Origin of the sequence: Lentzea sp. NPDC102401 (genome assembly GCF_044765805.1) — a bacterium.
GTDB lineage: Bacteria > Actinomycetota > Actinomycetes > Mycobacteriales > Pseudonocardiaceae > Lentzea > Lentzea sokolovensis.
Window position 1 is genome coordinate 1 of the sequence record NZ_JBIWKS010000028.1, and the last position, 50,309, is coordinate 50,309.

Genomic DNA, 50,309 nt, shown 5'->3' on the forward strand with positions numbered 1-50,309 from the left:
CCCGCACCGATTGGTGCGGGCCAACGCCTCCGCCGCAAGGCGACGGCTGTCTGAACCACGATGGACTCACGTTCACCGGCACTTCAGATAACGGTCACATCAGGACTGCGGAATCCGGATCACGCTCCCCGGGGTGATCACGTTGGGGTCCGTGATGACGTGCGGGTTGGCCCGCACCAGCCGCGTGTAGGTGTTGCCGGAGCCGTAGAACTGCGTGGCGATCGACCACAGGGAGTCGCCGGGTTTGATCACGTACTCCTGGTAGACCCGGTAACCGGGCACGATCCGCGGCCCGTACACCACCGGCACGATGACCTTGTCGAGCTCGGCGCCGTCCTGCGGCGACACCCAGAACACCTCGACGAAGAGCCGGTCGAGCGCGAACGACGCCCCCGACACGTCGACCTGGACCTGGAACTGGCCGTGGCCGCCTACCCCGTCTCCCGCGGTGAACCCGCCGGTCACCTCGTCGTGGCCCTCGTGGATCCGGTAGCCGAACTGGGCCTCGAACGCCCCACCCGCGGTGCCGGCGATGTGGACGCGGCTCCCGACGAGGCCGAGCGAACGAGGTTGCTGAACGTCGATGGACATGGTGTCCCCTTCCTCCGCTAGTAGGTCGTGTGCGGGGCGGGGGTCGTTGCCGGGGTTCACCCCGGTGGCCCAACGGCTGGTGGTGGAGGTCGGAGTCGAACCGACTCTGCACGGGGCTCCCGTTTTACAGACGGGCGGGGCTCCACAGCCCCATCTCCACCATTGTCGTGCGCATTTTCCGCGCACGAAAAAGCCGCCCTGACCCGGTTCGCACGGGCGGGCGGCTCTCGACGTCGGCGAGGCCTTACGGCGTCACGACGGAGAGCCTGAGCTGGGCGGACAGCTGCGATAGCGGCGCATGCGGACCACCTTGCCGGAACGTTGGCGACGCCGCCAGCCATTTGTCGGGAGGAAACGCGGTTCCGCACCCGAGCGATATCCAGGTGTGAGGGTTGTGGGGCGTGGTCGCGAGCTTGCCGCGGCGCGATCGTGGCTGGCGGCGGAGACCGGGCGGCTGGTGCTGTGCGGTGGCGAGCCGGGCATCGGCAAGACGCGGCTGGCCCAGGAGCTGGCCGGGCACGCGCTCGCGGTCGGCCGGGAGGTCGTGTGGGGGCACTGCGTCGAAACCGCCGGTGCGCCCGCGTTCTGGCCGTGGCGGCAGGTGCTGAAGGCGACCGGCGCGGATCCCGATCTCGTGCTCGCGCACGACGCCGAGGTGCCGCAGGACAGGTTCCGGGTGTTCGACGCGATCGCGACCGCGCTGGACCGCGACGACCTGGTGATCATCGTCGAGGACGTCCACTGGGCCGACGAGGCGTCACTGCTCGTGCTCGCTCATCTCGCCACGCAACTGCGGAACGTGCTGCTGTTCGCGACCTTCCGCGATCCGTGCCCGGCCGTCGCGGACCTCATGCGCTCGGCCGACCGGATCGACCTGCACGGGCTGTCCCCCGACGAGGTCGCGGAGCTGGTCGGGACCGAGCACGCGGCCACGATCACGGAGTTGACCAGCGGGAACCCGTTGTTCGTCACGGAGATCGCCCGCGCGGTCGGCGACGGCACGTGGCGCGCGGACCAGCCGCCGCGCAGCGTCCGCGACATCGTCACCGCCCGCCTGGGCCGGCTCTGTCCCGACGCCCGCGAGCTGGTCAAGACGGCCGCGCTGATCGGCCGCGACTTCGACCTCGACCTGGCCGCCAGGGCGTCCGGCCTGCCGATCAGCGCGCTGGACGAGGCCACGACGCTGATCGACGCGACCGGGCACCGGTTCGTGCACGCGCTGACCCGCGACGCCGTCGAAGCCGCACTCACCCCCGCCGAACGCCGCGCGCTGCACCGCCGGATCGCCGAGGCGATGACGACCAGCACGCGCTACGCCGACGTGGCCCGGCACTGGAACGCCTGCGGTGAAACAGAAGAGGCCCGCGCGTGGACGATCCGTGCGGCGCAGGACGCGGTGGTCAGGCTCGCCTACGAAGAGGGCGTCCGCCTCTACCGCGCCGCTGCCGAGCTGGACGACAGCCACGACGTTCAGGTGGCGCTGGGCAGAGCCGCCTACTTCGCCGGGGACCTCGCGGGGTGCGTCCAGGCCGCCCAGCGCGCCGCCGAGCTGGCCTCGTCGCCCGAGCAGATCGCGGAGGCCGCCCTGGTCCTCGAAGCCGCGCCCGGCGCGGGCGTCAACGCGGTCGCGACCCCGTTGTGCGACAACGCCCTTCGCCAGGACGTCGGCCAGGCCACCCGCGCCCGGTTGCTGGCCCAGCGCAGCCACCTCGCGTTCTACCGCGGCGAGCAGCACCGGCTCGACGAGCTCAGCCGGGAGGCGCTGAGGCTGGCCCGCGGCGACGATCGTGCGCTCGCCGAGGCGTTGCACGCCAGGCAGGAGGCGTGCCCAGGTCCGGCAGGACGTGCCGAACGCCTCGACCTGGCGACCGAGATGATCGACCTCGCCCACCGCACGCACAGCCCACGCGGCGCGATGTGGGGCTCGCTGTGGCGCGTCCACGCGTTGGTCGAGAGCGGCGAACTCGCTGCGGCACAAGAAGAAATCCCGGCTTTGAAGCTGGCCTGCGAACGGGTCGGTGGCCAGGTCCCGTTGTGGCACCTGGACGTCGTGACGGCGTGCCTCGCCCAGGCACAGGGCCGTTTCGCGGAGGCCCAGGAAGTCGGCCGCAGGGCCTACGACCGCATGCGGGTGATCGAGCGCGAACCGGCGTCGGGCGCCTACTTCGCTTTGCAGTGCGGGCTTTCCTGTCATCTCGGCGTCACCGAGGACGGCCTCGCGCTGGCCCGTCACTTCCACGACCCGCCACCGCGGTTCCGGCTGATGTCGAAGCTCACGCGGGCGTTCCTGTTGCTGCGCGCGGGTTTCCGCGACGAGGCCCTGGACTTCTACCGCCGTTCCGGCCCGATCGCCGAGTGGGACCTGCCCGCGTTCTTCGTGCTGCCCGGCCTGGTCGACGCCGTCCTGGTGACGTCAGGCCTCGGTCTGACCGAGGACCTGCGGCTGATCATGCCCCGTCTCGCGGAGTTCCGCGGTGAGCACGCGGCCGGCAACGGCGTCGCGTACATGGGCCCGGTCACCCTCGCGCTGGGCCGCGGCCACCTGGCACTCGGCGACCACGAGCAGGCCATCACCGACCTCAACGCCGCCGTCGACGAGGCCTCCCGCGCCGGCGCGCCCGCGTTCGCCGCCGAGGCCCGCTGGCACCTCGCGGCCGCGTTGCGCGCGGCAGGCCGTGACGCCGACGCCGTGCACCGCGCCGCCGACCGTGCGATCCGCACGCTGGGCATGACCGCGTTCACCACGACCGAACTGAGCGGCCGCGAGCACGAGGTCGCGTCACTGGTCACCGAGGGCATGACGAACCGGCAGATCGCGCGCCGGCTGGTGATCTCGGAGCGGACCGCCCAGAACCACGTCCAGCACATCCTCACCAAGCTCGGCTTCAGCACCCGCAGCCAGATCGCGGCGTGGATGAGTACCGCACCGAGTACTCCGGCGGATGGCTGACCAGCGCGAACTTCCTACCTTGGGAGCACACCGACCCCAGGAGGACCCCATGTGGCTCACCATCGCGACCCCGCCCACCCAGTCCCTCGACCAGCTCGACCAGGTGATGGGCGCAGCCACTCCCGACGGCCTGCGCGCCCGCTACGCCTGCCGGGCCGACGGCGAGTTCCGGGTCATCGCCGTGTGGGAGTCGAAGGAGCACGCCGACCGCTTCTTCCGCGAGGTGCTCGGCCCGGTCATCGCCCGCGTGCTCGGCCCGGAGCCGTCCGGCGCGCCCGCGATGACCGGCATGGAGGTGCTGCGCGAGTTCGTGCCGCGCCAAAAGACGACTATCAGTTGAGAACGGCGATCGACACGTTCAGGGCCGCCGCGAAGCTCACCCATGCCAGATAGGGCACCAGGAGCGCCCCGGCGGCCCTGCTCCGCCGCCAGAACGCCACGATCACCGCGACGATCGCCAGCCACAGCACCAGGATCTCGGCGAACGCCACCCAGAACCACCCGAGCCCGAAGAACAACGGCGTCCAGGCCGCGTTCAGCACCAGCTGCACGCCGAACAACGTCAACTCGTTCCGGGTCGCTCCCGCGCGCCAGGCCAGCCAGCCCGCGACCGCGATCATCACGTACAGCGTCGTCCACACCGGACCGAACAGCCATGCGGGCGGCGCCCAGGAAGGCTGTTCCAGGGCCATGTACGTCGATCCGGCCGACACGGAGAACAGGGACCCCACCACGGCGGTCACCAGCACGGCCCCCGCGATGAGCCCGAGAGCGCGAACCGGATGGCGTTCGGATACCAGCGTCATGCCACGGTGATACCCGTTCACGAGCCGGCCAAAGCACGAACGATCTCGAGCACCGCCGCCCTGCTCGGCCGCACGCGCTCGGCGGCGTTGAGCAGCGTGAGTTCGTCGACCAGCACGGCCTCGCGGATCTGCGCGTCGTGCCCCGGCAGCTCGGCCCGCAGCGCCTTCACCAGCCGCGACCGCAACGCGCGGCCCAGCGGGTCGTCGGTCGGCAGCAGGCGCCAGTGCGTGCGCAGGATCCGTGCCGCCACGTCCTCGCCGCCGACCGCCCAGAGCAGGCGGATCATCCGGTCGGCGAGGCCCATGGGAACAACGGTAAGGCCTGCTCATGAAGTCGGCTCATTACCTTCGACCACGAATCTTTCCCGGATCGGGAAACGGTCGCGGGGCTCTTTCCGACAGGGGATTCACCAACGAATCCCTGGAGGAGACAGTGGCCTGGAATGGCAGACCCGCGAACTGCAGGAAGTGTCACGGCAGCACCATCCGCTGCGACACCTGCAAGGGCAACGGCAAGGTGCAGTGGACGTTCGGGGACTGCACCTCGTGCGACGGCACCGGCCACGTGTGCCCGTCGGACGGGAAGTACTGGAGATGACGGCCGCTACTTCGGACCGTCCGCGAAGAACGGTCCGAAGTGGCAGGGCGGTCTACTTCTTCTTGCCGGTGAACAGGCTCTTGACCTGGTTCCCGCGGCGGCGCAGACCCCACTTGGTCACGCGGATCAGCGCCTCGCGCACGATGTTGCCGCTCATCTTCGACTCGCCGAACTCGCGTTCCAGGAACGTGATCGGCACCTCGCGGACCCGGAAACCCAGCTCCAGCGTCCGCCACAGCAGGTCGATCTGGAAGCAGTAGCCGGCCGACGCGACCGAGGCGAGGTTCAGCTTGCGCAGGGTGTCCGCGCGGAACGCCCGGTAGCCGCCCGTCATGTCGCGGATGTTCGCGCCCAGCGCGAGCCGCGAGTACAGCGAGCCGCCCAGCGACAGGAACTTGCGCTGCGCCGGCCAGTTCACGACCTCGCCACCCGGCACCCAGCGCGAGCCCAGGACCAGGTCGGCCTTCGGCAGCGCGTCGAGCAGCCGGTGCAGCTGCTCCGGTGCGTGCGAGCCGTCCGCGTCCATCTCGCAGATGACGCCGTAGTCGCGCTCCAGCGCCCACTGGAAGCCCGCGACGTACGCGGCGCCCAGGCCGGCCTTCTCGGTGCGGTGCATCACGTGGACCCGGTCGTCCGCGGCCGCCATCTCGTCGGCGAGCTGGCCGGTGCCATCGGGGCTGCCGTCGTCGACCACCAGCACGTGCACGTCGGGCAGTGCCGTGTGCAGTCGCTTGACGATCTTTCCGATGTTGTCCCGCTCGTTGTACGTCGGGATCACCACCAGCACCTGCCCGAGTTCCTGGTCAGGCTGCCGCGCCATTCGAGTCCTTCCGTCGTCGGGTGAAGCCCAGCGCCAACGCCACAAAGCCCGCAGCGGCAATCACCCACTCGGGCCAGGCTCCTAGCCAAGTCGCCAGCGTAGTCTGTGACCGCAGCGGCAGTGTCGCGACCAGGGCACCCGGCTCGAAAAGCCCAGTCTTCTGAGTGACGGAACCGTCAGGTTCGACGATCCCGCTGACGCCTGAGGTGGCCGCCACGACCACGGCCCGTCCGTGCTCCACCGCACGCAGTCTGGACATGGAAAGCTGCTGGTAGGTCATCTCCGTGTAGCCGAACGTGGCGTTGTTCGTCGGGATCGCGATGATCGTCGCGCCGGCCGTCACGGAGTCGCGGACCACTGAGTCGAACGCCACTTCGTAACATGTGTCAATCGCGACCTTCGCCGGTCCCATGACGAAACCTTCCGGGTCCGTGCCGGGCTGGAAGACACCCGCGCGATCGACCTCGGACGCGAACAGCCGGAAGAACGACCGCATCGGCATCGTCTCGCCGAACGGCTGCAGCTTGCGCTTCGTGTAGGTGTCCGTGGCCCCCTTCTCCGGGTCCCACAGCACCACCTGGTTGCGTGGCAGCCCGTCGCTCTTGTCGACGACCACGGCGCCCACGGCGATCGGCGCCTTGATCGCCTTCGCCGCCCTGTCGATGACCGCGGCGGCGTCGCTGTTGCGGAACGGGTCGATGTCCGACGAGTTCTCCGGCCAGATCACGACGTCGGGCTGCTTCACCTTGCCCGCCGCCACGTCGGCGGCCAGTTCGAGCGTGCGCTTCGCGTGGTTGTCGAGCACGGCCCGGCGCTGCGAGTTGAAGTCGAGCCCGGCGCGCGGCACGTTGCCCTGGATCGCGGCGACGGTGACCGTCCCGGCGGACGCGTCCACCCCCACGGGTACCACCAGGCCCACCCCCAGCGGCACCACGACCAGCGGCAGGCCGAGCTTCCAGTTCTTCACGAGCCAGAACAGCCCGAACCCGGTCAGCACCACCGCGAACGTCACCAGCGGCGCCCCACCGAGCGACGCGAGCGGCAGGAACCAGCCCTCCGGCTGCCCGAAGGCGATCTTTCCCCAGGTGAAACCGCCGAACGGGAACACCCCGCGCAGCGCCTCGTCCGCCACCCACAGGCACGCCGCCCACAGCGGCCAGCCCGGCACGCGCGACGCGAACGCCATCGCCGCCGTGCCGATCGCGATCATCAGAGCGCACGCGAGCGCCAGCGGCAGCCACGCGATCAGCCCGACGAACTCACCGGTCCACCGCAGCAGCGGCACCATGAACCCGAGTCCGAACAGCAGCCCGTACCCGAACCCGGCACGCGCACGCCTGTCGTAGATCACGTACGCGAGCAACGCGAACCCGAACGGCGCCAGGAACCACAGCGGGCGCGGCGGAAAGCTCAGGTAGACCAGTACGCCGCCGGCGACGGCGAGTGCCGCGCGCAACAGCACCGGAGTGCTCACTTTTCGCCTGCGCGCGGGCAATTCCGGCGATTCCGGCGCGATGGGGGGTGCAACCACCCGATCAGAGTACGAGGCCCCGGAGTACACAGGACGTATGAGCTACGTCGATCTTGTGTTGGAGCGACTGTCCACAGACGACGAACGTGAGTCCGTGATCGGCGGCGACACCAGACTCACCCGCGCGCAAGCCCGTGACCTGCTGTTCCGCCTCGCCGACGGTCTCGCCCGGCGCGGCATCCGTCCCGGCGACGGCGTGGCCGCGTACGTCGGCAACACGCCGGAGGCGGTCCTGCTGGCCGTGGCCGTCCACCTTCTCGGCGGCCGGCTCGTCTACGTGCCGCCGGAGCCGGGCCCGAGCGAGCTCAGGGCGTTGATCGAGCGAGCCGACGTGTCCGGGGTGGTGGTCGACCCGGCCTTCAGCACCCGGCTCGACGGCTGGGACCTCGCCGACCTCCCCGGCGACCCCGTCGAACGCGTGCCGGCGCCCGGCTTCACGACCGTCATGTACACCGGCGGCACGACCGGCCTGCCGAAGCTCGCGGTCCACCGCTCCGACGACCGGTGGGCGGCGTCCGCGCAGACGCCGCCCATGAACCTGCTCTGCAACACGCTCATCACCCACGGCAGTGGGTCCGGCGCGGCGCGGCTCGCCCTGATGACCGGCTCGAAGCTGGTGCTGGGCCCGTCGACGTTCGACGCGGACACGTTCGTGCGCCTCGCCCGCGACGAGGAGATCAACGCGACGATGTTCGTGCCGCCGATGATGTACGAGGTGCTCGATCACCCGGACTGCCCCGGCCCGCAGTTCGGCGCCGTCATCCTCGGCGGGTCGCCGCTCGCCCCGAAGCGGCTGCGCCAGGCGATCGAGAAGTGGGGCCCGGTCGTCAACCAGGGCTACGGCATGACGGAGGCCATGGCGATCACGATGATGCCCGCGACGTCCGTCGACCTCTCGCGGCCGGACACGTTGCGCACGGTCGGCAAGGCGAATCCCGCCATGGAGGTCGAGACCCGCGACGGTGACGTGTGGGTGCGCGGCCCGTTCGTGATGGAGGGCTATTGGGGCGAACCTCCATTGAGCGAAACGGCCGATGGCTGGTTCAACACCGGCGACATGGGCTATTTCGACTCCGACGGCTACCTCTACCTCAACGACCGCAGCAAAGACGTCATCGTCACTGGTAGAACGTCCGACAACGTCTACTCACGCCTGCTTGACGACTTTCTCGTCACGCTTCCCGGCATCCGGCAGGCGGCGGCGGTCGCTCGGCCGGACGAGGCGCTGGGCGAGGTCGTGCATCTTTTCCTGGTCACCGAAGGACCGGATGTCGATGTCGACAGAATTCGCGATTCGGTCGTTGCCGAACTGGGTGAGCTTTACCAGCCCAGAGGGGTCACGATCGTGCCTCGACTGCCCCTGACCAAAGTGGGAAAGGTCGACAAGCGCAAGCTTCGCTCCCGGTTTCGGTAAGGTTCGGGCTAAATCAGGAGGTGACGGATGCCCCGTCCAAGCGTGGAAGCCGAACGCAAGGCGCAGATCCTCGCGTCCACCTGCAAGGTGATCGCGGCAGAGGGCTTCCGCCACCTCCGGGTGTCCGACGTGGCCAAGGACGCCGGCGTGTCGGGTGGCACGGTCCACTACTACTTCGAGACCAAGCGCGAACTCACCGACGCGGCCTTCGAACACTGCTTCGAGCTCTCGGTCCGCCGGCGCCGCTGGATCCTCGAGTCCGACGAGCCCCCGTTGTCGCGCCTGCGCATGGTGATCGAGTCGTACCTGCCCGAGGGGGCCGAGACCGTCGAGGCGTGGAAGGTCTGGGCCGAACTCTGGGTCGAGGCCATCCGCAGCCCCGAACTGCAGGAGCTCAACGAGCGCTTCTACGGCGAGTGGCGCGACATCGTGGCGAGCATCTTCCGCGACGGCCAGGCCTCCGGCGACATCCACTCGTCCGGCGACCCGCTCGAACTCGCGAACATGATGGTCAGCATGCTCGACGGCCTCGCGCTTCAGGTGCTCGCGGGATCGAGGGCCATGACGGTCGACGCCATGCGCACCACGTGCCTGAGGTTCGTCGACCAGCTCTCCACCGCGTCCGTCGGATAGCTCAGCCCGCTCGTCACCACGCACAGCACGAGCAGCAGTGCCACTGGCGTGCGCGTGAAACCCAGGAACAGCAACCCTTTCGGCACCGGCACGGTCTCCGCGAACCGCTGCGCCTCGCTGAGCAACAGCCCGGCGAACATCAGGAACACCACGGCCAGCGGAAGCGTGCGCCCGACTGCGCCCACGGCGATCAGACTGGCCGTCGAGATCGCCACGACCGCGGCCGTGAACCACCAGTGGTGCGGCGAATGCGACGGCCCCTTACCGCCGCGCGCCATCAACCAGTCCCCGAACAACACCGCCACCGTGCACAACACCAGCACCCGCATGGCCGTCAACGCGTTCTCCCCGTCGTACGCCATCGGCACGTAGGCGATCCCCAGGGTCACCAACGGGGTCACGGCCAGTCCCCGTGCCACCCGCATCACCGCGGGCCGTTGCTCCGCGCACGGCCTCATCGCCGCCCTGGCCCGGATCTGGTCTGCGTCACCCAGCTTGCTCTTCGCGGCGGCAGCGTCCTCCAGTTCCCAGACCACCCACACCAGCCCGAGCAACACCACCAGCCCGAGCACGATCGCGTACCCGGTCAGCTGCCGCGGCCCGTAGATCCACCCGACGCCCCCTACGAGGATGCACAGCCCAAGCCTGATCAGCGCCCCGAGCTCAGGCCGCGCACTGCGCCACGTCTTCTGCGGCCACGACGTCAGCACCAGCCGTCGCATCACGAACCACACGCTCGCGCCCATCGCGACCGCCGCGACGAACATCGCCAGCCCCACCCCTGGCCTTTCGAGCGACCGCGTGTCCCCGAACAACACCACCACCGAGACGAGCAGAACCACCGTCGCCTGAACCCTGAGGCGTCCCAACGCCCACAGGTGCTGCCGGACCCAGCGATCCCGGTTCCGCCAAGCCGACTCCACCGCCACCGTCACGAGAAACCCGAGCGCGATGAGGCCGACGGGATTGCCCGCGAGATGCCCCACGGCCAGAACCGTGATCGGCACCGCACGCGGATACGGACTCTCGACCAGCGTCAGGCTGCGCAACGGCGACGGCGGCCCGTTTCGCTCCTTGGTCCGCAACCACTGCCAGGCATGCCACAACAGCGGCGCGTAGACCGCGATGAACACCGTGTCGATCAGGAAGTCAAAGCGCATCTCGGCTCCCCCAACGTTCGGGACAACCGTGCTGTCGCAGGTCACAGCCCTGGAGTTACGTGATGTAGCTCATCCGGGTGAAATCAGGGTTCATCCCCGATGCAACAGATGGACGAAAGTGGGCATCCTGGGTACATGACCACGACAGTTGCTTTGAGCAGGCCCAGGACCAACCGGATGATCGCGGGTGTCTGCGCGGGGCTCGCCCAGCGCTGGGGAATGAAGGCGGGCACCGTGCGCCTTCTGTTCCTGCTGTCCTGCCTTCTGCCGGGACCGCAGTTCGTCGTCTACATCGTGCTTTGGGTGATCATGCCCGACCGCGGTTACTGATCTGCCGCGGAGGAACGCCGCCCATCCCCAAGGTGGGCGGCTGTCCCCATCTCAGGGAGCGATCAGCTCGCGGTAGCCGGGAATCGGCTCACCGCCCGACTTCTCGTACCGAAGCGCGTCGCTGGTACCGACGCGGGTGCCGTCGCCCAGGCTCCTGTTCGAGGTCCACAGGATCGCACGCAGCTGCGGGTTCTCGACGGACAGAACGTCCTCATTGGACCGCAGCTCTCCGTTCTCCAGGGTCCACTCGGCGACCGCCGCCCAGAACTTCTCCACCGCCTCCCACACGAGAAGGCAGCGCGGCCCGAGCACGACTCGGATCTCCTCCGTCGTGTGGAACTGCTCCAAGCCGTGCGAGGCGAGGTGCTGCATGACCTCGACCAGCGTCACCACGAGTTCGTGGTTGGCCTCCTCGGCCGCCAGCTTCTCCGCGACGCGCGCGACCATCGGCAGCACGTCGTCGGCCGACGCCCGATCTGCGGCCGTGCACGCGGTCAGCTTCGCGACGGCCAGCTCGCTCTGGTCGTCGAGGAGCTTCCAGGTCAGTCCGGCCGACTCGGCCAACCGCTGCGTCGCGGTCCTGCGTCCCCACATCTGCTTCTCCCCCAAGTTCGACTTCCTGGGGGAATCATCTCAGTCACCGGTGACCAGACGCAGGAACCCTTCCCACGCCTCCGCCTCGACCGGCACGTGGGTGGCGGGCGCTTTGGAGTCCCGGATGCCGACGCCGCGCCCGATCTCGACGCAGTCGGAATCGGTCGCGCTGTAACTGCTTTTACGCCACTCGGTCATCCGGGCCTCCTCAGGACACGATGCTGGTGATCAACTCACGAGATTCTTCCCCATTCAGCGCGACGCGGTCCAGTTGCTTCACGGCCTGCTGGTAGAGCCCGATCGATGCCTTGTCATCGAGAAACAGCGCCGAGTTCAGACTTCCCTGGTAGACGACAGGCTCGTACTTCTCGAACTTCAAGAGGCTGAAGTCTCCGGTGAGCGCCCGCCCCGCAGGCAGGACGCGCAGGGTGATGTATGGCCGGATCAACATGCGCAGCAACTCGTGAAGCTGCTCGGTCATCACGTCCGCGCCCCCAACCTGCGAGTGCAGCACTGGTTCGTACACGTAGAAGACGAACTTCCGGTGCCCGGCCACGATGGTTCGCCGTTCCATCCGCGCGGCCACCCAATTCGGGACTTGTTCGGCCTCGATGAACGGAGAGTCCTCAGCTACAGCGCGAGCGTACGGTTCGATCTGCAGCAGGCCCGGCAGGTAGAGCGAACTCCAGTGCACGATCTCCTTGGCGAGGCGTTCGTGCTGGATCAGCGTCCGCACATGAGGCGGCAGCACGGACTCGTAGAGCTGAAGCCACCCCTTCTCCCGCGACTCCAGGAAGAGCCCCTTCAGATACTGGAACTCCTCCGGCCGGACGCCGCAAACACCCAGCAGGTAGGTGAACTCCTCCAGTGAGGTCCCGCCCTTGCCGTTGACCAGGTCCGACAGCTTGGCGTGCTCCCAGCCAAGGCGCCGGGCCAGCTCGGCCTCCTTCAGACCGGTACGGGCGATCATGGCGCGAAGGTTGTCTCCGAACTCGCGTCCCAGCACAGTGGACACTCTCTTTGGCATGCGAGGGAAATTAGCGCTGCCGCTCCCCTCGCCTCCATCATTTCGGGCCCAAATTGACCTGAAAGAAGCAGACGTAGAAGGGTTCTACGACTTTCAGCGGTTCTCCTCCACCGGTATCCCGGCCAGTTCCTCCGACAGGCCTGTGAACGACTCCGGCTCCACCCGCAACACCCCGCTGAACGGCTGCGTCATCCCCACGCACAACACGCACACGAACGCCAGCACCGCCGCCGTCAGGCTCATCTGCAGCACGTGCCGCCTCCGTGCCGTGAACCCGATCAGCAACGGGAACACGATCATCCCCACGGCTCCCGCGATCGTGCCGAACAACATCAGCACACCGGTGTTGTCCAGCCCGCCGGCCGAGTCGAGCCGGTCGCGCCGCAGGTCGGTGATCTCCCGCATCCGTTCCAGCGACCGCTCCCGCGCGCTCTTCACCTGGTCCGGCGACGCGGGCAGGGACAGGATCTCGGAGTGCAGCGAGTTGAGCGTGTCGGTCGTCGTGTCGTCGGACTCGCCGGCGGCCAGGCGCGGCCATTCCTTGTCCGCCACCAGTTTCGGGTATTCGGTGAGCAGTGAGCGGATGTGGTCGCGTTGCGGTTGTGGCATGACGGCGGTCTGCCAGTAGACGTCGGCCACTGCGGCGGCCTCGCGGGAGGCGTTGTCCTCGGCGGCGCCACTCTCCTCCCAGACGATCACCACGTAGAACGCCAGCGCGACGATGAACAGGCCGCTGATCACCGCGCCCAGGAAGCCTCGCGAGTCCGCGTCCCGGTCGTCGGCCTGCTCGTGGGCACGGGAGCGCCCGAACAGGATGCAGGCGATGGCGGTCACGACCACCGACGCGAGAACGATGACTAGCGCGGTCCACATGGGGTCCATCTCCCCACAGCGGACACCGTTTGACCACCAACACCACGCTTCCCGGCACTGTTGTGCGCCCGTCAAGAGCAACGAGGCGTTGATCAAGCACACAGCAGGTCCACATCGGAGCGCGCGGCCGCAACCCGTTGACACGAACAGGAGAACCGCACCCCGCCAACCGCGACGGAGAGTGAGGACGGCGTGATCAACGGGCGGTGACAACCACCGGGAAGCGTGCCAACCTGTGCCCCGACCCGACCGGAAGGCGTGGCATGCGTGTACCGATCCTCATCGCCGTCGTGCTGCTGATCCCACTGCTCACACCGGGGCCGGTCGCCGCGGCCGAGGTGTGGCGCACCCAGTTCGACGAGGCGGTGTACGGAGACGTCACGGTCGTCGGCAACTCCGTCCTCACCTGCCCGACGCCCGAGCAGGCCGGACCCCGTCCGAAGTACCCGCCGCAGTCCTGTGTGGACGCCCTGAACCGCAAGGGGCACGGGCCTTCCGCGCTCAACAACGCGCATCGCATGTCGTGGACCGACGTCGACGCCGACCCGGCGACGGTCAACTCGTCCAGCGCCGAACTCAGCCTCCCGGCCGGCGCGACCGTCGCCTACGCCAAGCTCGGCTGGGCGGGCAGCGCCACCTGCCGCGACGCACAGGATCCACCAGGCACACCGCGGGACCCGGTCACCTTCAACGGCACCAAAGTCGCCCCCGACCGGTTCGTCATCGACGCACCGGACGACCTCTCCCACACCGACAACGCCTTCTACAGCGCCGAAGCCGACGTCACCCGCGCGCTGACGAGCGGCACCGTGACGGTCGGCAACGTCTGGGCGCCGCAAGGGTTCGACTGCTTCGGCGGATGGTCGCTGACGGTCGTGTGGAAGTTCGCGAACGCCACCGCGACGGCACCCGCGAAGCGTCACATCGCGGTGCACGGCGGGCACGTCCGGCTTCCCACCAAGAAGCCGGTGCTGAGCACGCCGATCGCGCCGACGCATCCAGCAGGTGGGGTCATCCGTCTGGGCATCACCGCGTACGAGGGCGACTGGGCCACGGAAGGTGACCAGATGCTGGTCAACGGCGCGTCGATCGGCGGGCGCAACGCGTTCGTGTCGTCCGCACAGGGTGCCGCGTATCCCAACAACATGAGCGTCGACGCGCGCACGGTGACCATCGGGGAGGACGCCCTCAAGCCCGGCACCAAGAGCGCCGAACTCAGCTTCAAGAGGGCGGACGACGCGTTCCTCGTCCAGAGCATCGCGTGGTCGTTCCCGCTCCCCGAACTCGCGCTGACGATCGACCCGGAGAAACCCGCCGCGCACCCCGAGGACACCGTCGCCCAGACCGCGACGATCACCAACGTCGGTGACGCGCCCGCCGCGGACGTGACCGTGTGCGGCCAGCAGATCGGCACGATCGCCGCACACGCGACCGAAACACGCACCTGCTCGTCCACGGCGGCCGACGACGACTACCCCGCGACCGTCGCGGTGAGCGGCACCAGCCTGGCGGGCGATCCACTCGCGACGCAGAAGGCGACAACGGTCGACGTGCTGCATCCGGCGTTGCGCGCGACCACCGCGACCGACGAGATGACCGCGCTCCCGGGCCAGGCCGTCAAGTTCACGACGACGGTCACGAACACCGGCGACACCCCGCTCTACGGCCTCGCCGCCCGCTCGGCCCAGGGGTGTGACCCCGTGCAGGGGCAGCTCGATCCCGGCGCGACGTCCACGGTCGGCTGCACGGCCCCCGCCGGCGACGAGAGTGGCGCGCTGACCTCCACCGTCACGGCGGCCGACAAGATCGGCGGCAAGGTCGAGGCGTCGGCGTCCGTGCAGGTCAAGGTGATCTACCCGCGACTGACGATCAGCGCGGCCTGGTCGAAGGACCGGGCGCTGGACGGCGAGAGCGTCACGGTCACCGTCACGGTCGGCAACCCGTCGGACCTGCCGATCGCCGACGTCCGCGTGGAGGGTGAGCCCGCCGCGTGCCAGCGGGAGTTCCCGGTACTTCAACCGCGTGAGCGCATCACCTACACGTGCCTGGCCACGGCCCCGACGAACTCACGGTTGACCGTGTCCGGCGCGGGCGCCGGTGGGGCCATCAGCGAAAGCGCGGTCGTGCGGATCGAGTCGCTGAGCGCCCCGCTGCCGCCCGCTCCCGAACCGCGCGCATCGGCACCTGACGAACCAGCGCCTCCACGCGCGGTCGCGCACGTCGAACAGGTGTCGAAACCGGCGGTCGGTGGCATCGCGGCGGTAATCGGGATGATCGGCATGGTGGTCGTAGCGAGCGCGTTCTCCGGGTTGGGACGCCGGTGAAAACCGGGAGAATTCGCATTCACTGCACTAACAGAGGCGTTTTACTTCGGAGCGGAATGCGGTAGAAGGGCCTTATGGAGATCACCGCCTTCCTGGACCGCAAGCTGGCCCGCCGGTTCCGGACGTACGACTCCGACTGTGACGGGTTCATCGAGCGGGAGGACTTCACACAGGCGGGCGAGCGCACCACGAAGGCATTCGGCTTACCTCATGACGACCCGAAAGCCGTGCGGTTCCACGACATGCTGATCGGGCTGTGGGAGCAGCTCTCAGCGGTCACCGACCAGGACAGCGACGGGCGGATCAGCGTCGAGGAGTACAAGAAGGCGTTCGCGAACGGGTTGCTGGAGACGCCGGAGTCGTTCGACGAGGGCTATGTGCCGTTCCTCGACGCGCTGATGGCGATCGCGGACGAGGACGATGACGGCAAACTCACACTCGAAGAGCACGTGACGTGGACCGGCGCGTTGATGAACCTCTCGGAGGCGAACGCGCGCGGAATTCACGACCTGCTGTCCGACGAGGACGGACTGCTGTCCACTCAAGCCTTGCTGGAGGCGATCCGGGAGTTCTACTTCTCCGAGGATCCCGCCGAGGCCGGCAACTGGCTGCTCGGATCGTTGGACTGACGTGCTGTTGAAGACGCTGCAGGAGTACGCGGCCAGGGCCCAGCCCGCCGAACACGTCGAAGAGGCGGGCGGCTGGTGGCTGCGGCACTCCCCCGGCGACGCCTGGTGGGTCAGCGCGGTGCTGCCGCACGACCGTGAAGACCGGGTCGAGGTCGCCGAGGAGTTCTGCGCCGAACACGGGTCCGGGGTGCGGTTCCAGATCACGCCGGGTGTGTGCGCGGACGACCTCGACCTGCGCCTGGAGGACAGGGGTTACACGCGGGGTCATGACATGTCCCTGCAGATCGCCTCGACCGCCGAGGTGCTGCGCCACGCCGATGCCGACGCCGGCGAGGTGACGCCCAGACCCACCGACGAGTGGCTGGCGGCGTGGCAGAAGGTGACCAAGCGGGACGTCAGCGCCGAACGCGACCTGCTCAGCCGCGTCGAGCACCCCAGCGCGTACGCGTACGCCGAGGTGGACGGCCAGGTGGTGGCCGTGGGACGAGCCGTGGCCGAGGAGGGGTGGGCAGGGGTGTTCGGCATGGCGACACTCCCGCACGCACGCGGTCAGGGCGCCGCACGGTCCGTGCTGGCCGCACTGGCCTCATGGGCGGCCGCGCGCGAGGCGAACCACCTGTACCTGCAGATGGAGAAGGCGAACACCAAGGCGTTCCGGCTGTACGAACGGACGGGGTTCCGCGAGGTGTGCACGTACCACTACCGGATTCGTGCGTAACCAATCAGGAATCAAGAAGGCAGAGCCGAGGTGCGCGAGTTAGTTTTGCGCCATGACCAGGACAGCTCCGACGGCGCATGATGCCGACACCCACGACCTGATCCGCGTGCAGGGCGCGCGGGTCAACAACCTGCGCGACGTCGACGTCGAGATCCCGAAGCGCCGGTTGACGGTCTTCACCGGTGTCTCCGGGTCCGGCAAGAGCTCGCTGGTGTTCGGCACCATCGCCGCGGAGTCGCAGCGGCTGATCAACGAGACCTACAGCGCGTTCATCCAGGGCTTCATGCCGACGCTGCCGCGCCCCGAGGTGTACCTCCTGGAGGGCATCACCACGGCGATCCTGGTCGACCAGCAGCGGATGGGCGCCGACCCGCGCTCGACCGTCGGCACCGCGACCGACGTGAACGCGATGCTGCGCATCCTGTTCAGCCGCTTGGGCACCCCGCACATCGGTGGCCCGCAGGCGTTCTCGTTCAACGTCGCCTCGATCTCCGGCGCGGGCGCCGTGACGATCGAGAAGGGCGGCCAGAAGGTCAAGGAGCGCCGCGAGTTCTCCATCACCGGCGGCATGTGCCCGCGCTGCGAGGGCCGCGGGCAGATCTCCGACATCGACCTGACCGAGGTCTACGACGAGTCGAAGTCGATCCTCGAGGGCGCGATCAAAGTGCCCGGCTACAACGTCGACAACCAGTGGACCGTGCAGACGTTCGCGCAGTCCGGTTTCATCGACCCGGCCAAGCCGATCCGCAAGTACACCAAGAAGGAACTGCACGACTTCCTGTACCGGGACCCGATCAAGATCAAGGTCAACGGCATCAACCTGACCTACGAGGGCCTGATCCCGAAGCTGCAGAAGTCCATGCTGTCCAAGGACCGCGAGGCGCTGCAGCCGCACATCCGCGCGTTCGTGGACCGCGCGGCGACGTTCGGCACCTGCCCGGACTGCGGCGGCACCCGGCTGACCGAGGCGGCGCGGTCGTCGAAGATCAAGGGCGTCTCGATCGCGGACCTGTGCGACATGCAGATCACGGACCTGGCGGACTGGATCCGCGGTGTGAAGGACAAGTCCGTCGCGCCGCTGGTGGACAAGCTCGCGCACACGCTGGACTCGTTCGTCGAGATCGGTCTCGGCTACCTGTCGCTGAACCGGCCCGCGGGCACGTTGTCCGGCGGTGAGGCACAGCGCGTCAAGATGATCCGGCACCTCGGGTCCGCGCTGACCGACGTGACGTACGTGTTCGACGAGCCGACGATCGGGCTGCACCCGCACGACATCGAGCGGATGAACAACCTGCTGCTTCGCTTGCGGGACAAGGGCAACACCGTTCTCGTCGTCGAGCACAAGCCCGAGACGATCGCGATCGCCGACCACATCGTCGACCTCGGTCCCGGTGCCGGGCGGGGCGGCGGCACGATCTGCTTCGAGGGGTCGCTGGAGGAGCTGCGCAAGAGCGACACCGTGACGGGCCGCCACCTCGACGACCGCGCGTCGCTGAAGCCCGAGGTGCGGGAGAAGACCGGCGTGCTGGAGATCCGCGGCGCGTCCACGAACAACCTGCGTGACGTCGACGTCGACATCCCTCTCGGGGTGCTGACCGTGGTCACCGGCGTGGCCGGTTCGGGCAAGAGCTCGTTGATCCACCGGTCGATGCCGAAGGACTCCGGTGCGATCGTCGTCGACCAGACCCCGATCAAGGGCTCGCGCCGGTCCAACCCGGCGACCTACACCGGTCTGCTGGAGCCGATCCGCAAGGCGTTCGCCAAGGCCAACGGCGTGAAGCCCGCGCTGTTCAGCGCGAACTCCGAGGGCGCCTGCCCGAACTGCAACGGCGCCGGCGTGGTGTTCACCGACCTCGGCATCATGGCGACGATCGAGTCCCCCTGCGACGTCTGCGAGGGCAAGCGGTTCGACCAGGCCGTGCTGGAGTTCAAGCTCGGCGGACGTGACATCTCCGAGGTGCTCGCGATGCCCGTCGCCGAGGCCGTGGAGTTCTTCGGCGCCGGTGAGGCTCGCACGCCGGCCGCGCACGCGATTCTGGAGCGCCTCAACGACGTCGGTCTCGGCTACCTGTCGCTGGGCCAGCCGCTGACGACCCTGTCCGGCGGCGAACGCCAGCGCCTTAAGCTGGCCACGCACATGGGGGACAAGGGCGGCATCTACGTCCTGGACGAGCCCACCACCGGCCTGCACCTCGCCGACGTCGAACAGCTCCTCGGGCTGCTGGACCGGCTCGTGGAGTCCGGCAAGTCGGTGATCGTGATCGAGCACCACCAGGCCGTGATGGCGCACGCAGACTGGATCATCGACCTCGGCCCCGGCGCCGGCCATGACGGCGGCAAGATCGTGTTCGAGGGCATGCCCGCCGACCTCGTGGCCGACCGTTCGACGCTGACCGGCGAGCACCTGGCGGATTACGTTGGTGCCCCGGCGCGTCGCAAGAAGCGTTGACCGGGTACCAAGGGGGCATGCACATCACGACGTTCCTGGACCGCAAGCTCAGTCGCAGGTTCGAGACCTACGACAGTGACCAGGACGGGTACGTCAACCGAGCGGACTTCGAACTGGCGGCGTCACGGACGACCGCCGCGTTCGGCCTGAGCCCGGACGACCGGCGGGCGAGGCGGTTCCAGGAGCACCTGCTGGGTGTGTGGGACCACCTCTCCGCCATGACGGACACCAACGACGACGGCCGGATCAGCGTGGACGAGTACAAGGCCGCGTTCGCGAAAGGCCTGCTGGAGCGGCCGGAGGCGTTCGACGACATCTACGTGCCGTACCTCGACGCGCTGATGGCCGTCGCCGACCACGACGGCGACGGCCAGCTCGGCGTGGACGAGTACATGCGGTGGACCACGGCGTGGATCAACCTGCCGGAGGACGCCGCACGGGCCGTTCACGCCCGGCTCGATCACGACGGTGACGGCCTGATCGGGACGGAGGACCTGCTGGCGGCGATCCGGGCGTACTACTTCTCGGAGGACCTGGACGGGCCGGGAGCGTGGCTGCTCGGCCCGCTCGACTAGTCCCGGGTCTCGGCGACGCTCTTGATAGAGGCGGCCTCGGTCTCGACGTACCGCCTGGCCAGCCGCTTGGTGAGCAGCCAGCCGAGCCCGGACAGCGGCCCGGACACGCTCACGGCAAGGGTGAGCCGGGCCCCGTCCGGGTGCGGTTCGACGACGTGCGAGGCGACGCTGAGGGCGCCGGCCTGCTTCGACTCCCAGGTGTAGGACATCCCACGGGTCAGCTCGGTGACCGTCCACACAGCCTCGGGCAGCTTCGGTTGCCTGAGGCGGACGCTGGAGCCGACAGTGAACGGTCCGTCGTCGAGGCGTTCCACGGAGTCGACCGTCGGGATCCGTTCCGGCCAGCGTTCGACGTCGATGAGCACCTCCCAGACGCGTTCCGGCGGGGCCGCGATCGTGATGGCGTGCTGCAGGCCAGGCATCGGCCGAGTCTACGACTGCCGGAACCGTTGTTCGATCTCCTTCACCGCGGTGGCCGCGAGTTCTGCCGCCGCTGCCCGGGGTGAGGGCTGGTCGACGATCTTGGCGACGAGCCGGCGCATGTTCGTGCTGATCTTCGCGAACGCCGACTCGGCCGTGGCGTCGATGTCGCCGAACAGGGTCCACCACCACCACGAGTTCGTGGCGGAGTTCGCGACCACGTCCGGGATGACCAGCGCGTCGATCTCGGCATCGGCTGTGATCGGCATGTTGGCGGCTTCGACGATCAGCTTGGCGTTGACCTGGTGCGCGTTGTCCCTGTCGATCGCGTAGCTGGTGGCGGCCGGGACCAGGACGTCCGCTTCGACGTCGAGCCAGCTGTCGCGGTCCAGCTGTCGATCTTCGGGACGCAGTCGCGACCGGTCGATGGCGCCGTGGGAATCCCGGGACAGCAAAAGGGTTTCCACATCGAGCCCATCAGGGTTTGCTATGACACCGTGGACGTCCGCGAGCCCGACGATCTTGACGCCGGCCTGGGCGAGGTAGCGGGCCGTGGCGCCGCCCATTGAGCCGAAGCCCTGCACGAACGCGGTGGGGTTGCGCAGGTGGAGATGCTCGATTCCCGCGAGCGCGGCCTCGGCGACGCCGTAGCCGCCGACCAGCTCGTCCAGGCTGACGCCGTCGACGGTGACCGCGAAGGCGTCCGCGAGGCGCTCCCTGGCCTTCTGCTCGTCGTCCAGCAGCGGGTAGACCGCCTGGATGGACGACTGCAGGCCGATCTTCTCGATCGCGGCGTCGATGGCCTGTTGCCGCAGTCCGAGGTCCTCCCCCATCGTCCAGAAGCGTTCGATGTAGGGCGACATGGCGTACAGGTACGCCGTGAGGACCTCTTGCGCCCGCGGGTCGTAGGGGTCGAAGTCGATGCCGCCCTTCGCGCCGCCGAGGGGAACGTAGCGCGCGCCGGGGTCGTAGTTGAGCGCCTCCTTGGCGGTCATCCCCTCCGCCAGACCGCGGACCTCGTCGAGCGTGCAGCCTGCGCGCATGCGCAGACCCCCGCTGCTGACCCCGCGCACCAGCCGGTCGATGACGAGGTAGCCACGCGCTCCCGTCGCCGGGTCGATCCACGTGACCTGGAGATAACTCATCGAACGCGTCCCCTTGACTCGAGCGTGTGATCAGCCCCGCATAACTGACTGATGAATCAGTCAACCACTTGGAGGGCCCGTGAGCGAGGTACAGCCTCTCAGCGGAAACTGGCTGGGCGAACGCACCCACCTGCGCAAGTCGCTGCGCCGCGTGGACGTGACGTTCTACCTGCTCTGCACCCTCGTCGGCCTGGACACGATCGGCAGCGTCGCCGCGCACGGCCCTCAGGGGCTCGTCTGGATGGTGATCCTGGCCGTGGTGTTCTTCCTGCCGTACGGGTTCCTGACCACCGAGCTCGGCACGGCGTTCCCCGTCGAGGGCGGTCCGTACGTGTGGACCAAGCTCGCGTTCGGACGGCTCGCGGCCGGGGTGAACCAGGTCCTCTACTGGCTGTCCAACCCGTTGTGGACGGGCGGCACGCTGGCGATCATCGCCGTGACGACGTTCGAGACGTTCTTCCTGCCGTTGGGCATGGCGGGCAAGCACATCGCGGGCCTGGCGTTCATCTGGACCGGCGTTCTCGCGGTCGCGGCGTCGTTGCGCGTCGGCAAGTGGGTCCCGATCGCGGGTGCGTTCGCGCGGATCGTGCTGCTGGGGTTCTTCATGGTCTCGGTCGTGGTCTACGCGGTTCGCAATGGCGTACAACCGTTGTCCGGCGGCGACTTCGTGCCGACCTGGACGGGTTTCGTGGCGCTGGTGCCGGTGTTGATCTTCAACTACGTCGGCTTCGAACTCCCGTCGACCGCCACCGAGGAGATGACCGATCCGCAGCGCACCGTGCCGTTCGCGATCCTGCGCGCGGGCATCGCGGCGTTTCTTCTTTACGGGGGGCCGATTCTCGGGATTCTGCTCGTGGTGCCGGCGTCGCGGATCCAGGGCCTGGGCGGGTTCATCGACGCCGCCAAACAGGTGCTGACCGTCTACGGCGGATCGGTTTCGCCTGACGGAACCGTCACCTTGACCGGGGCGGGTGCGGTGCTGGGAAGCGTGTGCGCGGCCGGTCTGATCATCGGCGTGCTGACTTCCGGTGTCTCGTGGGCGATCGGGGCCCATCGGGCGCAGGCCGTGGCGTGTGCGGACGGCGCCGGGCCCGCCTGTCTGGGCCGGTTGTCCCCTCGTCACGGCACTCCGTTGCGCGTGAACGTCCTGTCCGGACTGCTGGCGTCCGTCGTTCTGGTGACGGCGCTGAACCTGTCCGGTGGCGACTCCGAGAAGTACTTCACCGCCGGGCTGGCGCTGGTGATCTCGACGACGTTCGTCAGCTACCTGCTGACGTTCCCGTCGATGCTGGTGCTGCGTCGCCGGATGCCGGACGTCGAACGCCCGTTCCGTGCGCCTTTCGCCGTGCTGACAACGGTTCTGACGACCGGTCTGGTCGCGTTCACCGTCGTGGTGCTGATCTGGCCGCCGGAACTTCCCACGGCGTTCGCGGGCGAACGGACGCAGTACACGCTGTCGCAGGTGATCCTACTGCTGATCGTGCTCGGCATCGGCTTCTTGTTCTACGCGCTGGGTTCCCCGACTCGCGCTCGTGACGTCACCTCGACATCTGCATGAGGAACTCCGCGTTGCTCTGGGTCTTGCGCAACCCTTCGAGCACCACGTCGATGTCGCGTTCGGCCATGGCACGGCGCATCGTGTCGGTGATGGCGAGTTCCTGCGGCCCGACCAGCAGTTCCGCCTTGCGGGTGCTGGACTGGTGGAGATCCACCGCCGGGTAGATCCGCTTCTGCGCGGCCTTGCGGTCGAGCTTCAGCTCGGCGTTGCCGGTGCTCTTGAGCTCCTCGAAGATGGCCGTGTCGGCCAGCGACCCGGTCTCGACGAGCGAGGTGGCGAAGATCGTGAGGCTGCCACCGTCCTCGATGTTGCGCGCGGCCCCGAGGAACTGCTTCGGCGGCGTCAGCGCCCTGGCGTCGATGCCGCCGCTGAGAATGCGGCCACCGTTGGGCTGCGCGAGGTTGTACGCGCGCCCGAGCCGCGTCAGCGAATCGAGCAGGATCACCACGTCCTGCCCGTCCTCGACGAGCCGCTTGGCCCGCTCGACCGCGAGCTCGGCAACGCGGATGTGCTCGTTGGGGTGCTCGTCGAAGGTCGAGGTGAACATCTCACCGGGAATCGTCTTGCGCATGTCGGTGACCTCTTCAGGCCGTTCGCCGACGAGCGCCACGATCAGGTGGACGTCCGGGTAGTTCTTGGCGATCGCTGCCGCGATCTGTTGCAGCACAATGGTCTTGCCGGCCTTGGGCGGCGCGACGATCAGCGCCCGCTGCCCCTTGCCGACCGGCATGACCAGGTCGATCGTGCGACTGGTGAGCTCGTTGGGGTCGTGCTCCAGCCGCAGCCGCTCGTTGGGATAGAGCGGCGTGAGGTCTTCGAACCGTGGCCGCTTGTGCGGCTTGCGCCCGTTGACCGTGTCGACGCTGATGAGCTTGTCGTTCTCGGCTTCACCGCTGATCTGGTCGCCGCGCCGCAGGTCGTGCTGTCGCACGAGACTCTGCGGAACCTGCGGCCCGTCAACGAGAAACGCCTTGTGGTTACGTACGTCGAGTACACCGATGTGCATCGGGTCTGTCCTTTCAGGAGGGTTGTTCGAGACGCGCTTCATCGACTCCGCGCACGGGGTGCGACGGGAGGAGAGCGCTGCAGATGCCGTCGATCCGACCGCATCTGATGTATGGGTCCACCGGCGCGAGAAGCCGGGGGTGTTGGCTGCGGCGTTGTGATCGTCCAGCAGCTGATCGGAACTTACGTGCGCTTAGCTGCGCACCGCCGGGTACGAACGGACTGTAGCAGAGAACGTCAACCGTCCGCTTGTTATTCCGCGCACTTCCCCGAGAGCTGGACGAACAGGTCCCGTGCGTCCTGCCGCATCAGCTCACTCCACCGCGCCAGGTCACGCGCGGCATTGCGGCGAACGTGCGGAGGCACGCTCTCGTCCCATGCCACGGATCGCGCGATCACCGACGCCCGTTCCCGCTGGTCGTGCCGCATCGCCACTAGCGCCCGTGCACATCGCATCCGCACCACCGGGCCGACCTGGCTCGCCGCGAGAGCGTGCAGCTGCACCATCGCACGCGCCGAGTCCAAGGCGCCAATGTGCTTGAGCACCTCCACACGCCGCAAGGGATCTGCTTGCGGCACGAGTTCGGTGAGGACGCCGAGCACCTCTCGCCGGGACGTCCGCGCGGACTTGCAGAGGAGCGCGGCAGCCTCAGCTCGCGCCAGCACAGGAAGATCGATGTCGCTCATCATCGCGCGCGCCACGAGCGCTGCACGCTTTCTCCCGGCCGTGCCGAAGTTGACGAGATGAGAGACTGCCCGCACCCGGAACCTGGGACGAGCGGAGTCGTCTTCCGCCACCTGATCGATCACTTGGATGCCTGCCGCTCGGTCCTCACTCCGATAGAGTCGGAGTCTCCACGCGGCCTGCACGCGCGAGACAGGAAGTCCGTCCACATCATCTCGAATGCCCCGAACGGCGTCGACGTCCTTGCAGTTCAGCAAGCCGTTGATGCGCTGCAACCAGGAAGGCGCGCCGTACCAAACCTTCTTCACGGCATCGGTGGGTTCGGCATTGATGTCCTTCAGCAGACATGCGGCCGCGTGCCGCACCCGATACGGCAGGCTTTCATCCACGACCTGGGCGAGTGCCTCGTCATGTATGAGCCACCAGTGCGCCTGGCTCATACCGGCGAGAGCGGACCGCGACGAACGTCCACTCAATCCCTCAAGTGCCGCGACGGCCTCGGCCTGGAAGACGAAGGAGACACCGAACAAGGCGACTGCGGCGCGCGCCCGCTCGTGCTGAGACGCTTCCGGCGCCGCCATGACATCACGAACCTCCGCGAGCACTTCCTCACGCAACGGCAGGTCGTCCCACTGATCCGCAACGGGCACGCGGTCGTCGATCGCGATTGAACGGTTAGTCAGCAAGCCGCGTTCGAGCTGCGTGCGCGACTGACGATCTGTCTTGCTGATCAACTGCCGCCAAGCCGACTTCGCCACGTCAGGGCCACGCAGGACCTCCACCAACGCCCTCTTCAGACGCGGAGACGATGGCCGCATTAGCAGTTCCAGGAAGTGCAACACGCCTCCCCGCTCGTCAGCTGAGTTGCCTGGGGCCTCCAGAAAGTGCCAGAGCGTGGCGATTGACGCCGACGTGGTTCTCCGATCCTTGAGGAAGAGCGCCCAGACCGCCTGGCTGCGATCATAGAGCGGCGCGTCGGCATCATCGATCATGGCTTTCCAGTAGCGACTCGCCTCACCCAACGTGTGCGGTTCGACCAGAACCAGGTTGCGCAGAGCCCACTCCCGGATCGAGAACGCCAGCAGGTCGTCCCGCCCGAGTCTCCACAGTTCGGAGGCGTCTCTGAGCGTCGCGGCGACAGCCACGCGTTCGTTCTGCAACAAGGAACCTGCGATCAGCTGTCCACGAAAGTGTTCACCTAAATCCACATCGGACATTCGCAGATGGTCGGTGAGCGTCTTCAGTCTGTCCAAGGGAACGCTCGTCGGCTGGCCGACGAGCGTCTCGACCGCGCGAACTCGATGGTGCGGCGAGGAGCGCGCGAGAAAGACGAGCAGTTCGGCCCGGTCCCCCAGAGGAAGGCCAGGAAAGTCCGCGAGACGTTTCGCCACCGTCAGAACGTCTTCATCACCACCGAAACCCAGGTCTTGCAACGCCTCCACGGCCTTCCTCGCACGCGAGCTCGTGGTCCGCTCGTCAGCGAGAACCGCCATGAGTGCCTCGGCCAACTCACGTCGCGGCCCGGCCCCTTTGTCCGTGTGCTGGCCGACGGCGAAGGCGAAATCGCTGAGCATCAACGAGCCGGTGATGATTCGGCGCAGCTCAACCGCTGACTCCCGATCGAAACGGCTGCCAAGAGCGCAAAGCCCTCTCGCCGCGGTGATCCGGACCTGCAGCGGCGATCGCTCGTCCCGAACGGCTGTCCTTAGCACCTCAGCGGCTTCACCCGTCCATACGTCACCGTGGCCGGCCACGGTGACGGCCAGCAAGCCGATGGCGTTGCCGGCGGTTTCCGACGAACGAGCACAGTCCAGCAACGCGGCGAGTGCTTCGCCGCCGACACCAGTTCGAGCCAGGTCGTTGTAGGCCTTCGGCGCCGCAACGGGATCAGGATGTGCGGACGCGATCTCCCGCAGCACCTTGATCACCTGCGGGTGGTGATCCGGCCCTGACCTGATGAGGATGTTTGCGGCGCGGCACCGCGCGTACAGGTCAACGCCGGGATCAGCGAGCAGTTCGTGCAGATCTCGCGTTGCCCGCGCCCGATGAGGTTCGCCGAGATTGAGGAGTTCGCTCAGGACATTCAGATGATCGAACGAGCCATGCGGTGCGCTGGCGTTCACCAGCGCGGCAGCTGCTTCCTCGCGGTACGCAGGCCCGGCGCTGCCCAGAGCTGACGCCGCTAGTCCCACTTGGTACCAGTTCAAATGCCACTCGGCGAGCAGCGTGCGCAGATCAGCCAGGGCCTTCTTCCGCTGCGCACCGCACGTCACCAGGTAACCCAGCAGGATCGAGTGATCCAGCGTGTGAACCGCACTCGCGGCCATCGTCGCTATCAACTCACCCGCGGTGTCCCGATGAAGTGATCCCAGTTCGCCCAGAGCTCCTGCTGCGAGCACCTGCTCACCTGCGGGCAGGCGGCGGTCCGTGATGCGCGCGGCCAGCATTGCGATCGCCTCGTCGCGGTACGCTGGGCTGATCGAGGCCAGTCCAGTCGCCGCGTCGTCCCAGCAGTAGACGCCCTTGGCCGAAGTGTTCAGTACGAACAAGAAGTGGCGGGCGCTGATGTCCGCGAACTCAGGGTCGATCTCCAGCAGCCCAGTGGCCGCCTCTGTGATGTCGACCAGCGAAGAGTCCACATCAGACAGAATTTGGAGGAGCGTGTCGATCGCGAACTGGCGTGCTTCGCCGTCGAAAGCCGCCAGGATCACCGCCGCGGTGCGCAGGGAGAGGGCCCCGGCATTCGGATCGGCGAGCACCTCACGCAAGCCGCGTTCAGAGGTGTCGCGTTCGCGGGTTCCGCACTGTGACAGAGCTTCCGCAGCAACGAGCCGGTCGGCGACCGTGACCTGAGCCTCGTCGATCACCTGGTGCAGGAACCTGACGGCGTCCGGGCTGTGCTGGCCGCGCACGCGCACAGCCAACGCCGTGGCGCACTCGGCGCGCGACCGCCACGGCGCGTCGTCGTTGTTCATCAGGCCAGTCAGCCACGGAACGAGCCCAGGATGGCTGGTGGCCCGAGAAGCCTCGGAGAGGATCTCTGCCGCGTTGTACTGCGTGGTGAGGGCCCAGCCCTGGACCGTGGTCAGGAAGGCACCGACCACCTCTGCCGAGGCCGGCAGGTGGTGGGCCAGCAGGCGGGTCGCGAGGAGATGTTGCGCCGCGTCACCGCGATGCAGCCACTCCAAGAGGCGGTCGGCCTCGGCAGGGTGTAGGCGAGTGTGGTGGAGCAGCACAGCGCGGGCGAAGCGGCCCGATTCGCGGGCGTCCGCGGCGTGCAGCAGTTCGGCGAAGACGGTCGGGCAGAACTCGCTCGGCAGCTCACGCGCGCGGGAGGTGGCAGCGAGGTGTTCGGCGAAGCTCTGGTGGATAAACTCCAGGTCCTCGCCGCGCAGGATGAACGGGCCGACCGAGAGCAGGTAGTCGGTCAGCTCCTCCGGCCACACCCCGTCCCCCACCTGGGCACGGGCGGCGGCCAGCAGGGAGAGTTCGGACTCCAGGCGCACGCGGGCGAGGTGTTCCAGGAGCTTCTCGCGGTCGAACCGGTCCAGCTTGTCCCGGCGGATGTGCGCGAGGTAGGTGTCGTAGAGGGAGTACCGGTTGCCGGGCAACGGTTGCGCCGCGTGCTCGCTGAAGATGATCGCGGCGATCGTGGCCAGCAGCGGGACCTGGACGAGTTCATCGAGGTGGGTTTCCCGGATTTCGCGCAGGAACCGCTGGGCCTCGTCCTCGAGGAACCAGTTGGCGGCGAAGCGACGGAGTGCGGCCGCGTCGAAGGGTTGTAGTTCGTAGCGGACGGCCCTGATGCGGTGCAACGTGGCGAGGGCGCCGCCTTCGGTCGGCCTGGTGGTGAGCAGCAGGCGGTAGGGACCGTCCGACGCACAGGCCGCCAGGGCGTTGACAAGGCGACCGCGTTGGTCGGCGTCGGAGACCTCGTCCAGCGCGTCCACGAGCAGGAGCCAGCGACAGCCGACCGCTCGGGTGACGAAGAGGTCCTTGTCGACGGGCGTTCGAAGAAGTGGGCCGTATTCGGCCACGACGCTTTCCGCGAGTGCCTGGGCGAACGGAACGTCGAGGCGTGCGGCGAGTGCTCGGGCCGTGATCCTGAGCGGCACGACCGGCTCGGACAGAGGGGCGTTGTCGCGATGCGTCCAGTGCCGGGCGATGTCCGCGGCCAGGCACAGCGTCAGGGTGGATTTGCCGAGACCTGGGCCTCCGGTCACGACGAGGTGTTCGTCTGCGTCCAGTGCCGTGCTCATCGGGCGCGACGGCGGGCGGACCGCGATGCGCATGGCCGGGCGGGACGGGGTCTCGATCAGCCTGCCGTCGTCGTCGAGGATCGGGCCTTGGCGCGGCGGCTCGGGTTCCTCCACGGGGTTGCCGAGGTCCTGACGGACGTAGGCGGTGTCGAGCAAGGGCTTGCGGGCACCCGGCAGGCGATATGGGGTCTCGTGCGCAGCATGGATCTGTGCCCGCAGCAGCGACTGGATCTCCGGTGGTGGTTCCTTCACATCGGCCCACGTCGAGGGTGGGTCGTACGCGGGTCCTGGGCTCTTGCCTGGGTGCAGGTGTACATCCCCGTGAACATTGTTGGCCTGGAACACCGTGCCGCCGGTGACATCGCCGGTAGTGAAGTCCAGGTCGTCGTGCGCCATCGAGGGATGGTCTCACGGCACAAGCGGTCATTTGTGGACAAATCAAGGACGACAGTCGCGGGCCGACCCGCGACTGCGGCGACGGCGTCGCCAGGCGGTGGGCCACCAGAACCAGCGGCCACCTCGCTGACCTCGTCGATCAGGTCGAGTGCAATCTCCAGGCGAGACGACCAGAGGCCATGTGCGCGAAGGCTTGTGTCACGGCCGGGCCGCTCGTGGTAAGGCGGACGCCTGCTTGCCGGTGACACGGGCGTAGTCGTCGGCCTCGAAACCGGCGCCTCTGCTCGTGGCGTGGTTGATGTCGAGTTCGCCAGAGCGCGGTAGGTACCGAGATGTGGGTGTCCGGGATGCCGAACACCACGTCGGTGCCGTGCGCTTGTTATTCCGCGCACTTCTTCCACGAGAGCCGGAACGTCGTGCTCACGCTCGAGTCGGTCGAGTCCATGGTCATGAAGCTGCCACTCCCCTTGCCGGTGAGCTTCAGTTCGGTCTCGACGGTCAACGGCTTGCGATCCTTGCACGGCCCGTGCGCGACCCCGCTCGGCGTGTCGGTGACCTGCCAGTTGTCACTCATCGGCGCCTCATAGGTATGACTGGTGTGCCGCGTCGGAAATCCGGGGAACCAGTAGTCGTTGCGCACGACGCCCTTCGCCTTGTCCGTGAGGTGCGCGAAGCCGCGGTAGTCCGTCGCCGCGATGCCGTAGGTGTACCCGGCCGCGTGGTTGATCCTGAGAGCGATCGTGCAGCTGCTCTTGGCCTCGTTGCCGTTGCCCTGCACCAGGAAATCGCTGTAGGTGACCGTGAAGGCCTCGTTGTCCTGGGACATGGCGACGTTCGTCGTGCCGGCCGGGCACCCGGAACCGCCGACGCTGACCACGTCGATCGTCACCGGGCCGGGCGGCGGCACGAGCGTTGCCAGCAGTGCCAGCACCACCAGCATCGAGGCCTCCTCACGTCACTGCGGAAGAACCTATCGAGGCCCGCAATCCGGCGAACGGCGCAGCGGCTCACGCACCTGCGCGTCATCCCCGTCGAGGCGAGGTGGGGTCATGCCACGCGTTGTCCGCTCTGGTCGTCCCGACGGCTCTCCCGAAGGGATGATCAGCGCGTCGACGGCCACCACGCCGTCCGGCCCCACGCGTACGGGGTTCAGCTCGATCTCGGCGAGGTCCGGCCTGGCCGCGAGCGTCTCGGAGACCATCGCGATCACCCCGGCCAACGCTGCCACGTCCACCGGCGGCGTGCCGCGCGCGCCGGACAGGAGCGGGGCGGAGACGAGGCGTGCCAGCATGTCCCGCGCTGTGGCGGGAGTCACGGGCGCGAGTTCGATCGCGGTGTCCCGGAACAACTCCGCGTGGATGCCACCCGCGCCGACGAGGATCACCGGGCCGAACGAGTGGTCCCGCTTCGCGCCGATGATCAGCTCGACGGTGTGCTCTCGCGTGTCCATCTCCTCGAGGACGTACCGGCCCGGGCCGAGCCGCGCTCGCATCTCCTCGAACGCCGGCGCGGGGTCGGTGAGGTTGATCTTCACGCCGCCGTGCTCGCTCTTGTGGGCCAACCAGTCGGCTTTGAGCGCGAACGGGCCTTCGAGGTGCGTCGCCCGCACCTCGGCCGCCGACGTGACGGCGTGTGCCCTGGGGAACCGGACGAAGCCGAGCAGGTCACGGGCCGCCAGGTAACCCGGTTCGAAGGGCACGGCCGCAGCTCCTGGTTGGGACGAGAGGAAGAGCTCGACCGAAACCGCCGAGTGGCCCGGGACGGAAGGCGCGGTCGAGGCCGACTGGGCTTCGGGCAGGCTCACGCAGGCGTCCCCTTCAGGGGGTCCCCCAATTTCAATTCTTCCAGTCGGCACCGACAGTTCCAGGCCGTCCAATGCGCGAGCGGACCGTTGATCAAGCGCACCGAGCCGTGCCGCGTCACCGAGTGCGGCCACCGCCCGCTCGATCGTGTGCTGCACGGGCACGCCGCCCGCTCGCAACGTGCGTACCGCGGCGGAGTCCTCGCGCATGCTGTGCACGACCACGGGCACGCCGGTTTCCCTTGCCAGCAAACAGATCCGAGCGGCGATAGCGACCTCGGCGGACTCCAGAGAAGGCGTGTCCTCTCCGTAGCTGCCGAAGTAGCCCGACAACACGACCGTGTCGACTTCGCCTCCGCGCACCAGCACCTCGACCGCGCGGGAGTAGTTCGCGAGGTCCTGCTCCCCCGCACCGGCGAGGTCGATCGGGTTGCGTTTCGAGGCACCCACCGGCAGTCCGTCGACAGCGGACAACGTGGGCACCGTCAGCCCGGCCGCCGCCGCGAGATCCGCCGCGATCGCGCCCTGCCCGCCCGAGTCGGAGATGACTCCGACCCTGCCCCCGCGGGGCACCCCGGACGTCAGCACCGCCGCCAGGTCCACCAGAGCCGCGGGCGTCGCCACCCGAACCGCCCCCGCGAGGCGACAGGCCGCGTCCACGACGTCCAAACAGGACGTCAGAGCGCCTGTGTGCGTGCGGGCGGCTTCCTGTGCGGCGATGGAGGATCCGACGGTCAGGAGCACCACGGGTTTGCCGGCCGCGCGCAGTTCCGACATCGCCGCCACGATCCCCGGGCCGAAGCTCTCCAGGTAGAGGCCCACGACGGTGGTCAGGTCGTGGGAGACCAGGTCCAGCAACGCTTCCGTCGCCGTCACGTCCGCCTGGTTGCCGACCGAGACGAACCGGGAGATCCCGATGGCCGAGGACGCCGCGAGCCCGGCGATCTCCAGCCCGACCTGTCCGCTCTGCGACACCACGCCCAGCGAGCCTGCCTGGAATCGGCCCCACGCGAGGTGCAGGGACGTCGCCGCGTCGAACACGCCCAGGCAGTTCGGGCCGAGCAGCCGCGCGCCCGCGTCCCGGATCCGGCGGATGACGCGATCGTCGATTCCCGAGGTGATGCCGACGAAACCGCGTACGCCGACCGCGAGCGCCTCGTCGACGACGGCCGGCACGTGTGCCGCGGGTACGGCGAGGACGACCAGTTCGGGAGCCTCGGCCAGTTCGGAGAGCGAACGGACGGTGGGTTGCCCCAGAACGGCGCCACCACCGTGGTTCACGAGGTGCACGGCGCGGCGGTCGTGGCCTACGAGTGCGCCGCGAGCGAGCCAGTGACCCCACTTGGCGGGGTCGTCGCTCGCCCCTACGACGGCGACGGACGCGGGATCGGAGAAGATCATCTCTCACCGAGGCCGCGGGAGATGATCAGGCGCTGGATGTCCGAGGTGCCTTCTTCGATCTCCTCGAGCTTGGCGTCGCGCATCCAGCGCTCGACGGGATACTCGCGGGAGTATCCGTAGCCCCCCAACGTCTGCACGGCCGCGTGCGTGCACCACATGGCGTTCTCCGACCCGACGAGTTTCGCCATCGCCGACTCCTGAGCCACCGCGTGGCCATCGTCGTACAGGGCGGCCGCGCGCACGGCCAGCAGGTGCGAGGTGTCGACGCGCGTGGCCATGTCCGCGAGCCGGAACGCCACCGCCTGGTGCCGGATGATCGGCACCCCGAACTGCTCGCGGTCGGCCGCGTAGGCGGAAGCGAAGTCCAGCGCGGCACGGGCGAGTCCCGTCGTGGCCGCGCCGATGAGGATGCGCGACGCGTCGAACGTCCGCATCAGACCGGCGAACGCCTGCCCCTCCTCGCCGAGCCGGTTCTCCACGGGCACGCGCACGTCGCTGAGGAACACCTCGGCGTTGACGATCGCGCGCTGCCCCATCTTCTGGAACGGCGGCCCGACCGTCAGCCCCGGCGTGTCGCGTGGCACGACGAAAGCCGTGACACCACGCGACCTCAGCGACGGATCCACCGTCGCGAAGATCACGAACATCTCGGCGTAGGGGGCGTTGGAGATCCAGGTCTTCTGTCCTTTGAGGACGTACTCGTCGCCTTCGCGCCGCGCCGACGTCTGGATGCTCGCCGCGTCCGACCCGCTGCCGGGCTCGGTCACGGCGACCGCGGTGAGCGGCGGTTCCGCGGACCCGAGCGGACCGAGGAACCGTTCCTGCTGCTCCGGTGTGCCGAGGTGCTCGATCGGCGCGCTGAAGAAGCCGTTGGACGTGATCAGGTTGCCGATGCCGATGTCGCCGTGACACAGCTCCTGCTGGATCAGCACCTGGGTCAGCAGGTCGGCGCCACCGCCGCCGAACCTCTCGGGGAGCATGAACGAGGTCAGCCCGAGCGCGGACGCCTTCTTCCACACGTCGAGCGGCGACTCGGTGTCCGCCTCGTCGACGGCACGCCCGCGTGGACGGATCTCCTTGGCCGCGAACTCCCTGGCCAGTTCTACGAACTGCTCCTGTTCGGCCGTGAGCCGCAGGCCGTCGCGGACGGTCCGCCCCATCTCGCACCCCTAAGTTGACTGACGAATCAGTTATTCACGATCCATCGGGCAGCCTAGCTCTGCCGAGACGGGTCGGCAGGGTCGCGAACGGGTGACTACCAGGGCATATGGGGAACGGCGACTGCCGGCGCGACCGACTCACGGTGAGTGTCGCGGAGGTGCTGATCACCTGCTTGGAGCAGCCCGGGGGAACGAGGTGCGACAAGTTCCTGTTCCACGCCGGACAGTCGCGCGGACGGCGCGCAGGAGATCACGAACCGCCCCGCCCGCGACCTCCTGCCACTCCGAGCGATCGATGTGGAACGACGCCGTTTCAGAAACCGTTCCGCCGCCGGGAAAGAGTGAACGCGGTCAGGACCGCAACGCGGCACCGACGATCTCCATGGCCTCCTGCCGCGAGAGACCCAGCTCCGCGGACATCGCCGCGTACTGGGCCGCGGCCGCACGAACGCGTTCGCGGTTGCTGTCGCCGTTCGCGCTGACCACGGTGCCGGCGCGGCCCCGCGTCTCCACGAGGCCGGCCTCCTCCAGTTCACGGTAGGCGCGTGCCACCGTGTTCACGGCCAGGCCCAGGTCCTTCGCCAGGGCACGCACCGTTGGCAGCTTCGCGCCCACCGGCAGTTCTCGGTTCGAGATGGCGTGCGCGTAGTGCACGCGCACCTGCTCGTAGGGAGGTGTCTCCCCCTGGTGGTCGATCTTCACTGCGCCCCATCCTCCCCGCATGTAGCTACTTCTGTATTGACCAACGGGAGAAAGCGGCGGAGGTTGCGGTCGATTCAGCGCAGATTGTTCTTCTCGGCTCCCATCTGCACGTAGAGCTTGCGCCAGCCCTGGTCGGCGTCGGTGGCGGTTTTGCCGTCGCAGTAGGGCTTTGCGCCGTTCGACGTGTAGTAACGCAACAGGGATAACGAGACGACGGTGTCCCAATTACCTTCGTCGAAGTACTCCTCCCCCGGTGTCTGCTCCTGGTGCTTCATGCAGGAGATGTCGGACTGCCGTTCGTCGTCGAACTGCGCGGTGGGGGTGCCTTCGGTGCCGCACGCGGCCAGGCCCAGGGCCAGGGCTGCCAGCACGATGAGCTTCTTCATGATCCTTCTCCTTGACTAACCGGCCAGCGCACGCGTGGCCAGACCGACTCCGACGAGCATCACCAGCGCCGCGGTGCCCAGCGGCGTGAAGTCCGCGAACCTGCGGAAGCGGGCCAGACGCGGCCCGAAGCGGTCGCGCAACGAGACCAGCAGCAGCCCGGCGGCGGTCAGCATCGCCGCCATGCCCAGGCCGTAGGCGAGCACCAGCACCACGCCGAACCAGGTGCGGCCGAGCGCGATGGCGCCCAGCAGCACCACCAACGCCGAGGGGGACGGCACCAACCCGCCCGCCACCCCCATTCCGACGAGCCCCGCCCGGCGGTGCCCATGACCATGGCCGTGTCCGTGACCATGTCCATGCCCGTGGCCGTGCCGCTCCCGACCACGGGACCGCACCGCCGAGCGGAGCAGCACCCCTCCGATCACCGCGACCAGCAGACCGCTCGCGACGCCGAGCCAGCGCAGCACCGACTCGCCCGCGATCGCGCTGGACGCACTGATCAGCAGCCCCAGCACCAGGACACCCGCCGTGTGGGTGATGGTGACGGTGGCGCCGACGAGGAGTGCGTCGCGGCGGGTTCCCCTCGAACCCGCCAGATAGGCGGCCATCACGGTCTTGCCGTGGCCGGGCAGCGCCGCATGGGACGCGCCCAGCACCAGAGACAGCAGGACCGCACCGATTCCGACCACCGGGGTGAGATCACCCACCAGTCCGACGGCCGCCTTCGTGGCTTCACCCAGAACACCAGGTGGGGTGACGACTGTGCCCTCACCTGGTTGCGCGAGGAACCGCACCGCCCGCACGTCCAGCGGCGACGAGAGCAGGTCGTCCGGGTACGTGCGCAGTTCGTTGCTGATCGTCTCGGCCGGCGCGCCGGACACCGCGGTGTCGACGCCGACGACGGTGATCTCGCGCCAGCCGGGCTTGTCCTTGAGGTAGGAATCGCTGAACGTCACCTCGACCTCGCCACGCACCGGCAGCATCGCGGTGTACTCGCAGGTCAGGCGCATTGTCGGCAGGCCGGCCTCACCGGGCGGGCGCACGACGTCGGCGTCGCGCACCTCGAAGCGCAGCTCCTGCTCGTCGGCCATCGCGTTCAACGACTTCGCGCGTTCCGTGCAGCGCTTGCGGGCGTCGACGAACTCCCGGTCCTGCAGGGTCGGGATCTCCGCACTGTCCACAACGGACCGCAGCTCGATCCGGTCCGCGAACACCCGCAGCCCGTCGTAGTGGTTCACGCTGAGATTGCTCAGCGGGTGCGCCTGCGCCACCCCGCCCATCAGCAGCATCCCGAACAGCACCAACAAGAAGACTCTCATCGCAGGCTCCCCAGAATCGCCTCGCGGTGCCGCAGCACGGAAGGGTCTCGCCAACCCAGTGCGACGGCCTTGTCCGAGTACGGCAGCGCTTCCGCGGACCGCTTGTTCACGTGCAGAGCCCAGGCGAGAGCATCAGCCGTGAAGACGCTCTGGCGCTTGGCCCACTCCTTCTCCGCGAACCGCAACGCCTCGGCGGGGTCGCCGTGATCCGCGGAGATCAAAGCCGCCGTCAGGTCGTCTCCGCCCAAAGCGCGCAACTGCCGCAACGCGAGGTCGTACTGCGCCCGAGCCTCGGCAGGCTGACCCACCTTGTCCAAAGCCTCGCCGTACCTCACCAGGTGTTCCGGTGACGGCACCTTCGACGCCAGCTCGCGCGTGGCCTCGACGGACTCGTCGGTCCGCCCGTCCAGCTTGTCCAGGTGGAGCCGGCAGAACGCGACCTCGTCCGGCGACGACGCCGACTCCAGCGCCCGTTCCAGAGCCCCGCGCGCCTCGTCCAGACGGCCGCGCAGTTCGAAGTGGTAGGCCGCACGGGTGAACGACGCGACCCCTGGCCGGAGGTCCAGCATGCGTTGCAGCGCAACGGTTTCACCCTCGGAGTCGCCGAGCTGGGTCAACGCGTCGACCAGCACGCCCTGCGCTGCCGCCGAGTCCGGCAACGCCGACACAGCGCGCTGACCCCAGTCGCGGGCGGCAGCGAAGTCGTGCTGAGCGTTGGCGAGCGCACCCCGCCCGATGAACGCCTCGCCGTTGCCGTCCGGCTTGAGCCGCAACGACTCGGTCAGCGCCTTCTCGGCACGGGGGTGGTGCTGGGGGTCGAAGGTGACGCGGGCGAGCTCCACGTGCGTGGCCCCGAGCTGGGCCCAGGCAGAGGCGTCCTGCGGAGTGCGGCGGAGCTTGGCCTGCAACGACTCGGCGTTGCGTTGCAAAGAAGAGGTCTGCGTGGCGGCGGGTGCCGCCGCCTGCGGGGGAGCGCAGGCGGCGACAGCCAAAAGGGCAGCCAGCAGCGGAAGTGTTTTCCACATGGGAGGCACCCTCGTTCAGCGGGAGTTGACCGCCTGGTTGCTGGGCAGTCCGACGTACGGGAACCGATCTCCGAAGCGAACGTCGTTGCCGTTCACCCGGTCACCCTTCGCGAGCGCCGGCACGAGCTTGCCGGTCTGCGCCGCGCCGACCACCGCCTGGATCTCGATGTCCACGACGTCGTCGGTGAGCCTGCGCCCGTTCGGGAACCCCTGCAGGTCCCCGCCGAGCACGCCGAGCCGGTTGGGGTTGCGCGTCACCGGCGTGGACATGTTGAGCCGCAACATCTCCGACGGCTGGAACCTCTTCGGGTTCACGTCGGCGTTGTTCAGCTGCGAGTTGAGATCGGCCTTGATCGGGCCGCCCGCCTTCGTGGTGATGCCGGTCAGGAAGATCTCCACCAGGTCGGCGCGCGGCGTCTTCGGCGCGGGGATGCCGTAGATCGCCTGGATCAGCCGGGCCAGTTCCGGGTCGTTCACCCGGTCCAGCAGCGCCTGGACCTTCGCGTCACCGACGGGTTCGAGCCCGTTGAACGCGTCCTTCAGCGGCGCGGACGACACCACCTCGTTGACCAGCGGGTTGCCGAGCCTCGACACCTGCACGAAGTTGCCCTGCGGGGTCGCCTTGCCGGGGTCGAGCTTCAGCGTGCGGCGCTCGGTGTCGCTCCACACGCCGATCACCGGGTTGCGCTTCGGGTCGCCCTTCAGCGCGAGCATCGTCTTGGGCACCTGGATGGCGATGGTGTTGACGTTGTACCCCATCAGGGTGTCCTGGTTGACCTCCTTCAGGTTCCCGCCGTACAGCAGGTCGAACACCCGCAGGTCGAGGAAGAACGAGTCCTCGGACGGTCCGATGTAGACCTGCCCGCCGCCCGGGATCTTCGCCGTCGCCTGGTCCCTGATCGCGCCGAAGTTCGGGAACGACGCCGGTCCGGTGTTCGACGGCGCCGCACGGCCGTCCTTCACGAGCTGGGTCGTCTTACCCTGCTCGACGAGTTCCAGGGAGTAGTTCTGGCGGAACAACAGGTTGTCGTCGTTGATCGACGTGACCGGCCCGTTGTTGTAGAGGAAGGTGTTCGCCTTGCCCCGCCGGTCGTCCGTGCCGAACGTGACCCGGAACGTCTTGTCCGGCACCGCGTCGCCGTCCGCGTCGATGTTGAGGTCGTACCGCGCGTCGGTGGCCCAGGGATAGAAGTTGGGGCCACCGTTGGGTTCCTGCAACCCGAACCAGTTCGCGACGAGCGTGACGGTGTCGGGCTTGTCGGGGCTCGTGAAGGCGTACACGTCGGTGTTGTCGACCGCCGGATCCGCCGCGATCAGTGGTGCCTCGCGGTGACTGGAGGCCTGTGCCGCCGGTATCGCCGCCGCCACCGCGACCACGGCCGCGGCGATCGCACCCCGGCGTAATCGTTGTTTGTTGCTACTTGGCATTGTCCTGCTCCCTTCCCACGGCGGGGATTCGAAGCAGGACGCCATCCGGTTCGGACTAAATTTTGGTGTTATTCAGCGGCTTTCGGCGCGACGACCGTGCCACGTGCCCGCGTTACGACGATCGGCTCAACCAGTACGTCGGCTGCCGAAGATCCGCGTTCGGGCGCCGAACGGCACACCACCCGCGCCTCGAACTCGATCTCACGCGACCGCTTCCCGATGCGCACCAACGTCGCCGAGGCCTCGACGACGTCACCGGCCTGGATCGGCGCCGCGAACTCGACGGAGCTGTACCCCGCGAACAGCCCCTCGTCGGAGTCCGTGTGAATGAGCAACTCGGTGGCGACGTCACCGAACATTCCGAGCCCATAGGCACCGTCGACCAGGTTGCCGCCGTAGTGCGCATGCGAGTGCGGCACGTAACGGCGATGCGTCACCGAGAAACCCTCGACCAAAGCTCCGCTCACGCGGCGACCCCCTTCTTCTCCTGCATCGCGTGCACCAGATAGCTCGCGACCTCACCCGGCGTGGTACCCCGGGAGAAAACTCGATCAACTCCCAGTTCGCCCGCCATCAACGGGTCGAATCGCGGACCGCCGGCGACCAGCAGCGGCCGCCGGTCCCCCATCGCCTCGCGGAACGCCGCCGACATCTCCTGCGTGTTCAGGATGTGCGCGTCCCGCTGGGTCACGACCTGGGAGATCAGCACGGCGTCGGCCTTCTCGGTGCGGGCGGACCGCACCAGTTCGGGCACGGAGACCTGGGCGCCGAGGTTCACGACCTTCAGCTCCCGGTAGTACTCCAGGCCCTTCTCGCCCGCGAACCCCTTGATGTTGAGGATCGCGTCGATGCCGACGGTGTGCGCGTCCGTGCCGATGCACCCGCCGACGACGACCAGCTTGCGCCGCAACACCTTCTTCAAAGCCGAGTTGACTTCGGACGGGCTGAGCAACGGGTACTCGCGCTCGACGACCTTGACGTCGTCCAGGTCCACCAGGTGCTTCACCGAGCCGTAGACGACGAAGAACGTGAAGTCGGCGCCGATGGGGTTCGAGTGGACCACCATCGCGGGGTCCATGCCCATCTTGTTCGCGAGCTGCAGCGCCGCGCCGTCCGCCTTGGGGCCGAAGGGAATCGGCAGCGTGAACGACGTCTGGATCATGCCGTCACCGGTGGTGTCGCCGTACGGCCGCACGTACCTCTTCGCGTCAGACATCGTTGGCCTCCAGCATCTCCGAAGCCGGGTTGAAGTACTCGGGAGCCTTCTCGACCACGCCGTCCGCGCCCTTGCCCTTGTCCGCAGGACGCTTCATCAGGCCGAACGTGCCGTCCGCGATGGCGTTGAGCAGGCCGTCGTCGACGATGCGTTCAAGAAGATCCACTGCCTCACCCAGAACCTGGTGCGCACGCTTGACGATCAGGCCGTCCGGGGAGGGCCGGAAGTCCTCGGCGAGGCTGCCCGCCGCGTTCAGCACGTACCGGACGTTCTTCAGAGCCAGGTCGCGGTCCGACAGGAACGGCGTCACGACGGCTTCGGTCATCATGCCGACGAGCAGAATGGACTGTCCTGTCAGGACACCCGCGAGGTTGAAGAACCCGTCCAGCAGATAGCCGTCGAAGACGTCGCCGGTCATGTGCTTGGTCGGCGGCATCCACTTCAGCGGCGCGTCCGGGAACAGTTCGCGGGCGAGCAACGCGTGCGCGAGTTCGAGCCGGAACGAGTCGGGCACCTTCGGGTTGATCTCGAAGGCGTGGCCGAGGCCCAGCAGGTGGTCGGGCAGTCCCGCCTCGTGGGCGAAGTGCTCGTTGAGGAGCTGGGAGACCGTGACGGTGTGCGCGGCGTCGACGGCGTCCGCGGTGGTGAGGTAGTTGTCCTCGCCGGTGTTGATGATGATGCCCGCGCGTGCGTGCACCTGCCGGGAGAACCGCTGGTCGACGAACGTGCGGATCGGGTTGATGTCGCGGAACAGGATGCCGTACATCGAGTCGTTCAACATCATGTCCAGGCGCTGAAGTCCTGCCAGGACAGCGATCTCCGGCATGCACAGGCCGGACGCGTAGTTGGTCAGCCGCACGTACCGGCCGACCTCCTTCGACACGTCGTCGAGGGCCGCGCGCATGATCCGGAAGTTCTCCTGCGTGGCGTACGTGCCCGCGAACCCGTGGTGCGTGGCGCCTTCCGGCACGTAGTCGAGCAGCGACTGCCCCGTCGAGCGGATCACCGCGATGATGTCGGCGCCGGCGCGGGCCGCGTTCTGGGCCTGGATGACGTCCTCGTCGATGTCGCCGGTCGCGACGATCAGGTAGATCCACGGGCGTTGCGCGGGATCGCCCCACTTGGTGATCAGCTTGTCGCGCTGGGCCCGGTTGCGGTCGACCGACCTGAGGCCCTTCGACACCGCGGACGTGGACGCCTTGCGCGCCGCCGTCAGGTCCTTGCCTGTGGGGATCCTGAACTGGATCTGGCCGGCGGCGGTGGCCTCGGCGAGTTCGGTGAGGGTGCCGAGGTTGTGCTCGCGCAACGCGTGGAACGCCGGGAGCACCACGCCGTGTTCCAGCCCGCACTGCTCGCGGACCGTGTCGATCACGCGGTTGACCCAGGGGACGTCACCGGCGCGGTGTGTGGAGTCCGCACCGGTGATGCCTGCCAGGCGAAGTGTGGCGCGCTCGACGGCGACGGTCGTGTGCGCCTTCGCGAGGGACACCACCGGTTCGGCCGCCCGCGCGGCGAGCCTGCGCGCCGTGGCGACGACCAAGGGATCGAGGTCGAGCAACGCCATGAGTCACTTCCTCTCGTAAATCGTCCGGCCGTTGAGAACGGTCCGCACGCAGACGGGCGCGGGACCGGTGAGATCGGGCAGTCCGGGCACACCGGAACGCGGGTCGGTCGACCAGCGCTGCACCCGTGCGTCCGAGCCGGCGACGACGAGGTCACCGGTCTCCCACACCGCGTACGTCGCGGGCGCGCCGGGTTGAAGCGTGCCGGTCAGGCCGTCGTTCACGCCCGCCGCACGCCAGCCGCCGCGGGTGTGGGCGGTGAAGGCGGCACGCGGGGAGACACCGTGGCCTTCGGTCCTGTGGTGGACGGCAGCTTTCACGGCTGCCCACGGGTCGATGGCGGTCACCGGGGTGTCGGAGCCGAACGCGAGCGCGACGCCGGCCGCCGCCAAACGTGAAAAGGGATTCAGCCCCACACCGCGCTCGTCACCGAGTCGCTGGACGTACATCCCGGTCGGACCGCCCCATTCGGCGTCGAACAGCGGCTGGACGGAGGCGATGACGCCCCACCCGGCGAGTTTCTCCGCCTGCTCCTCCGACACCATCTCGACGTGTTCGAGGCGGTGGCGTGCCGACGCGAGTTCGGGGGTGCCGAGCGTCTTCTCCGCGATCTCGAAACCTTCGATCACGGCGGCCATACCCGCGTCGCCGATGACGTGGAAGCCCGCCTGCACGCCCAACTCGGTGCATTTGACCAGGTGGTCGGCGATCTGCCGTCCGTCCAGGTAGAGGGCTCCGGACGTGTCGGCGTCGGCGTAGGGCTCGGCCAACGCGGCGGTGCGGGAGCCGATCGCGCCGTCGACGAAGTGGTCGCCCGCAAGTCCGCGCACGGGAACCGAAGGCAGCTCGTGGGCACCCCAGTAGGCCACCACCTCGGGGCCCTCCGTGTGGGCCAGGAGCTCGCGCAGGTCGTCCTCGCCGGAGATGTCCGGGCCGGCGCACTCGTGCACGGACGCGATGCCTTTCGACGCCGCGTAGGTCAAGAACGCGAGTTGTGCGGCCGCGCGCTGTTCGGGCGTGATGGCGGCTTTCGCCGTGCCTCGCACAAGGTGGTGTGCGGCGCGCGAGAGAGGGCCGTCCGCGGAGAACCCATCGGCGGTGCGGGCTTCGTCGGTGATCAGATCCGAGGAGACCAACGCCGAGTGCACGTCGATGCGCGACAGGTACACCGTCCTGCCCTGGGCTGCCTCGTCGACCTCGGCGCGCGTCGGCGGGCGGTTCTCCGGCCAGCGCGTCTCGTCCCACCCGTGACCCCACACCAGCGGGCCTTCGGCGGCGCGCACCTTCTCCAGCAGTTCGTCCACAGAGGACGTCTTCGTCAGGTCGAGGCCGGTCAGGAGCAGGCCAGCGGACGTGGCGTGCACGTGCGCGTCGACGAACGCGGGCGCGACGAAGGCGCCGCCGAGCTCGATGACCTCGGCGTCCGGGTGCAGCGCGCGCCCGACCGAGTCCTGTCCGATCCACACGACGACACCGTCCGTGACGGCCATCGCCGTCGCGTCCGGTGCGTAGATGCGGCCGCCGACCAAAAGTTGCGTACTCACGTCACGCAGTCTGCCGTTGCTCGAACAGGGCCCGCACACCCGCCCGCGTCCGGACCAGGTCCAACGCGAACTGGGCGTGACCAGGCACATATCCGTTGCCGACGATCATCTCCACGTCCGCGGCCAGACCCTCCGCTCCCAAAGCGGCGGCACTGAACGAGGTGGCCATCGAGAAGAAGATCACCGTGCCGCCGTCGGCGGTCGCCAGGATGGCACCGTGCTCGCACCCCGGCACGTCCACACACACGACCGTGACGTCGACCTGCTTGCCCACGGCCTCGGCCACGGCCACCGGATTGCGCGCGTCCGCGATCACGACCTCGTCCGCGAGACCCGACTCACGCACCTGCGCGGCCTCACGCTCAGTCGGCACCAACGCGACGAGGCGCGACGCACCGGCCTGACGCGCGGCCGCAAGAGAGAGCGACCCGGACTTGCCACCACCGCCGAGCACCAGCACCGACCCACCGGGATGCTTGCGCACCACACGGTCGGTCAGTGCCGGTGCACCGCACACGTCAAGCACGGACAGCGCCAGCTCGTTCGGCATGTCGTCCGGCAGCACGGCCGCGATGGACCGCCCGAACAGCACCGCGGTCCCCCGGCACGGCACCTGCTCGTCCTCGCCGTCCCAGTCCTGCAGTCCGTCGTTGATCCGCAGCGGCGTCAGCGTGAGGCTGACCAGCGTCGCGATCCGGTCACCGGCCTTGAGCCCGAGCGGCGACTCCGGCCCCACCTCGAGGACGGTGCCGAGCAGCATGCCGCCCGACCCGGTGACGGGGTTCTGCATCTTGCCGCGCTCGCCGACGATGTCGAGCACGGCCTGCCGGACCGCCGCGCCGCTGCCGTGCTGCTCCCTGAGCTGCCGGAACGACGCCGCGTCCAGGTTGAGCCGCTCGACCGCGACGATCACCTCGTCGGGGGCGGGCACGGGTTCCGCGTCGAGCCGCCACGCCTGCTGCGGCAGGACACCGGCAGGCTTCAGGACGCGGTGCAGTCCGTACACGCTCACGCGAAAATCCTTCGGTCGACGACGCTGTCTCGAAGATATCTTCACGTGAAGCGTAAAGATTACGCAAGCATCACTCGGTAACCAGGCGATACCAACGGCAGTCGTACGGTGCGAGGTCGACCTTGGCGCCGATCTTCGCGGGCTTCACGGAACGGCCGGTGAACAGGTCCGTGAGCACCCCTTCGGCCGGAACCCGCACGGTGACCTCCTGGTCCGTGAAGTTGTGCACGGCGATCACCGAGCCGCCGTCGCAGTCCGCGCGGTGGGCGAACACGGTCGGGTCGCCGACGTCGAGCACCTTCACCTCGCCCCACGCCAGCTCCGGGCACTCCCGGTAGCGCTCGACCAAGAGCCGCATCCACGTCAGCAACGAGTCGGGGTCGTGGCGCTGCTCCCCCGCGGCATCCCAGTCCATCGGCACGCGCACGGCCAGCCTGCCCTCGAGCGACAGGTCCTCCTCCAGCCCGATCTCCTCGCCGTAGAACAGCACCGGCGTGCCCGGCAGCGTGAACAGCAGGCTGTAGACCATGCGGATGCGGCGCTGGTCGCCGTCGAGCATGCCGGGCAGTCGCCGGCGCAGGCCGCGGCCGTAGAGCTGCATCTTCGGGTCCGGACCGAAGGCGTTGAAGACCTCCTGGCGTTCGTCCATCGGCAGCTTGTCGAGCGTCAGTTCGTCGTGGTTGCGGACGAACGTCGCCCAGTGGCCGTCGCGCGGCGGTTGCGGCCGTTCCTGCAGGGCCTTGGCCAGCGGGCCGGTCGACTGGCGCGCCAGGGCCAGGTACATCGCCTGCATGCCGACGAAGTCGAAGCACATCGTCAGCTCGTCGCCGACGCCCTGGCCGTAGAAGGCCATCGTGTCCTTGTACGGCAGGTTGACCTCGCCCAGCAGGACGGCCTCGCCGTTGCGGCGGTTGAGGAACGCCCGCAGGTCGGTGAGGTAGTCGTGCGGGTCGGGCAGCGAGACGGCGTCGACTGGGTCGTTGTGCTCCAGTAGGAACGGGACGGCGTCCACGCGGAAGCCGCTCAGGCCCAGTTCCATCCAGAAGCCCATGATCCGGGCGATCTCGTCGCGCACCTCGGGGTTGGAGACGTTCAGGTCGGGCTGGTGCTTGTAGAAGCGGTGCAGGTAGTACCTGCCGACCTCCTCCGAGTACTCCCAGAGGCTGTTCTCCTTGTCGGGGAACGTGATTCCCTGCGGTCCGTCGCTCTGGGGCTTGTCGGCCCAGACGTACCAGTCGCGTTTCGACGGGTCGTGGAACCACGGGTGCTCGTCGGACGTGTGGTTCACGACGAGGTCGGCGATCACGCGCATGCCACGGTCTCTTGCGGCGCGCACGAACTCCACGAAGTCGCCCAGCGAACCCAGCCGTGGGTCGACGCCGTAGAAGTCGGTGATGTCGTAGCCGTCGTCGCGTTCAGGGGTCGGATAGAACGGCATCAGCCACACACACGTGACGCCCAACGCGTGGAGGTGGTCGATGCGTTCGGTGGCGCCGCGGAAGCCGTCGCTGGAGAACGTCTCCACGTCCAAGCAGTACAGAAAGGCGTTCTTCCACCAGACGTCGGACGTGCGGATCACGCGGTCACCTCCGGCAACACGTGTTCGCCGAACGCGTCGACGAACGGGATCAGGTCCTGGCCCACGTGGTGCAGGTAGATCTCTTCGAAGCCGAGGTCCGCGTACGTCCGCAGCTGTTCGGCGTGCCACTTCAGGTCCGCGGACACGTTGACGACCTCGGCGACCTGCTCCGGCGTGACGTGCTCGGCGACCACGTCGAAGTGCTCGGCCAGTTCGAGGTCCCAGCACACGGGTGGGCGGAACACGTTGCTGCGCCACTGTTCGTGCGCGATCGCGAGAGCCGTGTCGTCGTCATCGGCCCAGCTCAGGTGCACCTGCAGGTGGAGCTTGCCCTTGCCGCCCGCGTCCCGGTAGGCGTCCGCGACCTCGCGCAGCTTCTCCGGGGTGGTGTTGACGGTGATCAGCCCGTCCGCCCACTCGGCACACCAACGGGCCGTTTCCGTGCTCACGGCGGCGCCGATCAGCAGGGGCACCTCGTCCGGCAACGTCCACAGCTTCGCGCGGTCGACCGTGACCAGGCCGTCGTGGGTGACCTCCTCGCCCTTCAGCAACGCCCGGATCACGTCGACGCACTCACGCAGCCGAGCCGTGCGGACGTCCTTGCGGGGCCATCCGTCGCCGGTGATGTGCTCGTTGCTGGCCTCACCGGTGCCGAGTGCGGCCCAGAACCGGCCGGGGTTCATCGCGGCGAGGGTGCCGATCGCCTGGGCGGTGATCGCCGGGTGGTAGCGCTGTCCCGGGGCCGTGACCACGCCGAACGGGAGGTCGGTGGCCTGCAGTGCCGCGCCGAGCCAGGACCAGGCGAACCCGGACTGGCCCTGGCGCGCGCTCCAGGGCGAGAAGTGGTCTGAGCTCATCGCCGCGCCGAACCCCGCCTCCTCCGCCCTGCGCACGGCGGTGAGGAGGTCGGTGGGATGTATCTGCTCGTGTGACGCATGTATGCCGTAGACCGTCATGCGCCTCAGGTACCCAGCAAAGAAGTTTTGGAAAAGCTTTGAACCGATCCTGAACGGGGTCCGTGTTGAGTGCAGCACCCTCACCGCGGAGGAGGAACGGCGATGTTCAACGAGACCCGGGTCGGCACGGCGACCGTCGTTGAGTTCGTTCGGCCGGACGGCTCGGTCGAGCCGATGAACGTCGACCTCCACTACCGCTCAGACGATCCGCACGCCGTGACCATGCGTTTTCACGCACGCGACCAGGAGTCGGTGTGGCTCGTCGGACGCGAACTGCTCGCGGACGGGATCCTGTCGCCCGCTGGGCTCGGGGACGTGCGGCTGCGGCCGGGCGACGGGGACGTGCTGTTCCTGGAGCTGTTCACCGAGGACTCGCACGCGGTGTTCCAGCTGTCGGCGACCGAGTTGCAGCGGTTCCTGGACTCCACCTACGCGGCGGTGCCGGCCGGGCGTGAGGTTCTCGACTTCGAACTGCTGATGAAGGACCTGCTGGGTTGATCGAGTCCTAGAGACGCAGTCCCAGCACGAGCTTGTCCGCGGAGTCGACCACGCGGAAGCCGATGTGCTCCCAGAAGCCGATCGCGTGTGTGTTGTGGTGCCGCACGTGCACGTGGACGCCCTTCTCCAGGCGTTCGAGCACGGTGCGAACGAGCGTGCCGCCGAACCCCTTGCCCTTCGCGCGGGGCAGCAGGTTCGCGTGCATGTGCGCCGGGTAGTCCCGGATCATCATCAGGTCGGCGCGGGCCGGTTGATGGATCTGCTGCACGATCCGGTTCGAGTTCGACGTCAGCGGATAGCGAACGCGCAGGTCAGGCCACCAGTCGCGGTCACAGCGGTCCTCGAAGGCCTCCGTGTCGGACGCCGCGAGCGCGTACCCGCAGACCCCTTCGTCGTCCTCCGCCACGAACACCAGGTCGGGCTCGAACGCCACGTACGGGCCGACGTAGGCGTGGCCCATCAACCGCGCGTCGTCGAACAGATGACGCGCGCCCTGGCCACCGTTGCCGGTGTCGAGGCAGATGTCGTACAGCGCGTCCAGGTCAGAGGGCCGGTACGCGCGGATCACCTGAGCTCGCGCCGTTCGGTGATGACGACGGGCTCGGCTTCGACGTCGATCACTTCGCCCTCGACGACCTGGCCGGCGCCGAAACGGCGTTCGTGCTCGAACTTGAGCGCCGCCGCCTCCGCCTGGCGCGCGATCCGCCGGCTCACGAGCTTGCGCGTGGGCGGGAAGAGCAGGAACAAGGCGGCCACGTCGCTGATGAAGCCCGGCACCATGATCAACGCGCCGGCGGCCGCGATCAGCACGCCGTCCGCCATCTCCTGGTGCGGTTGCTGGCGCTGGAACACCGACTCGCGGAACGCGGCCATCGTCTGCGCGCCCTGGCGGCGCACCAGCGACAGTCCGACGAGGGTGCCGAGCAGGAGCAACGCGATCATCCAGAGCCCGCCGATGGCGTTGCCGACGGCGACCATGACCGCGATCTCGGCGAACATCCCGAGCAGCAGCAGCGCGAAAAGGGGCATGCCTGCTCAACGCACGACAGCCGCCAAATGCTCCCGACCGGCCCTCCACCAGGTCTTGAGCTGAAATATTTACGGCACGCTAGCGGTATGACAGGATATCTTTACGCGACCTCGACGCTGAGGAGTACGGATGACTGCGCTGCACGACGCCACCACGGCGCTGGAGCGGCTGGACCGCCAGCCGTACACGTACGTCCGCCGAGAGCTGGTCGAACCTGACTGGCGACGCTTCCCCGGCTGGTCGCACGTGACCGAGGCGCAATGGCGCGACGCCCAGTGGCAGCGGGTGAACTGTGTCAAGAACGTGAAGCAGCTCCGCAAGGTCGCGGGTGACCTGCTCACCGACAAGTTCTACGACGACCTCGCCGCGGACATGGGCGCGTTCGCGACGATGTCGATGCTGATCCCGCCGCAGATGTTCAACACGATGGCGGTCGACGCCGAACTTTCTCCCGACGCCTTCACCGAGGCGTTCCTGAACGACCCGGTCCGCCGCTACATGCTGCCGGTCGCCTCCGACCGCGACCCCGACTGGCCATCGCACCCGCACTCGCAGCGCGACTCGCTGCACGAGGCGGAGATGTGGGTCGTCGAGGGCCTGACCCACCGCTACCCCACCAAGGTCCTGGCCGAGATGGTGTCGACCTGCCCGCAGTACTGCGGCCACTGCACCCGCATGGACCTGGTCGGCAACTCCACGCCGTTGATCGACAAGCACAAGCTCTCGCTCAAGCCGGTCGACCGCCAGGACCAGATGATCGAGTACCTGAAGAAGACCCCGGGCGTCCGCGACGTCGTGGTCTCCGGCGGCGACGTGGCGAACGTGCCGTGGCCGCAACTCGAGTCGTTCCTGATGCGCCTGCTGGACATCGAGACCGTCCGCGACGTCCGCCTGGCCACCAAGGCACTCGCCGGCCTGCCCCAGCACTGGCTCCAGCCACGCGTCGTCGAAGGCCTGGAACGCGTCGCACGCACGGCATCGCGGCGCGGCGTGAACCTCGCGATCCACACGCACGTGAACCATGCACAGTCCGTGACACCTCTCGTCGCCGAGGCCGCCCGCACCGCACTTGAGGTGGGTGTGCGCGACGTCCGCAACCAGGGCGTGCTGATGAAGGGCGTCAACGCCACCTCGGACGACCTGCTGGACCTTTGCTTCGCGCTGCAAGGGGAAGCGAACATCCTGCCGTACTACTTCTACATGTGCGACATGATCCCCAACGCGGAGCACTGGCGGGTGTCGGTGTGGGAGGCGCAGGAGCTGCAGCACGCGATCATGGGCTACCTGCCCGGCTACGCGACGCCACGGATCGTCTGCGACGTGCCGTACGTCGGCAAGCGGTGGGTGCACCAGCTCGCCGAATATGACCGTGAGCTCGGGATCTCCTACTGGACCAAGAACTACCGCACCGGGATCGAACTCGAAGATCCCGAGGCGCTGGACCGCCGCTACCCCTACTACGACCCGATCTCCACCCTCGGTGCGGCCGGCCAGAAGTGGTGGACCGACCAGAGCTGATGGGCCACGATGGGGCCGTTTTCGGGACATCTTCCGAAGGCGGCCCCATCGGCGTTTTTGCCTGCGTCGGAACTGGGTCAGGAGCCGCGACCGAGAAGCCGGACCTCTCGAAGTGACCGAGCAGACACGAACCACGTGCGGCCCTCCGACCGAACACCAGGCGAGATCGGAGGTTCACCTGTGAACTCGCATCGTGGCGAACATCCCGTGCTGATCACCTCGGCCGCGCCGTCCTACCAGGACCAGCTCTCCGCCAGACGACGCCGATACGCCGTCATCATGAGCTTGCGCATCCCGTGCATCGTGCTGGCGGTGGTGTTCGCACAGATCTGGTGGCTCGCGCTCGGTCTGATCCTGTTGTCCGTTCCTCTGCCGTGGATGGCTGTTCTGATCGCCAACGACCGGCCACCGCGCAAGGCGGAGAAGCCCCAGCGGTTGGCGCCGTCCCGACGTGCGCTCAAGGCAGCAACTGAGAGCCGTGCTTCCCGATGAACGATGGCTCTCAGCGGGACATCTCGATCCGATTCATCGTTGAGCGATCGACCTCGTGCTCGCTTACCGTCACACGAGGAACGGTTCGTTCGTTGCCCGCAGCGACTTCATCGAGGCTGTGGGTCCGGCGTTCTGGGAGCGGAAGTCATGAGTGCCATCACCACGCCGACGAAGCCGGCCAACGCGGCC

The 50,309-nt window shown here is 68.2% G+C and carries 45 protein-coding genes, 1 tRNA gene and 1 pseudogene; 15 read left to right on the forward strand and 32 right to left on the reverse strand.

Going from position 1 to position 50,309, the window contains the following annotated elements; all coding sequences use genetic code 11:
• Positions 1 to 99: 99 nt before the first annotated feature.
• Both ACIRG5_RS47595 and ACIRG5_RS47600 read right to left on the reverse strand, forming a co-directional pair.
• Positions 100 to 591 carry a Gmad2 immunoglobulin-like domain-containing protein gene (locus ACIRG5_RS47595; protein WP_402918154.1) on the reverse strand — a complete coding sequence of 164 codons (492 nt, stop codon included), beginning with the start codon at positions 589 to 591 and terminating at the stop codon, positions 100 to 102.
• A 77-nt stretch (positions 592 to 668) separates the two neighbouring features.
• Positions 669 to 752 (reverse strand) — tRNA-Tyr (locus tag ACIRG5_RS47600).
• A 233-nt stretch (positions 753 to 985) separates the two neighbouring features.
• On the opposite strand from ACIRG5_RS47600, the gene ACIRG5_RS47605 reads away from it, so the two are divergent.
• Positions 986 to 3,541, forward strand: coding sequence for an ATP-binding protein (locus ACIRG5_RS47605; RefSeq protein ID WP_402918156.1), 2,556 nt, complete (start codon positions 986 to 988; stop codon positions 3,539 to 3,541).
• Positions 3,542 to 3,590: 49 nt separating this feature from the next.
• Positions 3,591 to 3,881, forward strand: a complete 291-nt coding sequence (locus ACIRG5_RS47610; protein WP_402918158.1) for a hypothetical protein — start codon at positions 3,591 to 3,593, stop codon at positions 3,879 to 3,881.
• Here the strand turns inward: ACIRG5_RS47610 and ACIRG5_RS47615 are convergent.
• From ACIRG5_RS47615 to lnt, 4 genes are all read right to left on the reverse strand, one after another.
• Positions 3,874 to 4,347, reverse strand: a complete 474-nt coding sequence (locus ACIRG5_RS47615) for a TspO/MBR family protein (RefSeq protein ID WP_402918161.1) — start codon at positions 4,345 to 4,347, stop codon at positions 3,874 to 3,876. The two genes, ACIRG5_RS47610 and ACIRG5_RS47615, sit on opposite strands and share 8 nt — an antisense overlap.
• 17 nt (positions 4,348 to 4,364) lie before the next feature.
• On the reverse strand, positions 4,365 to 4,652 hold the full coding sequence (locus tag ACIRG5_RS47620) for a hypothetical protein (protein ID WP_402918164.1): 288 nt from the start codon (positions 4,650 to 4,652) through the stop codon (positions 4,365 to 4,367).
• A gap of 345 nt (positions 4,653 to 4,997) precedes the next feature.
• Positions 4,998 to 5,765 (reverse strand): polyprenol monophosphomannose synthase, encoded by a 768-nt coding sequence (locus ACIRG5_RS47625; RefSeq protein WP_330276954.1) that lies wholly within the window; start codon positions 5,763 to 5,765, stop codon positions 4,998 to 5,000.
• Positions 5,749 to 7,239 (reverse strand): apolipoprotein N-acyltransferase, encoded by a 1,491-nt coding sequence (lnt, locus tag ACIRG5_RS47630; protein ID WP_402918167.1) that lies wholly within the window; start codon positions 7,237 to 7,239, stop codon positions 5,749 to 5,751. The genes ACIRG5_RS47625 and lnt overlap by 17 nt, the downstream gene beginning before the upstream one ends.
• Before the next feature lie 94 nt (positions 7,240 to 7,333).
• Between lnt and ACIRG5_RS47635 the strand changes: the two genes are divergently transcribed.
• Both ACIRG5_RS47635 and ACIRG5_RS47640 read left to right on the forward strand, forming a co-directional pair.
• Complete coding sequence (locus tag ACIRG5_RS47635) at positions 7,334 to 8,710, forward strand: class I adenylate-forming enzyme family protein (RefSeq protein WP_402918170.1); 1,377 nt, start codon at positions 7,334 to 7,336, stop codon at positions 8,708 to 8,710.
• Between the two features lie 27 nt (positions 8,711 to 8,737).
• Positions 8,738 to 9,343 (forward strand): TetR/AcrR family transcriptional regulator, encoded by a 606-nt coding sequence (locus ACIRG5_RS47640; protein WP_402918173.1) that lies wholly within the window; start codon positions 8,738 to 8,740, stop codon positions 9,341 to 9,343.
• On the opposite strand, the gene ACIRG5_RS47645 is transcribed toward ACIRG5_RS47640, so the two are convergent.
• Entirely contained in the window at positions 9,247 to 10,503 is a 1,257-nt protein-coding gene (locus ACIRG5_RS47645) for a hypothetical protein (protein ID WP_402918176.1), read from the reverse strand. The two genes, ACIRG5_RS47640 and ACIRG5_RS47645, sit on opposite strands and share 97 nt — an antisense overlap.
• 135 nt (positions 10,504 to 10,638) lie before the next feature.
• Between ACIRG5_RS47645 and ACIRG5_RS47650 the strand changes: the two genes are divergently transcribed.
• Entirely contained in the window at positions 10,639 to 10,833 is a 195-nt protein-coding gene (locus ACIRG5_RS47650) for a PspC domain-containing protein (protein ID WP_093588499.1), read from the forward strand.
• A 51-nt stretch (positions 10,834 to 10,884) separates the two neighbouring features.
• Here the strand turns inward: ACIRG5_RS47650 and ACIRG5_RS47655 are convergent, their stop codons facing one another.
• The 4 genes from ACIRG5_RS47655 to ACIRG5_RS47670 all read right to left on the reverse strand — a co-directional run bounded on the left by ACIRG5_RS47655 (position 10,885) and on the right by ACIRG5_RS47670 (position 13,327).
• Positions 10,885 to 11,427, reverse strand: coding sequence for a hypothetical protein (locus ACIRG5_RS47655; protein ID WP_402918179.1), 543 nt, complete (start codon positions 11,425 to 11,427; stop codon positions 10,885 to 10,887).
• Between the two features lie 39 nt (positions 11,428 to 11,466).
• Positions 11,467 to 11,625: a DUF397 domain-containing protein gene (locus ACIRG5_RS47660; RefSeq protein WP_402918182.1), complete on the reverse strand. Its 159-nt coding sequence runs from the start codon at positions 11,623 to 11,625 to the stop codon at positions 11,467 to 11,469.
• Between the two features lie 10 nt (positions 11,626 to 11,635).
• Positions 11,636 to 12,454: a helix-turn-helix domain-containing protein gene (locus tag ACIRG5_RS47665; RefSeq protein WP_402918185.1), complete on the reverse strand. Its 819-nt coding sequence runs from the start codon at positions 12,452 to 12,454 to the stop codon at positions 11,636 to 11,638.
• 93 nt (positions 12,455 to 12,547) lie between these two features.
• The gene (locus ACIRG5_RS47670) at positions 12,548 to 13,327 is read right to left on the reverse strand and encodes a hypothetical protein (RefSeq protein ID WP_402918188.1); all 780 of its coding nucleotides are present in this window, start codon (positions 13,325 to 13,327) and stop codon (positions 12,548 to 12,550) included.
• A gap of 263 nt (positions 13,328 to 13,590) precedes the next feature.
• Between ACIRG5_RS47670 and ACIRG5_RS47675 the strand changes: the two genes are divergently transcribed.
• From ACIRG5_RS47675 to ACIRG5_RS47695, 5 genes are all read left to right on the forward strand, one after another.
• Complete coding sequence (locus ACIRG5_RS47675; protein WP_402918191.1) at positions 13,591 to 15,651, forward strand: hypothetical protein; 2,061 nt, start codon at positions 13,591 to 13,593, stop codon at positions 15,649 to 15,651.
• Between the two features lie 74 nt (positions 15,652 to 15,725).
• On the forward strand, positions 15,726 to 16,280 hold the full coding sequence (locus ACIRG5_RS47680; protein WP_402918194.1) for an EF-hand domain-containing protein: 555 nt from the start codon (positions 15,726 to 15,728) through the stop codon (positions 16,278 to 16,280).
• Position 16,281: 1 nt separating this feature from the next.
• On the forward strand, positions 16,282 to 16,998 hold the full coding sequence (locus tag ACIRG5_RS47685; protein WP_402918197.1) for a GNAT family N-acetyltransferase: 717 nt from the start codon (positions 16,282 to 16,284) through the stop codon (positions 16,996 to 16,998).
• 52 nt (positions 16,999 to 17,050) lie between these two features.
• The gene (locus ACIRG5_RS47690) at positions 17,051 to 19,447 is read left to right on the forward strand and encodes an ATP-binding cassette domain-containing protein (protein ID WP_402918199.1); all 2,397 of its coding nucleotides are present in this window, start codon (positions 17,051 to 17,053) and stop codon (positions 19,445 to 19,447) included.
• Positions 19,448 to 19,464: 17 nt separating this feature from the next.
• Positions 19,465 to 20,022 (forward strand): EF-hand domain-containing protein, encoded by a 558-nt coding sequence (locus tag ACIRG5_RS47695; RefSeq protein ID WP_402918202.1) that lies wholly within the window; start codon positions 19,465 to 19,467, stop codon positions 20,020 to 20,022.
• Here ACIRG5_RS47695 and ACIRG5_RS47700 read toward each other — a convergent pair.
• Entirely contained in the window at positions 20,019 to 20,444 is a 426-nt protein-coding gene (locus tag ACIRG5_RS47700; RefSeq protein WP_402918205.1) for an SRPBCC family protein, read from the reverse strand. The genes ACIRG5_RS47695 and ACIRG5_RS47700 overlap by 4 nt on opposite strands.
• A gap of 9 nt (positions 20,445 to 20,453) precedes the next feature.
• Positions 20,454 to 21,587, reverse strand: a complete 1,134-nt coding sequence (locus ACIRG5_RS47705; protein ID WP_402918207.1) for a Glu/Leu/Phe/Val dehydrogenase dimerization domain-containing protein — start codon at positions 21,585 to 21,587, stop codon at positions 20,454 to 20,456.
• A 79-nt stretch (positions 21,588 to 21,666) separates the two neighbouring features.
• Here ACIRG5_RS47705 and ACIRG5_RS47710 point away from each other — a divergent pair, with 79 nt between their 5' ends.
• Positions 21,667 to 23,145 carry an APC family permease gene (locus tag ACIRG5_RS47710; protein WP_402918209.1) on the forward strand — a complete coding sequence of 493 codons (1,479 nt, stop codon included), beginning with the start codon at positions 21,667 to 21,669 and terminating at the stop codon, positions 23,143 to 23,145.
• On the opposite strand, the pseudogene rho reads toward ACIRG5_RS47710, so the two are convergent.
• Positions 23,126 to 24,142 (reverse strand): annotated as a pseudogene (gene rho, locus ACIRG5_RS47715) (transcription termination factor Rho); the annotation flags it as partial. The gene ACIRG5_RS47710 and the pseudogene rho overlap by 20 nt on opposite strands.
• Before the next feature lie 260 nt (positions 24,143 to 24,402).
• On the reverse strand, positions 24,403 to 28,446 hold the full coding sequence (locus ACIRG5_RS47720; RefSeq protein ID WP_402918212.1) for a hypothetical protein: 4,044 nt from the start codon (positions 28,444 to 28,446) through the stop codon (positions 24,403 to 24,405).
• Between the two features lie 12 nt (positions 28,447 to 28,458).
• Here ACIRG5_RS47720 and ACIRG5_RS47725 point away from each other — a divergent pair, with 12 nt between their 5' ends.
• Positions 28,459 to 28,620: a hypothetical protein gene (locus ACIRG5_RS47725; RefSeq protein ID WP_402918215.1), complete on the forward strand. Its 162-nt coding sequence runs from the start codon at positions 28,459 to 28,461 to the stop codon at positions 28,618 to 28,620.
• Between the two features lie 1,249 nt (positions 28,621 to 29,869).
• On the opposite strand, the gene ACIRG5_RS47730 is transcribed toward ACIRG5_RS47725, so the two are convergent.
• The 15 genes from ACIRG5_RS47730 to ACIRG5_RS47800 all read right to left on the reverse strand — a co-directional run bounded on the left by ACIRG5_RS47730 (position 29,870) and on the right by ACIRG5_RS47800 (position 46,582).
• A complete protein-coding gene (locus ACIRG5_RS47730) occupies positions 29,870 to 30,430 on the reverse strand; it encodes a DUF4360 domain-containing protein (protein WP_402918217.1) in 561 nt (186 codons plus the stop codon).
• Between the two features lie 30 nt (positions 30,431 to 30,460).
• Entirely contained in the window at positions 30,461 to 32,692 is a 2,232-nt protein-coding gene (locus ACIRG5_RS47735; protein WP_402918220.1) for an acetate--CoA ligase family protein, read from the reverse strand.
• On the reverse strand, positions 32,689 to 33,852 hold the full coding sequence (locus ACIRG5_RS47740; protein WP_402918222.1) for an acyl-CoA dehydrogenase family protein: 1,164 nt from the start codon (positions 33,850 to 33,852) through the stop codon (positions 32,689 to 32,691). Before ACIRG5_RS47740 ends, ACIRG5_RS47735 begins: the two co-directional genes overlap by 4 nt.
• 351 nt (positions 33,853 to 34,203) lie before the next feature.
• The gene (locus tag ACIRG5_RS47745; RefSeq protein ID WP_402918225.1) at positions 34,204 to 34,575 is read right to left on the reverse strand and encodes a GntR family transcriptional regulator; all 372 of its coding nucleotides are present in this window, start codon (positions 34,573 to 34,575) and stop codon (positions 34,204 to 34,206) included.
• A 53-nt stretch (positions 34,576 to 34,628) separates the two neighbouring features.
• Positions 34,629 to 34,940 (reverse strand): hypothetical protein, encoded by a 312-nt coding sequence (locus ACIRG5_RS47750; protein WP_319980025.1) that lies wholly within the window; start codon positions 34,938 to 34,940, stop codon positions 34,629 to 34,631.
• Between the two features lie 15 nt (positions 34,941 to 34,955).
• Positions 34,956 to 36,260: a nickel/cobalt transporter gene (locus ACIRG5_RS47755; protein ID WP_402918228.1), complete on the reverse strand. Its 1,305-nt coding sequence runs from the start codon at positions 36,258 to 36,260 to the stop codon at positions 34,956 to 34,958.
• Positions 36,257 to 37,285, reverse strand: coding sequence for a tetratricopeptide repeat protein (locus tag ACIRG5_RS47760; RefSeq protein ID WP_402918231.1), 1,029 nt, complete (start codon positions 37,283 to 37,285; stop codon positions 36,257 to 36,259). Before ACIRG5_RS47760 ends, ACIRG5_RS47755 begins: the two co-directional genes overlap by 4 nt.
• 15 nt (positions 37,286 to 37,300) lie before the next feature.
• Complete coding sequence (locus tag ACIRG5_RS47765) at positions 37,301 to 38,713, reverse strand: DUF4331 domain-containing protein (RefSeq protein ID WP_402918233.1); 1,413 nt, start codon at positions 38,711 to 38,713, stop codon at positions 37,301 to 37,303.
• Between the two features lie 68 nt (positions 38,714 to 38,781).
• Positions 38,782 to 39,150, reverse strand: a complete 369-nt coding sequence (locus ACIRG5_RS47770; protein WP_402918254.1) for a hotdog domain-containing protein — start codon at positions 39,148 to 39,150, stop codon at positions 38,782 to 38,784.
• 26 nt (positions 39,151 to 39,176) lie between these two features.
• Positions 39,177 to 39,929, reverse strand: coding sequence for an OAM dimerization domain-containing protein (locus ACIRG5_RS47775; protein ID WP_319980029.1), 753 nt, complete (start codon positions 39,927 to 39,929; stop codon positions 39,177 to 39,179).
• Positions 39,922 to 41,493, reverse strand: a complete 1,572-nt coding sequence (locus tag ACIRG5_RS47780) for a lysine 5,6-aminomutase subunit alpha (RefSeq protein ID WP_402918236.1) — start codon at positions 41,491 to 41,493, stop codon at positions 39,922 to 39,924. Before ACIRG5_RS47780 ends, ACIRG5_RS47775 begins: the two co-directional genes overlap by 8 nt.
• A 3-nt stretch (positions 41,494 to 41,496) precedes the next feature.
• Positions 41,497 to 43,044 carry an amidohydrolase gene (locus tag ACIRG5_RS47785; protein WP_402918257.1) on the reverse strand — a complete coding sequence of 516 codons (1,548 nt, stop codon included), beginning with the start codon at positions 43,042 to 43,044 and terminating at the stop codon, positions 41,497 to 41,499.
• Entirely contained in the window at positions 43,037 to 44,047 is a 1,011-nt protein-coding gene (locus ACIRG5_RS47790) for an L-erythro-3,5-diaminohexanoate dehydrogenase (protein ID WP_402918237.1), read from the reverse strand. Before ACIRG5_RS47790 ends, ACIRG5_RS47785 begins: the two co-directional genes overlap by 8 nt.
• Positions 44,048 to 44,117: 70 nt before the next feature.
• Positions 44,118 to 45,626: an alpha-amylase family protein gene (locus ACIRG5_RS47795; RefSeq protein ID WP_402918240.1), complete on the reverse strand. Its 1,509-nt coding sequence runs from the start codon at positions 45,624 to 45,626 to the stop codon at positions 44,118 to 44,120.
• Positions 45,623 to 46,582 (reverse strand): TIGR03885 family FMN-dependent LLM class oxidoreductase, encoded by a 960-nt coding sequence (locus tag ACIRG5_RS47800; protein WP_402918242.1) that lies wholly within the window; start codon positions 46,580 to 46,582, stop codon positions 45,623 to 45,625. Before ACIRG5_RS47800 ends, ACIRG5_RS47795 begins: the two co-directional genes overlap by 4 nt.
• Before the next feature lie 102 nt (positions 46,583 to 46,684).
• On the opposite strand from ACIRG5_RS47800, the gene ACIRG5_RS47805 reads away from it, so the two are divergent.
• On the forward strand, positions 46,685 to 47,080 hold the full coding sequence (locus tag ACIRG5_RS47805; RefSeq protein WP_319980033.1) for an SsgA family sporulation/cell division regulator: 396 nt from the start codon (positions 46,685 to 46,687) through the stop codon (positions 47,078 to 47,080).
• A gap of 7 nt (positions 47,081 to 47,087) precedes the next feature.
• On the opposite strand, the gene ACIRG5_RS47810 is transcribed toward ACIRG5_RS47805, so the two are convergent.
• Together ACIRG5_RS47810 and ACIRG5_RS47815 are read right to left on the reverse strand one after the other, a co-directional pair.
• On the reverse strand, positions 47,088 to 47,648 hold the full coding sequence (locus ACIRG5_RS47810) for a GNAT family N-acetyltransferase (RefSeq protein WP_402918246.1): 561 nt from the start codon (positions 47,646 to 47,648) through the stop codon (positions 47,088 to 47,090).
• On the reverse strand, positions 47,645 to 48,109 hold the full coding sequence (locus ACIRG5_RS47815) for an FxsA family protein (RefSeq protein WP_330276987.1): 465 nt from the start codon (positions 48,107 to 48,109) through the stop codon (positions 47,645 to 47,647). The genes ACIRG5_RS47810 and ACIRG5_RS47815 overlap by 4 nt, the downstream gene beginning before the upstream one ends.
• A gap of 130 nt (positions 48,110 to 48,239) precedes the next feature.
• Here ACIRG5_RS47815 and ACIRG5_RS47820 point away from each other — a divergent pair, with 130 nt between their 5' ends.
• Positions 48,240 to 49,628 carry a KamA family radical SAM protein gene (locus ACIRG5_RS47820; protein WP_402918248.1) on the forward strand — a complete coding sequence of 463 codons (1,389 nt, stop codon included), beginning with the start codon at positions 48,240 to 48,242 and terminating at the stop codon, positions 49,626 to 49,628.
• A 180-nt stretch (positions 49,629 to 49,808) separates the two neighbouring features.
• Positions 49,809 to 50,120 (forward strand): DUF3099 domain-containing protein, encoded by a 312-nt coding sequence (locus ACIRG5_RS47825; RefSeq protein ID WP_402918251.1) that lies wholly within the window; start codon positions 49,809 to 49,811, stop codon positions 50,118 to 50,120.
• Positions 50,121 to 50,309 lie beyond the last annotated feature (189 nt).

What these genes read in the sequence shown, in the direction of transcription:
- ACIRG5_RS47595 (WP_402918154.1), bottom strand. Translation starts at nt 591, where the DNA reads ATGTCCATCGACGTTCAGCAACCTCGTTCGCTCGGCCTCGTCGGGAGC.
- ACIRG5_RS47610 (WP_402918158.1), top strand. Translation starts at nt 3,591, where the DNA reads ATGTGGCTCACCATCGCGACCCCGCCCACCCAGTCCCTCGACCAGCTC.
- ACIRG5_RS47615 (WP_402918161.1), bottom strand. Translation starts at nt 4,347, where the DNA reads ATGACGCTGGTATCCGAACGCCATCCGGTTCGCGCTCTCGGGCTCATC.
- ACIRG5_RS47620 (WP_402918164.1), bottom strand. Translation starts at nt 4,652, where the DNA reads ATGGGCCTCGCCGACCGGATGATCCGCCTGCTCTGGGCGGTCGGCGGC.
- ACIRG5_RS47625 (WP_330276954.1), bottom strand. Translation starts at nt 5,765, where the DNA reads ATGGCGCGGCAGCCTGACCAGGAACTCGGGCAGGTGCTGGTGGTGATC.
- ACIRG5_RS47635 (WP_402918170.1), top strand. Translation starts at nt 7,334, where the DNA reads ATGAGCTACGTCGATCTTGTGTTGGAGCGACTGTCCACAGACGACGAA.
- ACIRG5_RS47640 (WP_402918173.1), top strand. Translation starts at nt 8,738, where the DNA reads ATGCCCCGTCCAAGCGTGGAAGCCGAACGCAAGGCGCAGATCCTCGCG.
- ACIRG5_RS47645 (WP_402918176.1), bottom strand. Translation starts at nt 10,503, where the DNA reads ATGCGCTTTGACTTCCTGATCGACACGGTGTTCATCGCGGTCTACGCG.
- ACIRG5_RS47650 (WP_093588499.1), top strand. Translation starts at nt 10,639, where the DNA reads ATGACCACGACAGTTGCTTTGAGCAGGCCCAGGACCAACCGGATGATC.
- ACIRG5_RS47655 (WP_402918179.1), bottom strand. Translation starts at nt 11,427, where the DNA reads ATGTGGGGACGCAGGACCGCGACGCAGCGGTTGGCCGAGTCGGCCGGA.
- ACIRG5_RS47660 (WP_402918182.1), bottom strand. Translation starts at nt 11,625, where the DNA reads ATGACCGAGTGGCGTAAAAGCAGTTACAGCGCGACCGATTCCGACTGC.
- ACIRG5_RS47665 (WP_402918185.1), bottom strand. Translation starts at nt 12,454, where the DNA reads ATGCCAAAGAGAGTGTCCACTGTGCTGGGACGCGAGTTCGGAGACAAC.
- ACIRG5_RS47670 (WP_402918188.1), bottom strand. Translation starts at nt 13,327, where the DNA reads ATGTGGACCGCGCTAGTCATCGTTCTCGCGTCGGTGGTCGTGACCGCC.
- ACIRG5_RS47675 (WP_402918191.1), top strand. Translation starts at nt 13,591, where the DNA reads ATGCGTGTACCGATCCTCATCGCCGTCGTGCTGCTGATCCCACTGCTC.
- ACIRG5_RS47680 (WP_402918194.1), top strand. Translation starts at nt 15,726, where the DNA reads ATGGAGATCACCGCCTTCCTGGACCGCAAGCTGGCCCGCCGGTTCCGG.
- ACIRG5_RS47690 (WP_402918199.1), top strand. Translation starts at nt 17,051, where the DNA reads ATGACCAGGACAGCTCCGACGGCGCATGATGCCGACACCCACGACCTG.
- ACIRG5_RS47695 (WP_402918202.1), top strand. Translation starts at nt 19,465, where the DNA reads ATGCACATCACGACGTTCCTGGACCGCAAGCTCAGTCGCAGGTTCGAG.
- ACIRG5_RS47700 (WP_402918205.1), bottom strand. Translation starts at nt 20,444, where the DNA reads ATGCCTGGCCTGCAGCACGCCATCACGATCGCGGCCCCGCCGGAACGC.
- ACIRG5_RS47705 (WP_402918207.1), bottom strand. Translation starts at nt 21,587, where the DNA reads ATGAGTTATCTCCAGGTCACGTGGATCGACCCGGCGACGGGAGCGCGT.
- ACIRG5_RS47730 (WP_402918217.1), bottom strand. Translation starts at nt 30,430, where the DNA reads ATGCTGGTGGTGCTGGCACTGCTGGCAACGCTCGTGCCGCCGCCCGGC.
- ACIRG5_RS47735 (WP_402918220.1), bottom strand. Translation starts at nt 32,692, where the DNA reads ATGATCTTCTCCGATCCCGCGTCCGTCGCCGTCGTAGGGGCGAGCGAC.
- ACIRG5_RS47740 (WP_402918222.1), bottom strand. Translation starts at nt 33,852, where the DNA reads ATGGGGCGGACCGTCCGCGACGGCCTGCGGCTCACGGCCGAACAGGAG.
- ACIRG5_RS47745 (WP_402918225.1), bottom strand. Translation starts at nt 34,575, where the DNA reads ATGCGGGGAGGATGGGGCGCAGTGAAGATCGACCACCAGGGGGAGACA.
- ACIRG5_RS47750 (WP_319980025.1), bottom strand. Translation starts at nt 34,940, where the DNA reads ATGAAGAAGCTCATCGTGCTGGCAGCCCTGGCCCTGGGCCTGGCCGCG.
- ACIRG5_RS47755 (WP_402918228.1), bottom strand. Translation starts at nt 36,260, where the DNA reads ATGAGAGTCTTCTTGTTGGTGCTGTTCGGGATGCTGCTGATGGGCGGG.
- ACIRG5_RS47760 (WP_402918231.1), bottom strand. Translation starts at nt 37,285, where the DNA reads ATGTGGAAAACACTTCCGCTGCTGGCTGCCCTTTTGGCTGTCGCCGCC.
- ACIRG5_RS47765 (WP_402918233.1), bottom strand. Translation starts at nt 38,713, where the DNA reads ATGCCAAGTAGCAACAAACAACGATTACGCCGGGGTGCGATCGCCGCG.
- ACIRG5_RS47775 (WP_319980029.1), bottom strand. Translation starts at nt 39,929, where the DNA reads ATGTCTGACGCGAAGAGGTACGTGCGGCCGTACGGCGACACCACCGGT.
- ACIRG5_RS47780 (WP_402918236.1), bottom strand. Translation starts at nt 41,493, where the DNA reads ATGGCGTTGCTCGACCTCGATCCCTTGGTCGTCGCCACGGCGCGCAGG.
- ACIRG5_RS47800 (WP_402918242.1), bottom strand. Translation starts at nt 46,582, where the DNA reads ATGACGGTCTACGGCATACATGCGTCACACGAGCAGATACATCCCACC.
- ACIRG5_RS47805 (WP_319980033.1), top strand. Translation starts at nt 46,685, where the DNA reads ATGTTCAACGAGACCCGGGTCGGCACGGCGACCGTCGTTGAGTTCGTT.
- ACIRG5_RS47815 (WP_330276987.1), bottom strand. Translation starts at nt 48,109, where the DNA reads ATGCCCCTTTTCGCGCTGCTGCTGCTCGGGATGTTCGCCGAGATCGCG.
- ACIRG5_RS47820 (WP_402918248.1), top strand. Translation starts at nt 48,240, where the DNA reads ATGACTGCGCTGCACGACGCCACCACGGCGCTGGAGCGGCTGGACCGC.